The sequence below is a fragment of the Sellimonas sp. genome, assembly GCF_047234585.1.
GTDB classification, from domain to species: domain Bacteria; phylum Bacillota; class Clostridia; order Lachnospirales; family Lachnospiraceae; genus Sellimonas; species Sellimonas caecigallum.
Map to the genome: position 1 here is coordinate 1 of NZ_JBKSWG010000003.1, position 57671 is coordinate 57671.

At 44.8% G+C, this 57671-nt stretch carries 51 protein-coding genes, 1 tRNA gene and 1 pseudogene (1 of these 53 running past the window's edge); 37 read left to right on the top strand and 16 right to left on the bottom strand.

Annotation, left to right across the window (positions count from 1 at the left end):
- The first annotated feature begins 72 nt into the window (after positions 1-72).
- The 14 genes from ACLROL_RS01450 to ACLROL_RS01515 all read left to right on the top strand — a co-directional run bounded on the left by ACLROL_RS01450 (position 73) and on the right by ACLROL_RS01515 (position 15117).
- Positions 73-145, top strand: a tRNA-Lys gene (locus ACLROL_RS01450).
- 129 nt (positions 146-274) lie between these two features.
- The gene (locus ACLROL_RS01455) at positions 275-814 is read left to right on the top strand and encodes a hypothetical protein (RefSeq protein WP_413067211.1); all 540 of its coding nucleotides are present in this window, start codon (positions 275-277) and stop codon (positions 812-814) included.
- 24 nt (positions 815-838) lie between these two features.
- On the top strand, positions 839-1999 hold the full coding sequence (locus ACLROL_RS01460; protein ID WP_087203403.1) for a MalY/PatB family protein: 1161 nt from the start codon (positions 839-841) through the stop codon (positions 1997-1999).
- 31 nt (positions 2000-2030) lie between these two features.
- Positions 2031-3434, top strand: coding sequence for an aminotransferase class I/II-fold pyridoxal phosphate-dependent enzyme (locus tag ACLROL_RS01465; RefSeq protein ID WP_413067212.1), 1404 nt, complete (start codon positions 2031-2033; stop codon positions 3432-3434).
- Positions 3427-4011 (top strand): guanylate kinase, encoded by a 585-nt coding sequence (locus ACLROL_RS01470; protein WP_221920351.1) that lies wholly within the window; start codon positions 3427-3429, stop codon positions 4009-4011. The genes ACLROL_RS01465 and ACLROL_RS01470 overlap by 8 nt, the downstream gene beginning before the upstream one ends.
- A gap of 67 nt (positions 4012-4078) precedes the next feature.
- Positions 4079-5068 carry a DNA polymerase III subunit delta' gene (gene holB, locus ACLROL_RS01475; RefSeq protein ID WP_087203400.1) on the top strand — a complete coding sequence of 330 codons (990 nt, stop codon included), beginning with the start codon at positions 4079-4081 and terminating at the stop codon, positions 5066-5068.
- Positions 5069-5071: 3 nt separating this feature from the next.
- Complete coding sequence (locus ACLROL_RS01480; RefSeq protein WP_087203399.1) at positions 5072-5977, top strand: stage 0 sporulation family protein; 906 nt, start codon at positions 5072-5074, stop codon at positions 5975-5977.
- Complete coding sequence (locus ACLROL_RS01485) at positions 5970-6722, top strand: tRNA1(Val) (adenine(37)-N6)-methyltransferase (RefSeq protein WP_330620521.1); 753 nt, start codon at positions 5970-5972, stop codon at positions 6720-6722. The genes ACLROL_RS01480 and ACLROL_RS01485 overlap by 8 nt, the downstream gene beginning before the upstream one ends.
- Before the next feature lie 13 nt (positions 6723-6735).
- Positions 6736-7578 (top strand): 16S rRNA (cytidine(1402)-2'-O)-methyltransferase, encoded by an 843-nt coding sequence (rsmI, locus tag ACLROL_RS01490; protein WP_087203397.1) that lies wholly within the window; start codon positions 6736-6738, stop codon positions 7576-7578.
- Between the two features lie 129 nt (positions 7579-7707).
- The gene (locus ACLROL_RS01495) at positions 7708-8820 is read left to right on the top strand and encodes an ABC transporter ATP-binding protein (RefSeq protein ID WP_087203396.1); all 1113 of its coding nucleotides are present in this window, start codon (positions 7708-7710) and stop codon (positions 8818-8820) included.
- A 300-nt stretch (positions 8821-9120) separates the two neighbouring features.
- Positions 9121-11727 (top strand): calcium-translocating P-type ATPase, PMCA-type, encoded by a 2607-nt coding sequence (locus tag ACLROL_RS01500; RefSeq protein ID WP_413067213.1) that lies wholly within the window; start codon positions 9121-9123, stop codon positions 11725-11727.
- 12 nt (positions 11728-11739) lie between these two features.
- Entirely contained in the window at positions 11740-12900 is a 1161-nt protein-coding gene (locus ACLROL_RS01505) for an AI-2E family transporter (RefSeq protein WP_087203394.1), read from the top strand.
- Positions 12901-13006: 106 nt separating this feature from the next.
- Entirely contained in the window at positions 13007-14389 is a 1383-nt protein-coding gene (locus ACLROL_RS01510; RefSeq protein ID WP_413067214.1) for a VWA domain-containing protein, read from the top strand.
- Between the two features lie 104 nt (positions 14390-14493).
- Positions 14494-15117 (top strand): nucleoside recognition protein, encoded by a 624-nt coding sequence (locus tag ACLROL_RS01515; RefSeq protein WP_288723971.1) that lies wholly within the window; start codon positions 14494-14496, stop codon positions 15115-15117.
- Positions 15118-15344: 227 nt separating this feature from the next.
- Here ACLROL_RS01515 and ACLROL_RS01520 read toward each other — a convergent pair whose 3' ends face one another.
- From ACLROL_RS01520 to ACLROL_RS01535, 4 genes are all read right to left on the bottom strand, one after another.
- Positions 15345-15548, bottom strand: coding sequence for a hypothetical protein (locus ACLROL_RS01520; protein WP_413067215.1), 204 nt, complete (start codon positions 15546-15548; stop codon positions 15345-15347).
- 179 nt (positions 15549-15727) lie between these two features.
- Positions 15728-15892, bottom strand: a complete 165-nt coding sequence (locus ACLROL_RS01525; protein WP_087203388.1) for a cysteine-rich KTR domain-containing protein — start codon at positions 15890-15892, stop codon at positions 15728-15730.
- Between the two features lie 57 nt (positions 15893-15949).
- The gene (locus ACLROL_RS01530) at positions 15950-17143 is read right to left on the bottom strand and encodes an MFS transporter (protein ID WP_413067216.1); all 1194 of its coding nucleotides are present in this window, start codon (positions 17141-17143) and stop codon (positions 15950-15952) included.
- A gap of 95 nt (positions 17144-17238) precedes the next feature.
- A complete protein-coding gene (locus ACLROL_RS01535) occupies positions 17239-18093 on the bottom strand; it encodes an AraC family transcriptional regulator (RefSeq protein ID WP_413067257.1) in 855 nt (284 codons plus the stop codon).
- A 344-nt stretch (positions 18094-18437) separates the two neighbouring features.
- Between ACLROL_RS01535 and ACLROL_RS01540 the strand changes: the two genes are divergently transcribed.
- The 3 genes and pseudogenes from ACLROL_RS01540 to ACLROL_RS01550 all read left to right on the top strand — a co-directional run bounded on the left by ACLROL_RS01540 (position 18438) and on the right by ACLROL_RS01550 (position 21967).
- The gene (locus tag ACLROL_RS01540) at positions 18438-18968 is read left to right on the top strand and encodes a tyrosine-type recombinase/integrase (RefSeq protein ID WP_413067217.1); all 531 of its coding nucleotides are present in this window, start codon (positions 18438-18440) and stop codon (positions 18966-18968) included.
- A 3-nt stretch (positions 18969-18971) separates the two neighbouring features.
- Positions 18972-19532: pseudogene (locus ACLROL_RS01545) on the top strand (D-lyxose/D-mannose family sugar isomerase); the annotation flags it as partial.
- Positions 19533-19738: 206 nt separating this feature from the next.
- Complete coding sequence (locus ACLROL_RS01550) at positions 19739-21967, top strand: alpha-galactosidase (protein WP_288723872.1); 2229 nt, start codon at positions 19739-19741, stop codon at positions 21965-21967.
- On the opposite strand, the gene ACLROL_RS01555 is transcribed toward ACLROL_RS01550, so the two are convergent.
- Entirely contained in the window at positions 21946-22842 is an 897-nt protein-coding gene (locus ACLROL_RS01555; RefSeq protein WP_087202772.1) for an AraC family transcriptional regulator, read from the bottom strand. The two genes, ACLROL_RS01550 and ACLROL_RS01555, sit on opposite strands and share 22 nt — an antisense overlap.
- A 193-nt stretch (positions 22843-23035) precedes the next feature.
- Here ACLROL_RS01555 and ACLROL_RS01560 point away from each other — a divergent pair, with 193 nt between their 5' ends.
- From ACLROL_RS01560 to rd, 3 genes are all read left to right on the top strand, one after another.
- Positions 23036-24379: an MATE family efflux transporter gene (locus ACLROL_RS01560; RefSeq protein ID WP_221920373.1), complete on the top strand. Its 1344-nt coding sequence runs from the start codon at positions 23036-23038 to the stop codon at positions 24377-24379.
- A gap of 60 nt (positions 24380-24439) precedes the next feature.
- Positions 24440-24964, top strand: a complete 525-nt coding sequence (locus ACLROL_RS01565) for a spore maturation protein (protein ID WP_087202768.1) — start codon at positions 24440-24442, stop codon at positions 24962-24964.
- A gap of 131 nt (positions 24965-25095) precedes the next feature.
- Positions 25096-25257 (top strand): rubredoxin, encoded by a 162-nt coding sequence (gene rd / locus ACLROL_RS01570; RefSeq protein WP_087202766.1) that lies wholly within the window; start codon positions 25096-25098, stop codon positions 25255-25257.
- Between the two features lie 104 nt (positions 25258-25361).
- On the opposite strand, the gene ACLROL_RS01575 is transcribed toward rd, so the two are convergent.
- Entirely contained in the window at positions 25362-27158 is a 1797-nt protein-coding gene (locus ACLROL_RS01575; protein WP_413067218.1) for a DUF885 domain-containing protein, read from the bottom strand.
- A 159-nt stretch (positions 27159-27317) separates the two neighbouring features.
- Between ACLROL_RS01575 and ACLROL_RS01580 the strand changes: the two genes are divergently transcribed.
- Together ACLROL_RS01580 and metG are read left to right on the top strand one after the other, a co-directional pair.
- Positions 27318-28190: a DegV family protein gene (locus ACLROL_RS01580; RefSeq protein WP_087202763.1), complete on the top strand. Its 873-nt coding sequence runs from the start codon at positions 27318-27320 to the stop codon at positions 28188-28190.
- A 566-nt stretch (positions 28191-28756) separates the two neighbouring features.
- Entirely contained in the window at positions 28757-30676 is a 1920-nt protein-coding gene (gene metG, locus ACLROL_RS01585; protein ID WP_087202794.1) for a methionine--tRNA ligase, read from the top strand.
- A gap of 425 nt (positions 30677-31101) precedes the next feature.
- Here metG and ACLROL_RS01590 read toward each other — a convergent pair whose 3' ends face one another.
- Entirely contained in the window at positions 31102-31362 is a 261-nt protein-coding gene (locus ACLROL_RS01590; protein ID WP_413067219.1) for a hypothetical protein, read from the bottom strand.
- Positions 31363-32116: 754 nt separating this feature from the next.
- Between ACLROL_RS01590 and ACLROL_RS01595 the strand changes: the two genes are divergently transcribed.
- From ACLROL_RS01595 to ACLROL_RS01605, 3 genes are read left to right on the top strand one after another with little or no spacing between them, the layout of a single operon-like run.
- On the top strand, positions 32117-33328 hold the full coding sequence (locus ACLROL_RS01595; protein WP_413067220.1) for an MFS transporter: 1212 nt from the start codon (positions 32117-32119) through the stop codon (positions 33326-33328).
- A complete protein-coding gene (locus ACLROL_RS01600; RefSeq protein ID WP_221920401.1) occupies positions 33285-33722 on the top strand; it encodes a hypothetical protein in 438 nt (145 codons plus the stop codon). Before ACLROL_RS01595 ends, ACLROL_RS01600 begins: the two co-directional genes overlap by 44 nt.
- 59 nt (positions 33723-33781) lie before the next feature.
- Positions 33782-35005: an MFS transporter gene (locus tag ACLROL_RS01605; RefSeq protein ID WP_087202754.1), complete on the top strand. Its 1224-nt coding sequence runs from the start codon at positions 33782-33784 to the stop codon at positions 35003-35005.
- 60 nt (positions 35006-35065) lie between these two features.
- On the opposite strand, the gene glsA is transcribed toward ACLROL_RS01605, so the two are convergent.
- Both glsA and ACLROL_RS01615 read right to left on the bottom strand, forming a co-directional pair.
- Positions 35066-35986: a glutaminase A gene (gene glsA / locus ACLROL_RS01610; protein WP_413067221.1), complete on the bottom strand. Its 921-nt coding sequence runs from the start codon at positions 35984-35986 to the stop codon at positions 35066-35068.
- Positions 35987-36070: 84 nt separating this feature from the next.
- A complete protein-coding gene (locus tag ACLROL_RS01615; protein WP_087202750.1) occupies positions 36071-36364 on the bottom strand; it encodes a hypothetical protein in 294 nt (97 codons plus the stop codon).
- Positions 36365-36455: 91 nt separating this feature from the next.
- Between ACLROL_RS01615 and ACLROL_RS01620 the strand changes: the two genes are divergently transcribed.
- Genes ACLROL_RS01620 through ACLROL_RS01635 form a run of 4 tightly spaced genes read left to right on the top strand, consistent with a single transcriptional unit; the run spans position 36456 to position 40274 of the window.
- Positions 36456-37241, top strand: a complete 786-nt coding sequence (locus tag ACLROL_RS01620; RefSeq protein WP_087202748.1) for a TatD family hydrolase — start codon at positions 36456-36458, stop codon at positions 37239-37241.
- Positions 37242-37284: 43 nt separating this feature from the next.
- On the top strand, positions 37285-38172 hold the full coding sequence (rsmA, locus tag ACLROL_RS01625; RefSeq protein ID WP_087202746.1) for a 16S rRNA (adenine(1518)-N(6)/adenine(1519)-N(6))-dimethyltransferase RsmA: 888 nt from the start codon (positions 37285-37287) through the stop codon (positions 38170-38172).
- A 27-nt stretch (positions 38173-38199) separates the two neighbouring features.
- Entirely contained in the window at positions 38200-38883 is a 684-nt protein-coding gene (locus tag ACLROL_RS01630; RefSeq protein ID WP_413067222.1) for a TIGR00266 family protein, read from the top strand.
- A gap of 20 nt (positions 38884-38903) precedes the next feature.
- Positions 38904-40274, top strand: coding sequence for a citrate/2-methylcitrate synthase (locus tag ACLROL_RS01635; protein WP_413067223.1), 1371 nt, complete (start codon positions 38904-38906; stop codon positions 40272-40274).
- 21 nt (positions 40275-40295) lie between these two features.
- On the opposite strand, the gene ACLROL_RS01640 is transcribed toward ACLROL_RS01635, so the two are convergent.
- The 5 genes from ACLROL_RS01640 to ACLROL_RS01660 all read right to left on the bottom strand — a co-directional run bounded on the left by ACLROL_RS01640 (position 40296) and on the right by ACLROL_RS01660 (position 46018).
- Positions 40296-41354 carry an ABC transporter permease subunit gene (locus ACLROL_RS01640; protein WP_413067224.1) on the bottom strand — a complete coding sequence of 353 codons (1059 nt, stop codon included), beginning with the start codon at positions 41352-41354 and terminating at the stop codon, positions 40296-40298.
- The gene (locus ACLROL_RS01645) at positions 41351-42376 is read right to left on the bottom strand and encodes an ABC transporter permease subunit (protein ID WP_087202740.1); all 1026 of its coding nucleotides are present in this window, start codon (positions 42374-42376) and stop codon (positions 41351-41353) included. The genes ACLROL_RS01640 and ACLROL_RS01645 overlap by 4 nt, the downstream gene beginning before the upstream one ends.
- Positions 42366-43946, bottom strand: a complete 1581-nt coding sequence (locus ACLROL_RS01650) for a sugar ABC transporter ATP-binding protein (RefSeq protein WP_087202792.1) — start codon at positions 43944-43946, stop codon at positions 42366-42368. The genes ACLROL_RS01645 and ACLROL_RS01650 overlap by 11 nt, the downstream gene beginning before the upstream one ends.
- A 131-nt stretch (positions 43947-44077) precedes the next feature.
- A complete protein-coding gene (locus tag ACLROL_RS01655) occupies positions 44078-45226 on the bottom strand; it encodes a DUF3798 domain-containing protein (RefSeq protein ID WP_087202739.1) in 1149 nt (382 codons plus the stop codon).
- A gap of 108 nt (positions 45227-45334) precedes the next feature.
- Positions 45335-46018 carry an MATE family efflux transporter gene (locus tag ACLROL_RS01660; RefSeq protein ID WP_413067225.1) on the bottom strand — a complete coding sequence of 228 codons (684 nt, stop codon included), beginning with the start codon at positions 46016-46018 and terminating at the stop codon, positions 45335-45337.
- A gap of 79 nt (positions 46019-46097) precedes the next feature.
- Between ACLROL_RS01660 and ACLROL_RS01665 the strand changes: the two genes are divergently transcribed.
- On the top strand, positions 46098-46472 hold the full coding sequence (locus tag ACLROL_RS01665; RefSeq protein ID WP_413067226.1) for a Crp/Fnr family transcriptional regulator: 375 nt from the start codon (positions 46098-46100) through the stop codon (positions 46470-46472).
- Between the two features lie 106 nt (positions 46473-46578).
- Positions 46579-47811 carry a pyridoxal-phosphate-dependent aminotransferase family protein gene (locus ACLROL_RS01670; RefSeq protein ID WP_087202736.1) on the top strand — a complete coding sequence of 411 codons (1233 nt, stop codon included), beginning with the start codon at positions 46579-46581 and terminating at the stop codon, positions 47809-47811.
- Here the strand turns inward: ACLROL_RS01670 and ACLROL_RS01675 are convergent.
- Positions 47777-48640 (bottom strand): DUF2877 domain-containing protein, encoded by an 864-nt coding sequence (locus ACLROL_RS01675; RefSeq protein WP_087211467.1) that lies wholly within the window; start codon positions 48638-48640, stop codon positions 47777-47779. The two genes, ACLROL_RS01670 and ACLROL_RS01675, sit on opposite strands and share 35 nt — an antisense overlap.
- A gap of 266 nt (positions 48641-48906) precedes the next feature.
- Here ACLROL_RS01675 and ACLROL_RS01680 point away from each other — a divergent pair, with 266 nt between their 5' ends.
- The 4 genes from ACLROL_RS01680 to ACLROL_RS01695 all read left to right on the top strand — a co-directional run bounded on the left by ACLROL_RS01680 (position 48907) and on the right by ACLROL_RS01695 (position 54491).
- The gene (locus ACLROL_RS01680; protein ID WP_087202732.1) at positions 48907-50160 is read left to right on the top strand and encodes a dicarboxylate/amino acid:cation symporter; all 1254 of its coding nucleotides are present in this window, start codon (positions 48907-48909) and stop codon (positions 50158-50160) included.
- 313 nt (positions 50161-50473) lie between these two features.
- A complete protein-coding gene (locus tag ACLROL_RS01685) occupies positions 50474-51661 on the top strand; it encodes a dihydroorotase (RefSeq protein ID WP_087211470.1) in 1188 nt (395 codons plus the stop codon).
- A gap of 51 nt (positions 51662-51712) precedes the next feature.
- Positions 51713-53086, top strand: a complete 1374-nt coding sequence (gene allB, locus ACLROL_RS01690; protein ID WP_087202728.1) for an allantoinase AllB — start codon at positions 51713-51715, stop codon at positions 53084-53086.
- 28 nt (positions 53087-53114) lie between these two features.
- Positions 53115-54491 carry an NCS1 family transporter gene (locus ACLROL_RS01695; RefSeq protein ID WP_087202726.1) on the top strand — a complete coding sequence of 459 codons (1377 nt, stop codon included), beginning with the start codon at positions 53115-53117 and terminating at the stop codon, positions 54489-54491.
- 30 nt (positions 54492-54521) lie between these two features.
- On the opposite strand, the gene ACLROL_RS01700 is transcribed toward ACLROL_RS01695, so the two are convergent.
- Complete coding sequence (locus ACLROL_RS01700) at positions 54522-55373, bottom strand: alpha/beta hydrolase (protein WP_087202724.1); 852 nt, start codon at positions 55371-55373, stop codon at positions 54522-54524.
- Positions 55374-55600: 227 nt separating this feature from the next.
- On the opposite strand from ACLROL_RS01700, the gene allE reads away from it, so the two are divergent.
- Both allE and allD read left to right on the top strand, forming a co-directional pair.
- Positions 55601-56389, top strand: a complete 789-nt coding sequence (allE, locus tag ACLROL_RS01705) for a (S)-ureidoglycine aminohydrolase (RefSeq protein WP_087202722.1) — start codon at positions 55601-55603, stop codon at positions 56387-56389.
- Between the two features lie 300 nt (positions 56390-56689).
- On the top strand, positions 56690-57671 hold the 5' portion of the coding sequence (allD, locus tag ACLROL_RS01710; RefSeq protein ID WP_413067258.1) for an ureidoglycolate dehydrogenase. 71 nt of this gene lie beyond the right edge of the window; only the first 982 of its 1053 coding nucleotides appear in the window; it begins with the start codon at positions 56690-56692; the stop codon falls past the right edge of the window.

The following is a 57671-nucleotide window of genomic DNA, read 5'->3' on the forward strand; positions in this document are numbered from 1 at the left end:
GTAAGGCACAGGACTTTGACTCCTGCATTCGTTGGTTCGAATCCAACTAGCCCAGTTGAAGTTTTATATTATGGAGCATTAGCTCAGTCGGTAGAGCACTTGACTTTTAATCAAGTTGTCCGGGGTTCGAATCCCCGATGCTTCACTTGTAAAAAGCTTTTAATTTTTAAAATTAGAAGCTTTTTTCTTATACAAAAAACGGGAAATCAGTTTGACAATCCGATATTGCGAAGATAAACTTAATTTGAGGGATCACAGTGAGAGGATGAGGAAAATGGCTAAACAAAAGAAAATGGCGGTAGTGTGTTGCTGTATGCTGGTTTTTCTGGGTGGATGTGCAGACCAGAGTACGGGAGCAGAGAAAACAGATAGTCTCGTTCAGGAAGAGATGTATTCGATCAATGGACAGGATATACAGATCAGCCTTCCGGAAGAGTTTGTATGCACAGAGGAATCCGGAGATCAGATTATTTTTGAGGGCCAGGACGGAAAAGTAATGATTTCTTATCTCGAGGAGCCGGAGATACGCTCAGAAAAAATGCCTGATACAGAGGAGGAGTGTGTAGAGCTTCACGAAGATGTGATTGGAAATTATCAGTACCAGGTAGATGATTTTCAAGTATATCCGGATGAAGGGACATATCAGACGACTGTGCGTTATCAGGAGGAGGATCAGCAAAAGTATTTTATTGCGGCAGGGAATTTTGATATTGATAACGGCTATGTGATCACATCTGTGATATCATCTGGTACAATGGAAAGAATGGAAGAAATTCAGAATGCAGTTTACAATGTAAAGATATTCAGAAACTAGAAATGATATGGGGGTAGAATAACAATGGAACAAGTCATTTACAAGGATAGAAAAAATACGGATTGTGCAAAATGGGATGGATTGAAAGAAAAATTCGGACAAGATGATCTCTTGGCAATGTGGGTTGCGGATATGGATTTTGAAGTACCGGTTTGTGTAAAGAAAGCGCTGCAGAAATATGTAGAGGAAGGCGTGTACGGATATTATCAGGTTCCGGATTCTTATTATGAGGCATTTATGAACTGGGAAAAAACGAACCATGATTATGAGGTAAAGAAGGAGTGGATCCGATTTTCCCCAGGTGTTGTTCCGGCTATCAACTGGCTGATTCAGATTCTGACAAAGAAAGATGACAGTATTCTGATTATGCCTCCAGTCTATCATCCATTTCGCGAAGGAATTCTTGCAAATGAGAGAAGGAAAATCGACTGTCCTTTGTGGATAGACAACGGCATATACAAAATGGATGTGGAAAACTTTGAGAAAAAAATCGTGGAAGAGGATGTAAAGCTCTTTATTTTGTGTTCTCCGCACAATCCGGTAGGGCGTGTCTGGACAGAGGAAGAATTAAGAGCGGTGCTGGAAATCTGTAAGAAGTATCAGGTATATGTGATCGCGGATGAAATTCACCAGGACATTGTGACAGGAGAGAGAAAGAAAGTAACTGCAGCAACGGTCGGTAAATACGATGAGATTCTTGTAACACTGACAGCGGCCACAAAAACGTTCAATCTGGCAGGATGTTCCAATTCTTTCGTGATCATACCAAGTGAGAAGATACGGACACAGTATGATGAATTTCTAAATTCCATGCACATGCTCAGCGGAAATACATTTGGTTATATTGCTGTGCAGGCTGCCTATGAAGGGGGCAGAGAATGGCTTGATAAAGTGCGGACGATTATCAAAGGAAATTATGAGAGGATGAAGGAGCTTTTTTCAGAGAAACTGCCGGAAGCGATCGTGTATCCGATGGAAGGAACCTATCTTGCGTGGATTGATCTGGGAGCGTACATCAAGAAAGAGGACATGAAAGAGATCGTGCAGAATAAGGCAAAGATCGCAGTAGATTTCGGAGACTGGTTTGGAGGAGAAGAATATGCATCGTTTATCCGTCTGAATTTGGCCACTAGACTCGAAAATGTGGAAGAAACCGTAAATCGATTGGAAGCTGCCCTGAAATAGGGCAGTTTTTTATGGAAAAGGAAATATGGAAATGACATTATATAAGCTGCTGAGACAGTATGGAGATTCTGACTATTATGGTTTTCACATGCCTGGACATAAAAGAAACAAGAAGTTTATGGAAGAGGATCTGCCATATGAAATAGATATTACAGAGATTGAAGGATTTGATGATCTCCATCACTGCGAAGGGATCATAAAACAGGCACAGGATAGAGCTTCCAGACTTTATGGAGCGGAGGAAACACATTTTCTTGTCAACGGGAGTACGTCCGGTATTTTGAGCGCCATAGGAGGCTGCACGAACCGGGGAGATTCTATCTTGATTTCCAGACACTGCCACAAGTCAGTATATCATGCGGTGGAGCTGTTTGGATTGAAGCCATACTATGTTTATCCGGAAAAGAGAACAGAAGAGATGGAACGATCTGTGTTAAATGGGCAGATTTATGCGGATACAGTGGACAGGATGCTGAAAGAGCATCCGGAGATACGGGCGGTGATGATCGTATCCCCAACTTACGATGGAGTGATTTCGGATGTTAGGAAAATTGCAGAGACAGCACATCGTCACGGAATTCCTCTGATTGTCGATGAGGCACACGGAGCCCATTTTGGATTTTGCGGATATTTTTCGGAAAATGCGAATAGACTTGGAGCAGATGTAGTGATCCACAGCGTACATAAGACGCTTCCTGCGTTGACTCAGAGCGCACTTTTGCATATCAACGGAAAAAGAGCCGACAGAAATAAAATAAAAAAATATCTTCAAATGCTGCAGTCCAGCAGCCCTTCGTATATTTTGATGGCGGGGATCGATGCGTGCATGCAGATGTTGGAGAACAAAGGAAAGCAGGAGTTTGAACGGTATGCAGAAGACCTTCAGGAACTTAGACAGGCACTTGGCCAAATGAGAAGTTTAAAACTGGAGTGTATTCCACAGTATGATCGATCAAAGCTTGTGTTATCCACAGCGGGGACTGACATATCCAGTCGGGATCTGGAAAAAATACTCCGGGAGAAATTTCATCTCCAGATGGAGATGACAGCCGGAGATTATGTCCTGGCTATGACGTCGCTGGCAGATACGAAAGAAGGATTGGAAAGGCTTAAAAATGCGCTTTTGGATATTGATAAGGGATTGACAAAACTTCAGGGGACTAAAGAGTGGTATGATCTTCCGGAAATGGAGCGCATATTGCTCCCATGGGAAGCGTCGGAGATTCGTGACAGGGAATTTCTCCCTTTTGAAGAGTGTGAAGGAAAGATCTGCCTTGAATATGCATATTTGTATCCGCCAGGGAGTCCTATTGCGGTTCCAGGTGAGCGGATTTCCAAAGAAGCAAAGGACCTTTTGATAAGATACAGAAACAAAGGATTTTCCATCCAGGGAACTGAAGAGGAAAACAGGATCGGAGTGTGGATAAATGGGTAAAATTTTTTATCTGATGGGGAAAAGCTCCTCTGGAAAAGATACAATATTTCAGGAAATAAAAAAGAAGATGCCGATGCTTCGGACAGTTACGTTATATACGACACGTCCGATGCGCGAAGGAGAAAAAGAAGGGCGGGAGTATTTTTTTACAGATGAGGAGACACTAAGGATGTTTCTCGAGAGCGATAAGGTAATTGAACTCAGGGAATATCAAACGATTCATGGAATCTGGAAATACTTTACGGCAGATGACGGACAGATCTGTCTGGATGATTCAAACTATCTTATGATCGGTACGCTGGATTCTTATGGAAAAATGCGGGCGTATTTTGGAGAAGAAAAGATCATGCCAGTGTATGTGGAAGTGGAAGATGGGGAGCGTCTGATGCGGGCTCTCCAGAGAGAACGCATGCAGGAAGAGCCGAAATATGCAGAGATGTGCAGACGTTTTCTGGCAGATACAGAAGACTTCAGCGAAGAGAAAATCAGGAGATACCGGATATCCGCAAGATTTGAAAATACTTGTCTGGACCGGTGCCTGGAAGAAATAATGCTATATATTCGCAATAATATGTGATATACTTATATTGGATTAAATTTACCATAATCAGGTATTGAGATAGAAAGTAAAGAAGGTGAACATTATGGCAGGATTTAAAGATGTTATAGGGCGTAAGGATCTTGTTTCTTATATTCAGAATACAATACAGAACAACCAGGTGTCTCATGCATATATATTTAATGGCGAGCGTGGGGCTGGAAAGAAAATGTTTGCCCAGCTTTTCGCTATGACTCTGCAGTGCGAGAAGGGGACGACAGAGCCTTGTAATGAGTGCCATTCGTGTCGGCAGGCCTTGAGCGGGAATCATCCGGACATCATCCGGGTTACCCACGAGAAGCCGAACACCATCAGTGTGGAAGACGTGCGTGTACAGATCAACAATGATATCATGATCAAACCGTACAATGGAAAGTATAAAATCTATATTGTACCGGACGCAGACCTGATGACAGTACAGGCGCAGAATGCACTGCTTAAGACGATCGAAGAGCCGCCGGAGTATGCAGTCATCATTCTTCTCACAGAGAATGCAGAAAGCCTTCTTCCGACGATCTTGTCAAGGTGCGTGGTGTTAAAGATAAAAAATGTGAAGGATACACTGATCAAAAAATATCTTATGGAGCAGATGCAGATACCGGATTATCAGGCAGATATCTGTACTGCATTTGCCCAGGGAAATATCGGACGCGCCATCATGCTGGCCACATCAGAACATTTTAACGAAATCAAAGAAGAGACGATCCAGCTGATGAAGCACATCAAGGAAATGGAACTTACCGATTTGGTAGAAGCAGTCAAGAGACTGTCCGGATATAAGATCGAAGTTTCAGATATTTTGGACCTGATCAGTGTATGGTACAGGGACGTCCTCCTTTACAAAGCGACGAAGGACATTAATGGTGTGATCTTTTCCGATCAGATGAAATATATCAAGGAGCGGGCAAATACCAGCTCTTATGAAGGGATAGAGATCATACTGAAAGGGATCGAGACGGCGAAGACACGTCTGAAAGCCAATGTCAACTTTGACCTGGTAATGGAATTATTGTTACTGACTATAAAGGAGAACTAAGATATGACAAGAATTATTGGAGTTCGGTTCCGGCCGGCCGGAAAGATTTACTACTTTGCGCCGGGAAAATTCCATATCAAAAAAGGACAGCAGGTTATCGTAGAGACGGCAAGGGGAATCGAGTTCGGCAATGTTGTGATGGGGCCAAGGGAAGTGGAAGACGATAAGATCACACAGCCTTTGAAGTCCGTGATCCGCCTTGCCACAAATGAGGATAGAAAAATAGAAGAAAGAAACAGGGAAAAAGAAAAGGAAGCTTTCCAGATTTGCCTTGAAAAGATCCGAAAGCATAAGCTGGCCATGAAGCTGATCGACGCGGAGTATACGTTTGACAATAACAAAGTGCTCTTTTACTTTACAGCGGACGGAAGGATTGATTTTCGTGAATTGGTAAAAGATCTGGCAGCTGTATTCCGTACAAGGATTGAACTTCGGCAGATTGGTGTCAGAGATGAGACGAAGATCCGCGGAGGGATTGGTATTTGCGGCCGTGAATTATGCTGCCACACTTATCTGTCTGAATTTGCGCCTGTGTCCATCAAGATGGCAAAGGAACAGAATCTGTCCCTGAACCCGACAAAGATTTCCGGCGTCTGCGGAAGGCTGATGTGCTGTCTCACAAATGAGCAGGAGACTTACGAGCAGCTTAACAGCAAACTTCCATCGGTAGGAGATACGGTCACTACACCGGAAGGGTTAAAAGGAGAAGTACAGAGCTTAAGCGTACTCAGGCAGCTTGTTAAAGTCGTAGTGACACTTGAAAATGATGAAAAAGAGATACGGGAATATAAAGCATCGGAGCTGAAGTTCCGCCAAAAGAGAAAGAAAAATGACATGCGTCTCTCCAAAGAAGAGATGAAAGAACTGGCTGTGCTTGAGAAGAATGAAGGGGCGTCAAAAATTGAGTAGCGGATATCTGAAAGAGGGCGAAAGACTGGACGACCTCCAGGTAAATGGATACGAGATCATCCAGAATCCCGGAAAATTTTGTTTTGGCATGGATGCAGTGCTGCTTGCGAGTTTTGCCAAAGTAAAAAAGGGAGAAAAAGTGCTGGATCTTGGGACAGGCACTGGAATCATCCCGATCTTGATGACAGTAAAGACCGATGGAGAAGACTTTACAGGGTTGGAGATACAAGAGGAAAGTGCCGACATGGCGAGACGTAGTGTCAAGCACAATCATCTGGAGGACAAAGTCCATATAGAGACAGGCGATATCAAAGAAGCGGCAGAGATCTTTAAAGCTGCTTCTTTTGATGTGATCACGACAAATCCACCGTATATGATCGGGCAGCATGGTATTGCGAACGCCAACAGTGCAAAGGCAATTGCAAGGCACGAGGTGCTTTGCACGCTGGATGATATTCTCAGGGAAAGTGCAAAACTGCTGAAATTTCATGGAAGGTTCTATATGGTACACCGTCCGTTTCGTCTGGCAGAGATCTTTTCCAGGATGACGGCATACGGTATTGAACCCAAAAGGATGAAACTTGTCCATCCGTATGTTGACAAGGAACCGAACATGGTCCTGATCGAAGGAAGCAACAAAGGAAATTCCAGGATCAAAGTGGAGCCGCCGCTGATCGTCTATAAGAAGGATGGAAGTTATACCGAGGAACTTTTGACCCAGTACGGGATGGGAAAGGCTTTGTAAAGAAGGAGAAAACATGGCAGGAACATTATATTTATGTGCGACGCCGATAGGAAATCTGGAAGATATGACTTTCCGGGCAGTCAGGATATTAAAAGAAGCGGATTTGATCGCTGCGGAAGATACAAGGAACAGTGTCAAGCTTCTGAATCATTTTGAAATACGGACACCCATGACAAGCTACCATGAATATAATAAGATTGAAAAAGGGAAAAAACTGGTGGAGAAGCTGAAGGAGGGAGCAGATATAGCCCTGATCACAGACGCGGGGACACCGGGAATCTCGGACCCAGGGGAAGAATTGGTAAAGATGTGTCTGGAGGAAGGAATCTCTGTCACATCGGTGCCGGGTGCATGTGCATGTATCACAGCTCTGACTATATCTGGGCTTCCTACAAGGCGCTTTGCATTTGAGGCATTTCTCCCACCGGACAAAAAAGAGAGAACCCGTATACTTGAGGAGATGAAAAAGGAAACAAGGACAATGATCCTTTACGAGGCTCCTCACAGGCTTGTGAAAACACTGGCGGAACTCATGGACAGTCTTGGCAACCGGAGGGCAGCAGTCTGCCGGGAGCTTACAAAAAAGCACGAGACAGTGTTTAATACTACCTTAAGTGAAGCGAAAACCTACTATGAGTCACATCAGCCGAAAGGGGAATGTGTGATCATCCTGGAAGGGAAAAGTCCTAATGAGATACGCCAGGAAGAACAGGCACGCTGGCAGGAGATGACGCTAGAGGAGCATATGGAATACTATCTCTCACAGGGAATCGACAAAAAAGAAGCGATGAAGAGAGCGGCAAAAGATCGTGGCGTCAGCAAACGTGAGATTTACCAGATGCTTCTGGAAAAATAAAAAACGGATTAGTCACCTTGTACAGAATCCCGAAAAATGTTTGTGCAATCATGCACTAGCGTTTTTCGGGAATTTTTTTTATACTATTTACATCGAGAAAACGGTAGTAATTTTTAGGAGGAAGCACCAATGGCAAGTTTATCATTGAAACATATCAATAAAGTTTATCCGAATGGATTCGAAGCCGTAAAAGATTTCAACCTTGAAATCGAAGACAAAGAATTCATCATTTTCGTAGGACCTTCAGGATGTGGTAAATCCACAACACTTCGTATGGTTGCAGGTCTGGAAGAGATTTCTTCCGGAGAACTGAAAATCGGAGATAAAGTTGTAAACGATGTAGAACCGAAAGACAGAGATATCGCGATGGTATTCCAGAACTATGCTCTGTATCCGCATATGACAGTATATGACAACATGGCATTCGGACTTAAATTGAGAAAAGTTCCGAAACCGGAAATTGACAAGATGGTTCGTGAAGCAGCAAAAATCCTTGACCTGGAAAAACTGCTTGACCGTAAACCGAAGGCTCTTTCAGGTGGACAGAGACAGCGTGTTGCTATGGGACGTGCGATCGTTCGTAACCCGAAAGTATTCCTTATGGACGAACCTCTTTCCAACTTGGATGCAAAACTGAGAGGTCAGATGCGTATCGAGATCTCTAAACTGCATCAGAGATTAGGTACAACAATTATCTACGTAACACATGACCAGACAGAAGCTATGACACTTGGTACAAGAATCGTAGTTATGAATGCTGGTGTTGTTCAGCAGGTAGATACTCCAAGAAAACTGTATGATGAACCGTGCAACCTGTTCGTAGCAGGATTCATCGGATCTCCGCAGATGAACTTCCTTGATGCAAAATGTGAAGTATCCGGAGATAAAGTATTACTTAACGTTGGACCAGCTAAGATCGAACTTCCTCCGGCAAAAGCAAAGAAACTCATCGAGGGAGGATACGCTGGAAAGACAGTTGTACTTGGTATTCGTCCGGAAGACGTACATGATGAACCGATGTTCATCACAGCTTCTCCGAACACAGTGATCGAAGCTACAATCCGTGTATACGAAATGCTCGGTGCAGAAGTTTACTTACACTTTGATTACGAAGGAGCAAACATGACAGCTCGTGTGGATCCTAGAACAACAGCAAGAACAGGCGACACAGTGAAGTTTGCATTCGATGCTGAAAAGATTCATGTCTTTGATAAAGAAACAGAAATGACAATCACAAACTAATTGGCATTAGTCCATTTCAGGAGCGCTTTTTAGCGCTCCTTTTATTTTATTTATCTCTTATCAGGGGTTGACTTTTTGGAAAAAAATAGGTATAGTGTAATTTAGTAAAAGGGAGTAACCGACGGCATTATACCAGTCGTTACAGGTTCGTCAGTACGGCAGAATATTCTGCCCGGATCGAGTATGAAACGGTGAGACTTTTACTGCATGTTGTAATGCAGTAAAGGTCTTTTTCTATTGTCCGATGCATTACAAAGCAGGAAACTGTGAACCCTATTACAAGAAACAAGGAGGAAAAAAATGAAACAGTATTATCAGATGGAGACGGATGAGGTCAAAAAACAGGTAAACGGTTCATTGGAGCCGCTTACAGACGCAGAAATCCGTGCACACCAGGAGAAGTACGGACCGAATGAACTTCAGGAAGAGAAGAAGAAAAGCGTGGCTATGATTTTCCTGGAACAGTACAAAGATTTTCTCGTCATCATACTGATTGTTTCTGCTATTATTTCTGGATTTATGGGCGATATGGAGAGTGCGATCGTTATTTTGATCGTTATCACGATCAATGCCATCCTCGGAACAGTCCAGACGATCAAGGCAGAAAAATCATTGAACAGCTTGAAAAAATTATCCGGACCGGAAGCAAAGGTTCTGAGAAATGGAGCAGTAACCCATATTCCATCCAGAGAAGTAACAGTTGGAGATATTGTTTTCCTGGAAGCGGGAGATTTGGTGCCTGCAGATGGTAGGATCATCGATCAGGCCAGCTTGAAAATTGATGAGAGTGCTCTTACCGGAGAAAGTATTCCGGTTGAGAAGAGTACAGACGTCATCGAAGGGGAGACTTCTCTTGGGGATCGTGTAAATATGGCTTATTCCGGAAGCTTTGTTACTTATGGACGCGGAACCGTTTTTGTGACGGGAACCGGTATGGAAACGGAAGTAGGAAAGATTGCATCCTTGTTGAAGACAACATCGGAGAAGAAGACACCTTTACAGGTAAATCTGGATCAGTTTGGACAGAAGCTGTCCATTATCATCCTGATTTTCTGTGCGTTCCTGATGGTTATCAATATCGTAAGGGGCGGATCGTTCGGAGATGCATTCCTGTTTGCTGTAGCGCTCGCAGTCGCAGCGATTCCGGAAGCGCTGAGTTCTATCGTGACGATCGTACTTTCTTTTGGTACACAGAAGATGGCAAAAGAACATGCTATCATCCGGAAACTGCAGGCAGTGGAAGGTTTAGGAAGTGTTTCAGTTATCTGTTCTGATAAGACAGGAACATTGACACAGAACAAAATGACAGTAGAAGCATGCTATATTCCTGGAAAAAGCATGGAGAAAGCTCATATCGACACAGATGATGGGGATGTACAGCTTCTCATGAAATCAAGTGTACTCTGCAGCGATGCCAAAATTGTGAATGGAGAAGAAATAGGAGATCCGACAGAGACAGCGCTTGTAAGCTTTGTTTCTGATTTTCAGATGGATGCGGAAAAAATCAGGGAGGAACATGAACGGCGTTCAGAAGTTCCTTTCGACAGTGACCGAAAATTGATGTCCACAGTCCATGAAATGGAAGATGGAGTGATCATGATCGTCAAAGGTGCGGTTGATGTAATCTCTGGAAGAATGGAAAGTATCCGTAAAAATGGAAAAGAAGTAAAAATTACAGATGAAGACCGTAAGGAGATTGCGGAGGCGAACCAAGCATTCTCAAGACAAGGGCTTCGTGTACTGGGATTTGCATATAAAAAATTGGATCAGGTAAAGGGAATAACGGAAAAAGATGAAACAGATCTTACCTTCCTTGGATTGATTGCAATGATGGACCCGCCGCGTGTGGAATCCAAAGATGCGGTTGCTGAGTGTATCCGCGCAGGTATCAAACCAGTCATGATCACTGGAGACCACAAGGTTACAGCAGCGGCTATCGCAAAGAGAATTGGTATTTTGAAGGATGAGTCCGAGGCATGTGAAGGTGCAGTGATCGAAAATCTTTCCGATGAAGAACTGAAAGATTTCGTGGAAAAGATTTCCGTGTATGCCCGTGTGTCACCGGAACACAAGATCCGTATCGTTAAGGCATGGCAGGAAAAAGGAAATATCGTATCAATGACAGGGGATGGTGTCAACGATGCACCTGCTCTGAAACAGGCAGACGTCGGAGTTGCAATGGGAATTACCGGAAGCGAGGTAGCGAAAGATGCGGCTTCCATGGTACTCACGGACGATAACTTTGCGACAATCGTAAAAGCGGTAGAGAATGGACGAAATGTATACAGAAACATCAAAAGTTCCATTCAGTTCTTACTGTCCGGCAACTTTGGTGCAATCCTGGCTGTCCTGTATGCTTCTATCGCAGGACTTCCGGTACCGTTTGCACCAGTGCATTTGCTTTTTATCAACCTTCTCACGGACAGCCTTCCGGCTATCGCACTTGGTCTGGAGCCGCACCGTTCCGATGTTATGGATGAAAAGCCTAGAAGAAAAGATGAGTCCATTTTGACAAAAGATTTCCTTGTAAAGATCGGGACAGAAGGTCTCTCCATCGGTATCATGACAATGATCGGATTTATGATCGGATATACGAGTGAAGGAGCGCTTCTGGGAAGTACGATGGCTTTTGGAACACTATGTCTGTCACGACTGGTACATGGTTACAACTGCAAGTCAGATAAACCGATGTTGTTCCACAAAGGATTTTTCAACAATATTTATCTTCAGGGCGCATTTATGATCGGTTTTGTCCTGATTACAGCGGTTCTTACAGTGCCGTTTTTACAGTCTGTATTTAGTGTTGTAACATTAAGCATGTCTCAGCTATTAACAGTATATGGACTGGCACTTTTGAACTTGCCGGTCATCCAGTGTCTGAAAGCAATCCGCGCCAGACTCAAATAAAGGGGAGATTCTATGGAATTAAATCATGAGAACATGAAAAAGATCAGACAGCTCATCGTATTTACAGCACTGCTCATCGTATGTTTGTGGCAGTATTCGATTGTATTTGATGCGTTCAGATTCGTGTTTGGCGTATTGTTTCCGTTTATTCTTGGCGGTGCGATCGCTTTTGTCGTCAATGTGCCGATGCATTTTATTGAGGAAAAGCTGTTCAATGATGCAAGAAAAGGGAGATCCAAAGCAGCAAGAAAGCTTGCGAGACCAGTAAGTTTTATATTGACTCTTATGCTGGTAATCGGAGTCATTATGGTGGTAGCGTTTGTAGTAATACCACAGCTTACTGGAACTTTCGTAAGACTTGGGGCAAGCATTCAGGCATTTATTCCGAAAGTACAGGAATGGGCAAATAATTTCTTCCACGATAATAAAGAAATCATGTCTTACGTCAACCAGCTTGAGTTCAAATGGGACAAGATTTTCGAAGTGATCATGAACTGGTTCACAAGCGGAGCCGGAAGCATACTGGAATCCGGTGTGGCGGCTGCGAAAAATATTGTAAGCGGATTTGCAACCTTCTTTATCGCATTTGTGTTTGCCTGCTACATTCTTCTCCAAAAAGAAAAGCTGAAAGTACAGGCAAAGAAGGTATTGTATGCCTTTGTGAGAAAAGGAAGAGCGGAGGCGGCTGAGGAAGTATTTTCTCTGACGTACCGGACTTTCTCCAGTTTCCTCGCAGGACAGTGTCTGGAAGCTGTTATACTGGGAACGATGTTCGTGATCGCCATGTCTATCTTTAAAATGCCGTATGCGCTTTTGATCGGTATTTTGATCGCCTTTACAGCGCTGATCCCGATCTTTGGGGCATTTATCGGCTGTGCGATCGGAGCATTCCTGATCTTCATGGTAGATCCGATAAAAGCATTCTGGTTTATCATCATGTTCCTTGTTCTCCAGCAGATAGAAGGGAACCTGATCTATCCGCACGTGGTAGGGGGAGCTGTCAGGCTTCCGTCTATCTGGGTGCTGGCAGCAGTGAGTATCGGCGGAAGTCTCATGGGAGTTGTGGGCATGTTGGTATTCATACCGATTGTTTCGGTTCTCTATGCATTGTTCCGTGAGATCGTTTATCTGAAGTTAAAACAAAATCATATTACGGAAGAAGATATATCGTAAGGAACAAATTTCATAATTCGACAAAAGGAACCATTTACCTCCTGTTTCATAGCCTGATAGTGAGGAAGACAAATTTCTTCTTATCAGTAAAACAGGAGGTAATATTATGGGTATTACAAATTCTAACAAAGAGATCAATGTCTCGCAGGTTAACTGTGACGGAACGTTCAAAGTGACTCTGGCCCTTGCGGCATCTCCGGATATCTCCGAAAATCCGACAGATATCGTCCTCATTCTGGACCGTTCTGGAAGTATGACAGGAAGTCCCCTTACAAACTTGAAATTAGGGGCAGAAACATTTATCGATATTATTGATGAAGCTACCGATGGTACACAGGATGGACAGATTGGATCAGGAAGCCATATCGGTATCGTAAGTTTTTCCAGCAGTGCTGTAGCCGATACACAGCTTATCACTTCCGTAGCAGATTTAAAAGCTGCTGTAAATGCGTTGTCTGCAGGAGGTTCCACAAACCATGCGGATGCTTTTTCTACTGCGGCGGCATTGTTTGATCCAACATCCACAAATGCAAAAGTAATTGTCATGTTTACGGACGGAAAGACAACATCAGGACTTCCGCCGGCTCCGATTGCAGCGGCTATCAGAGCTTCCGGTATTGTCATTTACTGTATTGGTCTTGTAGGAGACGATGGGATCGATGTGAATGTTCTCAATGACTGGGCGACAGATCCGGATTCGTCGCATGTAGCAGTCACTCCGGATGATGCCCAACTGGAAGATTTGTTTGCCGACCTGGTAGCTAATATTTCAAAACCAGGAGCTACCAATATCGTGATCGATGAAACGGTAAATCCGGACTTTACAATTATCAGTGTCAACATGCCGACAAAGGGAACGGCCATGACAATCAATGCGCATTCATTGCAGTGGAAGATTCCGGAGTTAGGAGTTAGTGGAAATGAGGGAGCGTCTCTTGAATTTTATGTCAAACATACTGGCCAGATGTCGGGAAACCTTCCTGTCAATCAGTCTATCTCTTATGTAGACACAGAAGGCAACGCAGTAACTTTCCCGAACCCATCTGTGCAGGTAGATTGCGGCATTATCGTAGATCCGGAACCTTGTCCGATACCGGTAGATTTGAAATTGGAAAAATGTCAGGATTCTCTTATAGTAGACTTAGGGGATGTATATTTGGAATCGCTTGGCCGTATTGTACAGATTAACCTGACAGTTAAGAATGTATGTCCGCATAAGAGGGTTGCGCTTGGAGTCATTTTGACGGAAGAAGATAAGAAACACATGGAACATCAGAGAGGTATGAAAGCGATCACAATACCTGCGCACAATTATCCAAACTGTAGGGATGTGCAGGTAAAATGCATTAAATTTGTTCTTCCGGAGGACTTAAATGTATCAGGTGGTTCGGGCCAGTCATTGTGCAGCGAACGGAACCTGCGTGTGCGAGTGATAGCTAACTATATCGACACAGATTTCAGGTGTTGTGATTCCACTGTTGTGTTCTGAAAATAATGCAAGAGAGTTTTGGTAAAGTAAGAAATAGAGAGAGAATGACATATTGACGTTTGAACCTTGCATACAATAAGAAAAAAGCAGGGAGAACAGAAGATATGATGAATGTTTTGTGGGCGGGGATGATCCTTGTGGGAATCATTTTCGCCTCTTTTACAGGAAGGATACCGGATATTACTGAGGCGGCGCTGGATTCTGCCAAAGAGGCGGTTACGCTTTGCATCACGATGGTTGGGATCATGTCCTTCTGGACCGGTCTTATGGAGATCGCATCCCGAGCGGGGATGATAGAGCACGCATCCAGAGGGCTGAAACCATTTATAAAATTTTTGTTTCCTCAGATTCCAAAGGGACATAAGGCGGGAGAGCACATCACGACGAACATCATCGCCAATGTTCTGGGTCTTGGCTGGGCTGCCACGCCGGCCGGCCTGAAAGCAATGGAGGAGCTTTCGAAGCTGGAGGAGGACAGAAGAGCCGGCAGGGCTTTGGGACCGATCAGAAAACAGGGGATAGCCAGCAACGAGATGTGCAATTTCCTGATCCTGAATATCTCATCCTTACAGCTGATTCCGGTCAATGTCATTGCATTCCGGAGTCAATACGGGAGCGTGGACCCTGCGGCAATTGTGGGAGCAGGGATTGTGGCAACGACAATCAGTACGGCAGCAGGGATCCTGTTCTGCAAGATCATGGATCGGAAGAAGACCCGGAGGGCGTAGTGCTTTCCGGGTCTTTGATATGTTTTTTAGTAATATTATGTGATATGATGATATATAAGATAAAGTTAACCGTCAATATAGTGCACGCTGAGACAGAATGTCTTTTGAGCCGCAAAAAGCCTGACAGTTATATTCATGCTGATGTGGAGTTTGAGGATGGAGAAGGAAAAGGAGCGATATGAGCGGAGAAAGATGGAAGCAGGACATCCTGCAGAGAATTGGCGATTTTAAATTGACTGAGATTGGCGTTTTTTATCCGACTCTGAATGGCGAAAATCGCCCGACGCTAACACCAGAATGATGGACATCATATCCCTCATAATAGAATGTACATCCGTCCCGTCTTTGACCTTCACATTGTTTTCCTTCAAGTAGTTGCCCATCATTTCACGAAGGGCTGCTTTTTGTGGGGAATCCTTTTTCCTTGCCATAAAATAAACCTCCAAACTGGTAAGTCTATCTTACATCAGTTTGAAGGTTTACACAAACTTTGGGATACTCCCTAATATGCTTCGACAAATATTATAAGCGATTTTGCTTAGAATTTCAAGATACCAAGCAAAGCTTCCCATCTCTCCACCAAGCAAAGCTTCCCATCTCTCCGCAAAATTTATTTGCGAATGGTCACAATTAAGTCCTTAACATCTATTAAGATTTCCTGTTTGCATTTTGGGCAGTAAAGAGGAAAATTTTTGATTTCCATATCCTTTCTTATTTTAACACGAGTTTTATTTTGGCATATATGACACAACAACCACTGTATATTTTCAGCCATAATTTTATTTACCTATCTTGTTCTAATATCAATGACAATTTTAAGGAAATATTGCCCTTATCTCGTCAACCTATTGAACTTCCAATTAAGAACAATCAAACCGAGGATAAGTATTAGCGGAAATGCAGTTGCAACAAGTAGCCCTATTTTAAGATTACCACCAGCCATATCGGAAATGCTGCCGACCATTGCAGGGCTTACGGTCGCACCTAAATCTCCAGCCAAAGCTAAAAGTGCGAACATAGCGGTACCGCCTCTTGGGCACTTCTGGGAAGAAATGCTGATAGTGCCCGGCCACATAATGCCAACCGAAATGCCGCAAAATGCACAGCCTGCCAGCCCAATAGTCGGTAAAGAGGACAGAGATGCCATCAAGTAGCAGATCACACATAACATGCCGCACGCCAACATAGTCCTGGTCAAGTCCAGCTTCTCACTCATTTTTCCATATAGAGTTCGGGATATTCCCATAAACACTGCAAATAAGCAGGGACCTGCCAGATCACCCACAGTTTTAGAAACACCCATTGCCGACTCTGTGAATGCGGATGCCCATTGCGCCATAGCTGCTTCGGATGCACCGGAGCATACCATAAGCAGTATCAGCAACCAAAACAGTGGTAATCTATGTAGCTGACTGAGACGCATACTCTCGCCATCATCTATCAACCGTTCAATAGGACAGGTAATAAAATTGAAAGCATTATATAACGGCACCACTGCCCAAATCAATGTAAGTATTTTCCAGTTTGCTACGCCAAATACTGTAAAAAAGAGCGTCGAGCCCAAAATCACACCCACTGCACCCCAACAGTAAAAAGAGTGCAACAAACTCATCATACCTTCTTTATTTTCAAAGGGGCAGGCTTCGACAATAGGACTTACTAATACTTCAATAAGACCACTACCCATAGCATAAAGTACTACTGCAATTAAAATTCCTAAAAATGGGCCAGGAAGTAGTTCCGGCAGAATAGCCAGTAAAACAAGACCTACCGCAGACAGCACCTGCGATGATACTACGCAGATGCGGTATCCTATTTTATCCACAAATTTAGTGGCTGCAAAATCAATTAGAAATTGTGTTAAATAGAATGTAAGCGGAATCAGCGCAATCTTTTCCAGTCCAATCCCATAGGTATTCTTGAATGTTAAAAACAAGAGTGGTGTGAAGTTCGCAGATATAGCTTGGGTAACAAAGCCGAGATAGCAAGCTATAAGAGTTTTTTTGTAGTTCTTTTGCCTGGTCATGACTACTCCTTTATGGTTAATGTAATATTATACTTGAATTGATTATATCATCATAATCAAGCTTAATAAAGACACAGAAAACCCAAATATAAGCACTATTTACCCAAAGTGCGGGTTTGACTGGGTGTATATCCATAGGTTTGCTTAAATTGGCGGCTGAAATAATTTACAGAATTAAAGCCGCAGGAATAGCTGATCTCCCGAAGTGTCAGCGTCACATCATTAAGCATACTGTGTGCAATTTGAAGCCGGTATTGAATAAGTGCGTCCATAGGTGAACATCCCATATATGTGTTAAAACAACGACCTGCTTCGCTGCGACTGATATTGGCAGAATCGGCAATATCTTCGAGTGTGACAGCTTCAGCATAATGCTCGTAGATATATGAGAGCATCTTTTGGATGCGTATTTGGGCATTGATTTGTATGCGTGTAGTTTCGAATTTAGGCAAATCTTCAAAATTCGAGAATATATATTCAAATATACCGCTAAGTTCACGTTGAACAGCCATTTCGTAACATTGGCTTTGTTCATACATCTGACAGTAAATATTTTTCACTGAACAATTTACCTCGTTATGCCAACCATTTTTATGTTTAAACACGATAAAAGGTAATGTATCACAGCAAGCTATGGGATGAATATATTTTTTGTAGATTGCACTGGTTTCAGGTGCAATCACAGCACCGGAAAAGACGATGTTTGGCATCGGATCAGGAACATCGCCGGACAACTGCTTTATTCCATGCAGCATATTTCTGTTAACAAATATGCTGTCACCTACCTCCAGTATGATGTGTTGCCTGCCAACTTGAAAGTCCAAGACACCACTTACCGCAGTGGCAATTTCAAAGTCATGATGCCAGTGTAAAGGACCAGCCCAGTTTGGCAGTGTGGCCAGTTCATCATGAAAATAGGAGATAGGAAAGACTGTACCGTCATGCGGTATTTGTTCTCATAGTTGATGATCAAGTATTATCGGCATTATTCGTCACTCCAAGGTAAAGGGTTGCTATTTGTTCCTAAATATATATTGTACCAAGTCGCTGGCGCGACGGCTAGTGCAAGGTACATAATTCCGCTACTTTTTCAAAAAAAATAGCAGTTTTTGTATTTATGTTGTATTGTTGAGTTACCACACTTAACATTTGACATATACACAAGAACTGCTATGATTAGTTTAACATGGATTTTTAAACTCAACAACCTCATATCTTATCTTTTTCCAAGATCACCCCCTTGAAAGAACTTTCTCTCATTTATTAAATTACATTCTTTCAAGGAGGTTCCGTCATGGACTATTTAAATGTTTACCGGGAGATGATCTCCCTTCGTGGTCTTACTGACCACACTGTAAAATCTTATTCTACTTACATCCGTTCTTACCTGGATTACCTTCACACGCTTCTTCACAAACAGCCGGAAGACGTTTCCTGGGATGAACTCAGGGATTTTATCCGCTGGCTTCAGAAAGAGCGGGCCCTTTCTGACCGTACAATCAACCACTGTATCTCACAGCTCCGCTTCTTTACCATGTATGTCCTGCACAAACCTTGGGATCCGACCCAGCTTCCTATGCGGAAATTCGATTCCTTTCTTCCCTTTGTCCCCACTCAGAAGGAAGCGGAACTTTTTATCTCTACGCTTTCAGACCTGAAGCCCAAAGCTATGGTTGCTCTCATGTATTCTGCCGGTCTCAGGGTTGGGGAAGTCTGCAGTCTCCGTTACCGTGATATCCAACGGAAAAATATGCGGATCCATATCGCACATTCAAAAAACCGTTCAGACCGCTATGCCGTCCTTTCTCAAAAAGCGCTGGATTGAAGCGAGTATGACGAGATCAGAGACAATATGCTTGGCTGGGATATTACAGATTATGGACTCGGGAAATGGAACGAAGTTGGATTTGCGCTGATCACACTTCGCAACGGAAACCAGAAAAATCCGGAAAAGTATAAGAAAGTATATGCAGAAAAGCTTCTGATGCTGAAAGAAGGACAGCATTCTCCGATGCATTTCCACTGGAACAAATCAGAGGATATCATCAATCGAGGCGGAGGAACTTTGATCATCCATCTGTACAACGATAACGGAGAAGGGGAACTGGATGATACAGATGTACTGGTCCATTCAGACGGACGGGAATACTATGTAAAGGCCGGGACAGGAGTCGAGCTCCAGCCAGGAGAAAGTATTACACTCTGGCCGCACCAGTATCATGATTTCGATGTAAAAACCGGAACCGGAGATGTTCTGATCGGCGAGGTTTCCATGTGCAACGATGATACAACGGACAATCGGTTCTATGAAGAAGTAGGACGATTTCCGGAAATCGAAGAAGACGAAGAGCCATATAGACTTTTGTGCAACGAATACCCTCGCGGTTAAAAAACTGATTATAAAACGCCCCACATTCTTTTGCTGAGCAAAGAGTGCGGGGCGTTTTTACGTTCATCGATTGTCCATTTTAGCAAATTTGCAAAACCCAACATTTGGACAAATTGTTCCGACATGGTAATCTGGATTTCATATAAAAAGAATGTATAATAAGGGATAAGAAAAAACAGGGAATCAAAAAAGGAGGAACGTGTGACATGCCGATCCGTTATCACGAAGCGACAAAGGAATTTCATTTATATAACGACAAAGTAAGTTACATTATAGCAGTCCTGAAAAATGGACATCTCGGACAGGTTTATTTTGGAGGAAAGCTGCATGACAGAGAGAGTTTCCAGCATTTGTTGGAATTTCGGCCGAGACCGATGTCTGTCTGCGTATACGAAGGGGATCTGACGTATTCTATGGAACATATCCGACAGGAGTATCCAGTGTATGGAGCTGGAGATATGCGATATCCCGCCCTGGAGATCCTGCAGGGAAATGGCAGCAGGATCACGGATTTTGTATACAAAGGGCATCAGATTTATGATGGCAAACCTGTTCTTGAGGGGCTTCCGGCTACCTACACGGAAAATGAGGGGGAAGCGACGACGTTGGAGATCTATCTGGAAGACCAGCTGATCGAAACGAAGATCACGCTGTACTACACGATATTTGAGGCGCTTCCTGCCATTGCCCGCAGCGCCAAGATCCGATATGAAGGGAAAGACAGTGTGATCATAGATCGGGCCATGAGTATGAGTGTGGATCTGCCGGATATGGACTATGAAATGATCGAATTGACCGGCGCCTGGTCGCGGGAGCGGGCGGTCAAGACGAGAAGGCTGGAGCATGGCGTCCAGGGAATCTACAGTATGAGAGGATTCAGCAGCCATCATTACAATCCTTTTCTTGCGCTGAAACGTCCTCAGACGACAGAAAGAAACGGGGAAGTATACGGGTTCAGCCTTGTGTACAGCGGAAACTTTCTGGCCCAGGCGGATGTAGATACGTACGATACGACGAGAGTGACAATGGGAATCCATCCGGATCGTTTTTCCTGGAAGCTGGAACACGGGGACAGTTTTCAGACTCCGGAGGCTGTGATGGTCTATTCGGAAAGCGGCCTCAATGGGATGAGTCAGACTTACCATCAGCTTTACCGGGAGCGGCTTGCAAGAGGGCCGTGGAGAGATCGTGTCCGCCCTATCCTTATCAACAACTGGGAAGGCACTTATTTTGATTTTAATGAAGAAAAGCTTCTTCATATCGCAGATACGGCAAAAGAACTGGGCGTGGAGATGTTTGTCCTGGACGATGGGTGGTTTGGAAATCGAGACGATGACAGACGGTCTCTTGGAGACTGGTATCCAAATGAAAGGAAGCTTCCGGAAGGGATCAAAGGTATCGCGCAAAAGATCGAGGCCAAAGGGCTGAAGTTTGGTCTGTGGTTCGAGCCGGAGATGGTCAATATGGACAGCGATCTCTACCGTACACATCCGGATTGGATCCTGGCTACGCCGGGAAGAAACATTTCTCACGGAAGAAATCAGTATGTATTGGATTTTTCAAGGGAAGAAGTGGTGGAGGCCATTTACGGACAGATGAAGAAGATTTTGAGCGAGGCTCCGATTTCCTATATTAAATGGGACATGAACCGGAGTATGTCGGAAGTGTATTCGGCTGTCGCGAAACCGGAAGAGCAAGGGAAAGTCATGCACAAGTATATTCTTGGGGTATACAGACTGTATGAAATGCTGATCCAGGAATTTCCGGACATCCTGTTTGAATCCTGCGCAAGCGGCGGAGCCAGATTTGATCCGGGAATGATGTACTATGCGCCGCAGTGCTGGACATCAGATGATACAGATGCAGTGGAGCGTTTGAAGATCCAGTATGGGACCTCTTTTGTGTATCCGGTAAGCAGTATGGGAGCACATGTATCTGCGGCTCCGAACCATCAGCTTCTCCGGAATACGTCTCTGGAAATGCGGGCAGGTGTGGCATATTTCGGAACATTTGGGTATGAGCTGGATCCGTGCAGCCTGTCTCAGGAGGAGAAGGATGAGATCCGGGAGCAGATCGCGTTTATGAAAAAGCATAGGAAACTGATCCAGTATGGGACTTTCTACCGTCTGGAAAGTCCGTTTGAAGGTAATACGGCAGCCTGGATGGCCGTGTCCGAAGATGGGCAGGAGGCTCTTGTCGGATATTACCGCATCCTGCAGCCGGTAAACGGGCCATACCGCAGGCTTCGCCTGGAAGGACTTTGTAAGGACAGGCTGTACCAGGTAGAAGGAAAGGCGGAAGCTTTCTTTGGAGATGAATTGATGAAAGCAGGACTTGTTGTGTCGGATTCCGCCAGCGGAGAAAACAAAGAAAAATATAATGGAAAAAACGGAGACTTTCAGGCAAAAATCTATTATCTCAGCTCTGTGAAATAAAGTTTTTCGTCCTTATGGGGATCTTGGCGGCTGAGTCCGCCTTTTTCCCCCTTCTTTTCTTTTCGATAGAGCGTAGGGGAAAGCCCGGTTATTTTTTTGAATGCCTTTGTGAAGGCATAGTTTCCCGAATAACCACAGGAGCAGGCGATGTGCTGAATCGGGAGATCCGTATTTAAAAGGAGCTCAGTGGCCTTTGTGATCCGGTACTTCATGAGAAACTGCTGAGGAGAAAAGTGGACGGTCTTCACGAAAAGTTCTGTAAGGTAGCTGCGGTTGAGAGAGAGATAATCCGCAATCTCCTGGACGGATACAGGATTTTGATAATTTTTGTGGATATACGAGATAGCCTGATTCACGTACATATCCGCCATTGTTTCGTTTTTCCGGAGAGGAAGCGTCGTCTTTTTGATCAGCAGGGAAAGAAACTGGAGAAGTACCCCCTGGATATATACTTCGTTGTGATAACTGATTTTATTGTGGTCAAGGATGTCCAGAATGTAAGATTTTGCCTTTTTTGTATCCGGACAGGAAAAGATCGGGAGATCCTGCTGGATACCGATAAGCTCGAGAAATTCCGGAAGTCTTGGCCCGTCAATGGAAATCCACACATAAGTCCACGGATCTTCACGGTCAGCCTGATAAAAGGAAATCTTGCCGGGCTGGATCAGAAAACCCTGTCCGGCTTCTATCGGAAAGCTTTCTTCGCCGGAAAAGAAGGTGCCTTTACCTTCCGTACAGATGTGAAAAATATAGGAATCTCTTACTGCGGGACCATAAGAATAGAGAGGGGAACATTCCTGTATGCCGCAGAAAAGGGTGTAGATGTCGTGAAAGATGCTGTTGTCAAATTCAGAAAAAGAATAAAGAAAATCCATCGCTGTACCTCATTTTGATTTCATCATAAAATTACTTGCTGAAAATCAGTTGTGAAAAGCATAGCATGGGAAACGACAAAAGTAAACCGATCTTCCGCCGCTTCGATATTTTTCTAAAAAGAAGATTGCGAAAAGAAAACCCACAAGGTAAAATGGAATGATGTGAGCTGAAACAGAAAAGGGGAGGAGAACGATGCAGAATAATATGACAGCAGGAAGTCCGGCGAAACTGATCTTCCAGTTTACGGTTCCGGTCTTCATCGGAAATGTATTTCAGCAGTTTTACAGTATGGTGGATGCGGTCATTGTAGGGAAATTTGTGGGGACGAAGGCACTTGCCGGCGTCGGAGCCACCGGGACGATCAATTTTCTTATCATCGGTTTTTTGATCGGAATGACGGCAGGATTTACCGTACTTACCGCACAGCGGTTTGGAGCAGGGGATATGGACGCCATGAGAAAAACGGTGGCGTCGGCGGCAATCCTGTCTATTATCATGTCAGTCATCATTACCGCGGTAAGCATGCTGGGGATGCGAAGTCTTTTGATTTTTATGAACACACCAGACGATATTTTTGAACATGCATACGGGTATATCATGATTATCTGTGCGGGAATCTTTGCGCAGGTGCTATATAATCTGCTATCCAGTATTTTGAGAGCTCTGGGAAACAGTAAGACACCGCTTTACTTTCTGATTTTGGCAGCTCTTTTGAATATTGTACTGGACTTAGTGTTTATCATTGTCTTTCATATGGGAGCCGCAGGGGCGGCCTATGCGACCGTCATTTCCCAGGGGGTATCCGGAGCTGCATGTCTGATCTATATCAAACTGAAAGTGCCGGTTTTGCATCTGAAAAGGGAAGACTGGAAGATGGATCCACATCTTCTGAAAATCCAGATGGGTATCGGTTTTCCTATGGCTCTCCAGTATTCGATCACGGCGATCGGAGCTATGATGGTACAGTCTGCTTTAAATCTGCTTGGGTCCACGGCTGTGGCGGCGTTTACTGCGGCAAGCAAGATCGAGCAGATCGTGACCCAGGCTTATGTGGCTCTGGGAACAGCCATGGCGACATACAGTGCCCAAAATATGGGTGCCGGTAATGTACGGAGGATCCGAAAGGGATTTCGTGCCGGTACATGGATCGGGGCAGTTTATTCCGTGATCGTTGGTATATTGCTTGTGTTGTTTGGACATTACCTGACTTATCTCTTTGTGGAAGCGGCAGATGTACCGACAGTCATAGGACAGGTACGGATCTACCTGATCTGTGTGGCAGTATTCTTTATCCCTCTTACGGTGGTCAACCTGTACCGGAATGGAATACAGGGGATGGGATATGGAATCCTTCCGATGATGGCGGGAGTCGCAGAGCTGATTGGAAGAGGAGTCGTGGCGGTCATAGCTTCGAGAAAGCACAGCTATGTGGGCGCGTGTCTTGCAAGTCCGATGGCCTGGGTGCTGGCCGGCGGCCTGCTTTTGATCATGTATTTCTGGATCATGCGGAATCTTGAACAGACAATGGGAAATTAGGAGCATAGACAAGAGCTGTCTGTGCGTATAATAAAGGGATGATAGGATTTGGGGGAATAGATGAAGTTTCTTTTATTCTTGTCCGAATGCATCGTCCCTTTTTTGATTTTTATCGTGGTCGCTTATGGAATGATGGAGAGAGTTCACGTATATGAGTCGTTTATCGGGGGCGCAAAAAGCGGATTTCGGACAGTAATCGGCATCATGCCGACACTCATAGGTCTGATGGTAGCGGTGGGGATTCTGAGAGCATCCGGGTTTCTCGATTTTGTGGCCCAAGGGATCGGAAAAGTTTCAGACAGGATCGGATTTCCAGGCGAACTCGTACCGCTTTCGGTCGTCAAGATGTTTTCATCATCGGCGGCAAACGGACTTTTGATCGATCTATACAAAGAATTCGGCACGGATTCCTACATAGGACGGATCGCATCCATATCGATGGCTTGTACGGAGACAATCTTTTATACGATGTCGGTATACTTTATGACCGCCAGAATAAAAAAGACGAGGTATACACTGGCAGGTGCTCTCATTGCCACACTGGCAGGTCTTGCCGCCAGTGTATGGCTGGCGGGGATGATGTGATGCTGGAATTAGAAAAAGCTTTTAGAAAAATGAAAAAAGGGATAGACTTTTCTTCAGATATGAGTTATACTTATATCAAATAAAAACAGTAACTCTTACTGTTTTTTGAGAGAAGAAAGGAGAAATGTAAAATGCAGAAATATGTATGTGAACCATGCGGATATGTATATGACCCGGAAATCGGAGATCCAGACGGAGGAATCGCACCAGGTACAGCTTTTGAAGATATACCGGAAGATTGGGTATGCCCGATCTGCGGAATGGGAAAAGATGTATTTGTTCCGGAAGAATAATAGATGAATGAAAAAACCGGCTGTCTTTTGAGATCCAGTTTGATGGAAGGATCCCAGAGACGGCCGGTCTTTTTATTTGACAGAAAGGTTTTCGAAACTCTTTCTTACGGATTGCCGTGCAGTACATATTCCCGCAGAATGGAAAACGGAACAGGGCCGGCGTCCAGCACCTGTTTGTGAAATCTCTTTTGTGTGAACTCGTTTCCCCAGAGATGGAGAGCTTCTTTTTTTAACTCCAGAAATTCCAGATAGCCGAAGTAGTATTTCGGGTAATTTGCAGGATCAGACAGGATGAGCTGGTAGATTTCGGATATAGCATTTTGATCCGTAATGCCGTAATCGCTGAAAAATGCATCTGTCTCTTCCAAAGACCAGCCTTTGTAATGGATGCCAATGTCCGCAAGGGCGTAAAGCCCAAGGATGATCGAGGCGTTTTTCTGCTGGATGACAGCGGTATCTTTTGCGATCGGCGCATAGTAGTAAGAGATCATCTCAGTATAAGTGGCCCAGCCTTCCACATAGCCCCCAAAGTCCAGTATGGAGCGAAGGGGAGGAGGATCCTGGCTCAGAAAATAGGTCATCTGATACATATGTCCGGGATATCCTTCATGCGCCAAAGTCGTAAAGAGAGGAAGTCCTTCCATGGTGCTCTTCGGGTTAATGTATATCGTATTTTGCTTTTCATTGTCTATGGGTGGAGTGAGATAAAAGGCAGGGCTTAGATAGTCCTGCATGGAGATCGGAACTTCTTTTACGGAGAATGGGATGTCGGGGATATCCGGGAAGGAGGCCGACATCTGTTGTTTTAAATCCAGAAGAATGGATTCCGCGGACGAGTCTTTTAAAATGACCTCCCCTGCAGTGCCGGAAGCTGGAAGCGCCTGCTTCAGCTCTTTCATATCCTGGATGATCTGGGAGGAGGCAAGTTTGGCAAGTTCGTTTACGGAACGGTCGGATCCGGTTTCACGCTTTAGGATTGCCTCGTAACAAGATTTCCCTTCTGGCAGGCTGCAAAGTCCCTTTTGTGTACTTACAGTGCCTTTATATTTTTCAAGAGTTGAAGCAAGAGATTTATAAGCAGGGAAAACCTGGGTTTCTATCAGATCCCGGTTTTTGGAAGTGTAAAGGGCACGCTCGCTGTCTGTGAGCTGATCCATGGCATCCAGCCGCTCCTCAAAAGAAGTATAGAGATAATGTGCATCGCCTAGAGAAACGAAATCCCGGCATTCTTTGATGACCTGATCGGCGCAGGCGTCCGACATGAAGAGACCTGCGCCGGACTTTGCCTGTTCAAACTCTGAAAGGGAAGTAAAGTATTCCTGCATCGTGGAGAGAAGAGCCAGGTATGTATCAATGTCCGTCGTTGTCTGAAAGGAAAATTCGGAGAGAAGGACAGGAAGCTGTGCCTGGATACCGGTAATAGGGCTTAAAGGCTCCTCATATAGAAGATAAGGAGCGCATTCCAGATTTGTCTTCAGATACGACTCCAAAGCCAGGTACGTCAGCTGATTCTTTTCGGACAGATGATCGAAAGAAAAACGCCGCAGTGCGGCGAGCATATTTTCCATGGATGCGGCAGCAGAGTCTGGATTTGAAGGGAAGGATCCCAAAGTAACCGGGGCATCCAGAATGCCGTAGGCTTCCGGATTTTGAAGCGAATAGTGCAGGCTGATGGTATCGGAGGAAACTTCCTGGCGAAATAAGGTTTCCGTAAAGGCAGTAAACTGTTCGTTCTCCGACTTGGATGTAAGGCTTCTGGAAAAGAAAGAATCAGGATCCGAAGATGGAGGCAGTGTACGATAAAGAAAGATGCCTGCCGCCAGAATGAGAATGAGTGCCGGGATAAGCAGCAGGCGTCGTTTCTTTGGAGGAAGGTCTGGGAAGAATGAAAAATGCTTCATGACATGCTCCTGATGGAATTTAACACATTATATGAAAGGGGAAAATACCTCATGCCCATATAACAGAATCTTTTTACAAGGAACAGATGCAAAAAAAGGAAAAGGACGGTATAATGAATTATAAATGGAAAAAAGAGAAGGACAGGAGAGTAGGAAATTATGAACTATATCATCACAACAGATTCAAACTCAGATGTCCCTTCAGATTATCTGGAGGAGAATCACATTCCGGTCATCCCTCAGTACTATGCATTTGGAGATACGGTATATGGGGACGAGCTCAACATGGCTCCAGCGGAGTTTTATGCGACGATGAGAAAAGGCGAGCTGCCGAAGTCTATGGCAAACAATCCAGCTGTGATCCGGGAAAAATTTGAGGCGATCTTAAAAGAAGGAAAAGACATTCTGCACATCGCATTTTCCAGTGCTTTGAGTGGGAGCTGCGATAATGTGATGGTCGCGGCAAGGGAATTGATGGAAGAATACCCAGGCAGGACGATCCAGGTATTTGATTCTCTGAATGCTTCCATTGGGGAAGGAGTGTCTGTATATCGGGCGACAGAACTTTACAGGCAGGGAAAGAGCATGCAGGAAGTGTATGATATCCTGATGGAAGAAAGAAGCCATGTGAATGTATGGTTTACGGTAGATGATCTGCATCATCTCCAGAGAGGAGGAAGAGTCTCAAAGACGACGGCTCTTGTCGGCAGTATGATTAATATCAAGCCGCTGCTTCGTATAACATCTTCCGGGGAACTGAAATCAGACGGCACAGTCAGGGGAAGAAAAAAAGCGCTGAAAACACTTGTAAGCAACATGGAAAGCGCGCTGGATCTGGAACATTATGGAAAAGACCGAATTGTAGGGATTGTGCATGGGGACTGTATGGAAGACGCCCTTTCTGTCAAGATGATGATCCAGGAGATGGGATTTGAACAGATCATCGTCAACGACGTAAGCCCAAGTATCGGTACACACGCAGGGCCCGGCGTTGTGGGGCTCATATTTTATGGAAAAGAAGTAAAAGAATAGGAATTTGAGAAGTGCCGCCTTGACATTTAAAATTTCCTATGCTACGATTTTGGTTACATAAGGAATATTTGATAACGCATCGACGGAGAGAGTAGGTATGTCGGAATCTTTCAGAGAATTCCCCCGCAGGCTGAAAGGGGATAGAGAAAGGCTTGCCAAAGATGGCTCCTGAGCGGCATGGATGAACACAGAGGACTGTGATAAGTCATGATGGGTCCGCCCGTTACAGCGGAGAGTATAGACCGTTCCAATTGAACACGGATGAGTTTGTACTTACAGAGGTTCGTCCCGTGAGGGACGGATGAATGGAAGTGGTAACGCGGATTCGCCTTCCCGGACAGATGTCCGGGAAGGTTTTTTATGTCATAGAAAACTTCGTTTCTATGACATAAAAAACGCTCTGCGAGGATCGCACTGCGGCGAAGCGGAAGATGTCGCTGGAGCGACCCGCCGCAGGCGGCGAAGCCTGCCAAGCAGGCTTTTTTATTCTATAGGAGAGTTGAAGCGGACTTGCCCACTTTGCTTTCTATAGAAAAGTACTTTTGGAAGGAAAAGGAGAGAAAAACATGTGCAGCAATTGTAAGGAAAAAGAAAAGTATTATATCACAACGGCGATCGCCTACACATCAGGCAAACCGCATATTGGAAATACGTATGAGTTCGTACTTGCTGACGCTATCGCAAGATACAAAAGAAGCAAAGGATATGACGTATACTTCCAGACAGGAACAGATGAGCATGGTCAGAAAATCGAATTGAAAGCGGAAGAAGCAGGAGTGACACCAAAGGAATTTGTGGATAAAGTGGCGGCAGAAGTAAAAGGCATTGCCGATATGATGAACACATCTTACGATCATTTTATCCGTACGACAGACACTTACCATGAAGAACAGGTACAGAAAATTTTCAAAAAACTTTATGAAAAAGGGGATATCTACAAAGGATACTACGAAGGAATGTACTGTACACCTTGTGAATCTTTCTTTACGGAATCCCAGCTTGTGGATGGAAAATGTCCGGACTGCGGACGCCCGTGCACACCGGCAAAAGAAGAGGCCTATTTCTTTAAGATGAGCAAATATGCAGATCGCCTGATCCAGCATATCAATGAACACCCGGAATTCATCCAGCCGGTAGCCCGCAAAAATGAGATGATGAACAACTTCCTTCTTCCGGGTCTCCAGGATCTCTGTGTCTCCAGAACATCCTTTAAGTGGGGAATCCCGGTAGACTTCGACCCGAAACACGTTGTGTACGTATGGCTTGATGCCCTCACAAACTATATCACAGGAATCGGATACAATGCAGACGGAGAAAGCCAGGACCTTTTCAACAAAAACTGGCCGGCAGACCTTCATCTGATCGGAAAAGACATCATCCGTTTCCATACGATCTACTGGCCGATCTTCCTGATGGCTCTTGACCTACCGCTTCCGAAGCAGGTGTTCGGTCATCCGTGGCTTCTCCAGGGAGACGGAAAGATGAGTAAATCCAAAGGCAACGTTATCTATGCAGATGAACTGGTGGATATGTTTGGAGTGGATGCGGTACGCTACTTCGTACTGCACGAAATGCCGTTTGACAATGATGGTGTCATCACATGGGAACTGATGGTAGAGAGAATGAACTCAGACCTGGCAAATACACTCGGAAACCTTGTAAACCGTACAGTATCCATGACAAATAAATATTTTGGCGGAACAGTTGCGGACAAGGGAGTAAGGGAAGAAGTAGATGACGACCTGAAGGCAGTTACAGAAGAGACAGAAGGAAAGGTTGACGCAAAGATGGATCATCTTCGCGTGGCAGATGCCATCACAGAAATCTTCAATCTCTTCAAACGCTGCAACAAATATATCGACGAGACAATGCCGTGGGCGCTTGCAAAAGAAGAAGACAAAAAAGACAGACTGGAGACAGTTCTTTTCAATCTCATAACAAGTATTTCAGAAGGAGCAAGACTTCTGGCGCCATATATGCCGGAGACATCCGAAAAGATCTTGGCTCAGCTTGGAGAAGGCCATGTGACAGATAAGCCAGAGATCCTGTTTGCGAGACGTGATCTGAAAGAAGTGATGGAAGAAGTAGAAAAACTGCATCCAGTACAGAAAGAAGAAGAAACAAAAGAGGAAGGTCCGGTCATCGACATCGAAGCAAAACCGGAGATTTCCTACGAAGATTTCATGAAGATGCAGTTCCAGGTAGGCGAGATCATCAAATGTGAGGAAGTGCCGAAGTCTAAAAAGCTTCTCTGCTCACAGGTAAAGATCGGAAGCCAGGTAAAACAGATTGTATCCGGAATTAAGAAATGGTACACGCCAGAAGAGATGGTCGGAAAGAAAGTCATGGTGCTTGTCAACTTAAAACCGGCGAAGCTTGCAGGTGTACTCTCAGAAGGAATGATCCTCTGCGCAGAAGATGAAAAAGGCGATATCGTCCTGATGCAGCCGGAAAAAGACGTTCCGGCCGGAGCAGAGATCTGTTAAGAAAGAAATATGCATATATTTGTAAGAAGGTGTCGCAAAATCAATGTCAATAAGTTAAGGACATTGTAAGAGACTCCCTTATGAAATTTCAAATGGCTGAGAGCAAGAATTTGTGCTTTCAGCCATTCATTGGGATAAAGAATTATGGCGTCTATGAGTATCTTTATCTTCCGGGTTATGAGCAATGGCTAAATCAGAGCCATCACAAGCAAGCAGATGATATCCACGGTACGTACCCATGGATGTGAAAGAAACCTTACGGTTGTGGGAAAAATCTTTTCCTTCTTGAAACAACGGGTCAGGTTTTGCTGGGGTGCTTTGACACTCCCGGCAGCCCCGGTCAATACGATATGTCCCGGTTTTGGAATCTGTTGTAATCTGACCGATCTGAATCATCTTTTCCATGACATTCATAAATAATCAAACTAATGATAACCAATTATTGCAACTAATTTCGATCCCTGTGTGACATAGGCAATATTCCTTCTTAATTCTTTTAGGTCCTCAATTGCTTCCAGCTGAAGAGAGTTTAATTCAACCTGATATGAATTGAAGAATACTTTATATCTCTCAGAACAAATACCATCAAGAGCATTAAAAAAAAGACTTTCTATTTCGTTTAAAGAAATTACCTCACAAGGTAAATACCCAAAAATGTCTGTAACCTTATAATTTGCAGATTCCATTTCTACCTCTCTACTACTTCTTGTGCCGATCCAAAATAGGCAGCATCTCCGGCTATTGTAGTCATTATTACATTAGTATGTAGCATTACCGGTGTCAACTCCTTCTTTCAAACTTCGGCTTGTGTTTCTTGAGCCATTAAGATAACCCGTAAACGATTTATTGTAATATGTTTTATAAATATTAAAGTATTTATTTGCATAATAAAATTGATATGAACTTTTTTTGCGCACAATTACCTTTCCGTTTTTTATTTCCCTTTATTATATAGACGCGTGAAAAATAAAAATATTTCGCTTTTTTCGAAAATAGATTTGACAATAATATATTTTCGGCATTTTGATGATAATTTGACATTTTTACAAGTAAAATCAGCCATTGTTTTGTGTATTATTTTTGTTTTACCAGGAATACATACCTGTCTTGCATTTTTCAAAACATACTTTAATAAAGCCCCCTCGTTTTAGATAATATGAAGTGACCCCACATTTGTACCAACGTGGATTTACCTGTATACTAGAGTTTGACAACAACAATGGTAACAGGGATTACCGCATATAAAAGGAGAACACTCATATGTATGGAATAATAAAAATATGAGATTTCATAAAAAATAATGAAAAAAACAACATGATAATATATAATATTGGAAAAAACATTGTTAAAAATGAAATTAGCAGAATATATTGCGATCGGTTTGCTCTGTTTGCAAAAAAGTAAATACGGTAATGGAATCAGGGAGAGAGGGGGAAAGGTATGAGGGCAAAAAGAGTATTTCTTTCGCTTCACTGTCTATTTGAATTTTACGCGGGGATTACCGGAGCGACGTTTATTCTTTTTCTGTATAATAAAAATCTGGATACAATGGAGACGAATCTGATCGTTGCCACATCACTGATCATTACATTTTTGATGGAGATTCCGGCAGGAGCATTATCCGACTTTCTTGGGTACAGAAAAACGACTATTTTAAGCGGAATTCTTTTGTGTGTGACAAACGTATTGTTTTTGATTGGAAACAGCTTGGGGATCTTTTTCCTTGCACAAATATTTCTGGGACTTTCGTGTGCATTTGAATCGGGAACACTGGACGCATGGATCATCAAATATACGTCAAAGAAAGAGTGTGAGCAGATTTTTGTAAAAAAGAATAAATATATTTCCACGATGATGATTGTGGCAGGACTTGCCGGAGGGATCGTGGCAGACTGGATGATGGAGGGGATTTTTCTCGCTGCTCTTGCGGCGTCAGTGCTCTATACAGTTACAGCGTCAGTATTTATGCAAGAGGAAGAGGAGATAAGGATGAAAGAAAGGAGCATGAAAAACGCGGCAGATGGACTAAAAAGAATCATTTCTGTGAGTGTGCGATACTGTGTGAAAGACAGGAATATTCGGAGGATTATCCTGTTTAACAGCGTACTTGTTTTTTGTCTGTCCCCGGTTTTTGTATTCTGGTCCCCGATATTGCATGGGTTTGAACGGATCAATTATACGCTGATCGCACTGGCGTGGATCTTTATGCGTTTTTCCATGTTGGCAGGAAACATGTTGGTAGAGCGAATTTGCACAAGATCAGTTCGGGCGATGGCTGCAGCTTCCGTTGTCTGTGGAGTGAGTATTATCGTCCTGGCATTTCAAAATACATTTCTTCTGATTTTTGCGGGGATTCTCGTATTTGAATTTTTGCTTGGAATTATCTATCCACTGAGAGAAACGGCGCTGAACAGAGAAATAGCTAATGAAAATCGCGCCACAGTCCTGTCTTTCCATTCCATGGTTGTGTGTATCTTTAATTACATATCTATGATTGTAATGGGCAAATTGGCTTTGATATTTTCTATTCGTGCAACATGGATTTTGAGCGGTGTGGTTTTGTGTGCGTCGGCAGCAGTGCTGTTTTTGACGGAAGGGGGGAAAAAGAATGTTAGGGAAACTTTCAGTAAAAGGGATCATGATCAGCATTAGCGTGGCAGGAGTCCTGCTGATTTTTTTACAGGCAGCAGATGTGGCCATGGAAAATGCTTATATGTTCATGAACACGGAGGAGGTATACTATAGTTCTGTTATGACGGAAGACTATACCCGATGGTTAGAAATCAATGAGCTTTTGCAGAGTGCAAGAATCTGGATGAAGCTGACATTGCAGCCTGCACTTTGTCTCATCCTGCTCTGGAATGGGGTGGACATCGTATACCGAATTTTGAGTAAATGCGAAAAAATGAAAAAAATTGTTCCGTTTGATCAGCAAACAGAGCAGCAGACCGAAGAGCAAGACAAAGAGACGGAAGAAACAGAAAGGCAGCAAGAAACAAAGAGGGAAGAAGAATCATATGAGGCATTCCGCAGACCGGAAAAATAACCTGAAATCAGCTGACCCTTTGCGGAAACGGGAGGAGGCAGCCGAAAAGCTGGAGTATTATGGAGAAAAAGTTTATAACAAATCATGATTTTCAAACGCTCATAATTTCTATCCTGATTAGTTATGTGGGGGATACGTTGTTCGATCTGTTTATTGTTTGGAAAGTAACATTTGAATCTGATAGTATTATGAATGCTGCATATATGATAGGAGGGTCTCTCGCTTTTCGGGGGATTTTAGCTCTTGTCGTTGGGATTATGATCGATCGATTTGATAAAAAGAAGTTGATGATTGCAGCAAACAGTGTTTCGGGAGTAATTATTTTTTTGTTTTGGTGTTTTTATGGTTTTGCGATTCAGCATATCAGTCTTTGCATTTTCTTCATACTGTTAAATGATATATGCAATACGGTCTTTGCATCTGCATATACAACTTATGCGGCAGAAAGATTTGAGAAAACCATATTTATCAAGTTTCAATCCACTGTGACAATGTTTGCCAGAACAATTTATATTGTTGGATCGGCAGTGACAGGATGGATGATTACTTGGTTTTCGGGAAGCGGTATGTTTTTAATAGATACTGCCAGCTTTTTTACCTGTGCCTTTTTAATAAGCAGATTGTGTGATCCTGACAGACATGCAGAAAGAAGTAGCAACAGCAAAGCCTTGATGATTTCTTTCATAAAAGATATAAAAATTTCATACCGTTCCATTTTTCAGAGCTCATTGATTCGAAGCATGGTTATTATTATGTTTTTATTAAATCTGGCATATGGATTTGTACCTAATATTTTGCCGATCATGTTTTCCGTTCAATCAGAAAGTTCCATTACCCTTGGGCTTATAAAATCTATGATGGCCGTAGGCGAAATCATCGGTTTGATAATTGTAAATCAATTTGGCCATTATGTAAGCAGACTCTTTAAACTGGCAATGTTAGTCTGCGGAGCATGCATGTTGTGCATTCCAATATCCTCTCTTTTTCTGGTAGGTTTTATTTTCTTGATATATGGAATGTTTGATTCGCTAACGCAGCCGTTGTTTAGTTATGTCATTACAACAATTGATGCAGATAATCGCGGGAAAATACTGGGAGGGATTGATACGCTTATTTTGATGTCTCCTTCCATCGGCATTGCTATTGGAACTCATTTCCTCACAATGAGCGATACGAATGGATTTTTGTATTTATCAGGCATATTCTTCACAGCTTTATTATTCCTGCTTTTGAATAAAAATTTGAATCACATAAGGTTGATGGAAAACGCAGATAGAAAATGAAAGATCGGTCATATTTCGGGGAAAGGGTCGTTTATATGTTCTGCCCTATCCCCGTATATTTTAAAATAAAGAGTAATCCAGTCTTTTGGAGATATACTCCAGCATCTTGATTCCTCCAAGGCTGTTGCCTTTGCTGTCCAGTGCAGGACCGAAGACACCGATTCCCATGTGGTTTACAAGGGGAACAGCGATCCCGCCGCCTACACCGCTCTTTGCCGGAAAGCCTACGGACATGGCAAATTCGCCGGATCCGTCGTACATGCCGCATGTCAGCATGAGAGCACGGATTGCTTTGGCGCTTTTTGCTTCGATAAGGATTTCTCCGGATGCAGGATCGACGCCGTGGTTTGCCAGTACAAGGCTCATATGGGCGATATCGTGTGCTGTGACGTTGACAGAGCACATTTTGAAGTAGAAGTCGAGACATTCTTCTACGTCGCCTTCCAGGATGCCCGAAGCTTTCAGATAGTAAGCAAGCGCCCGGTTTCGGTCTCCGGTCTGTTTTTCCGATTCGTATACCGCAGTGTTGAGGGAGATCTCCTCGTTTCGGCAGAGCTTTCGGATGAAGTCCAGAAAGCGGCCGAATTTTTCATCGGAATCTTTCCCGCTGATACGGCTTGCGACAGTAATAGCGCCGGCATTGATAAATGGATTAAACGGGCGTGTCTTTGTCTCCAGCTTTACGATGGAATTGAAAGGGTCCCCGGTCGGTTCCACGCCGACTTTGTCGTGGAAGAGATGATCAGCTCCGCAGTCCCGGATTGCCAGGATCAGGGATACCAGCTTGGAGATACTCTGGATCGTAAAAGGAATGTTTGTATCCCCCGCCTCCAGGACATTGCCATCCATGTCGATCGTACAGATCCCGAGATAATATTTGCTGACATTTTTCAGCTCTGGTATATACTGGGCGGTCTGCCCCATATGAACAAATGCCTTCCCGTAATGGAGCGCATCCTGCAGAAGTTCTTCTTTTAACATATCGTGTATCCTCCGTGTTGCAAATCTGGGGAAAAAAGAAGACGAAGCGACTGATTTGGTGCCCCGTCTTCGTTTCCTGAAATTTTAGCTGAGCTCAACTCTTTCAGCCTCTTCCGGTTTAAATTCTGCCCTGAGGTCGTAGATGTTATGACCGGTGGATTCGCTCAATACACGTCCCTCCAGAGAATAGCAGCGGATAAAGCGTTTTCCGTCTACGCTTGACCAGTGTTCTACATCCCATGTCATGTATCCGTCTTCGTCTGATTTTTTTTCTTTTAAATACAAATCTACCTGGCGTCCGCCTGGTGCCATCAACTTGACAAGTTCGTCTGTTGTAGCGGTAAGTTCTGTCTTGTTTACTTTATCATATACGTTCATATGATGCCCCTCCTATTGATATTCTATTTGAATTATAGTATGTTTTTATTTATAATACAACCATCTTGTAGGAATTTCACGGAGGAAGCATATGATTTTTGATACACACGCACATTATAACGATGAACAGTTTGACCAGGATCGAGATGACCTCCTGGGTAAAATGAAGGATGCCGGGGTAGGTACTGTGATGGAGATCGGAGCGTCACTTGCATCCAGCCAAAGGGCGGTCGATCTGGCAGGCAGGCATCCTTTCGTCTATGCTGCCGTCGGCGTCCACCCGGATGAGGTCGGAGAATTAAACGAAGAGACATTTGCCAAGCTTTCCAGTCTTTGTGACATGGACAAAGTCTGCGCAGTAGGGGAGATCGGGTTGGACTACTACTGGGACAAGGAGGACAGAGAGACTCAGAAATACTGGTTTATCCGTCAGCTTGACCTTGCAAGAGAAAAGGGGATGCCGGTCAATATTCACAGCCGGGATGCCGCTGAAGATACGATGGAGATCATGCGGCAGCATGCAAAAGGGCTTCAAGGGATTATACACTGTTATTCTTACTCAAAAGAACTTGCCCTTGAGTATGTGAAGATGGGATTTTATATCGGCGTTGGCGGTGTCGTCACGTTTAAGAATGGGAAGAAGTTGAAAGAGACAGTAAAAGCGATACCCCTTGAACGGATCGTTCTTGAGACGGACTGCCCATATATGGCGCCGGAGCCGAACCGTGGGAAACGCAATGATTCCAGAAATATTCACTATGTGGCGGAAGCGATCGCTGAACTGAAAGGGATATCGAAAGAGGAAGTGATCCGCCAGACAGAAGCGAACGCAAAATTAATATATTTTTCACACTCTTTTAATAATGCGAAGAACTAAAGTGTGGTATAATGATTAGAACAGGTAAAGAGAGGAAATGCATATGACAGAGCCATTTTTGGGGAATCCGCAGAATACGATTGCGGTGCTGCAGAAATACAATTTTAATTTTCAGAAGAAGTTCGGCCAGAACTTCCTGATCGATACACATGTTCTGGATAAGATTATCCGGGCGGCCGAGATCACAAAAGAGGATTTTGTTCTGGAGATCGGACCGGGCATCGGAACGATGACACAGTACCTGGCTAAATATGCCAGAGAAGTTGTGGCAGTGGAGATCGACAGAATGCTGATCCCGATTCTAGAGGATACACTTTCCGGTTTTCCGAACGCGTCAGTAATCAACGAGGATATCCTGAAGGTAGATATCGCAAAGCTGGCAGAAGAGAGAAACGGCGGCCGGCCTATCAAAGTAGTTGCAAATCTTCCGTATTATATCACGACACCGATCATCATGGGACTGTTTGAAAGTCAGGTCCCGCTTTCCAGTATTACCGTTATGGTACAAAAAGAAGTGGCATCCCGCATGCAGGCAGGACCGGGAACAAAAGATTACGGGGCGTTGTCCCTGGCGGTTCAGTTTTATGCGGATCCGTATATTGTGGCGAATGTTCCGCCGAACTGTTTTATGCCAAGACCGAATGTCGGATCGGCAGTCATCCGGCTTACGAGGCATGATGTCATGCCTGTGCAGGTAAAGGATGAAAAGCTCATGTTCCGCTTGATCCGTGCTTCTTTCAATCAGCGGAGAAAGACATTGGCAAATGGTCTTTTCAATTCTCCGGAGCTTTCGTTTACAAAAGAAGAGATAGCGGAAGCGATCGAAAAACTGGGAAGAGGATCCAGCATCCGCGGCGAGGCTCTTACACTGGAGGAATTCGCCCGTCTCAGTGATCTGATGGGAGAAGGAAGAAAATCCGATTTGACATAAAAGCACATAGAAAAAGGAGGGAAAGTTATGCGTTATGAAATCAAAGGAGAGACACTGCCCGTAGTTGTCTGCTATCTGGAAGAGGGAGAGCAGATGATCACGGAAAGAGGTTCCATGAGCTGGATGTCTCCTAATATGAGGATGGATACCGGCGCCAGAGGCGGTTTTGGAAAAGCGCTTGGAAGGATGTTTTCCGGAGATTCGATTTTCCAGAATACATACACGGCAGAGAACGGAACTGGATTGATCGCGTTTGCATCCAGCTTTCCGGGATCTATCAAAGCGTTCGAGATCGGTCCGGGGCAGGATTATATTTTCCAGAAGAGTGCATTCCTGGCAGCGGAGGCGGGAGTGGAACTGAGCATCCATTTCCAGAAGAAACTTGGCTCCGGGATCTTCGGAGGAGAAGGTTTTATCATGCAGAGACTGTCCGGTCAGGGGACGGCATTTGCAGAGTTTGACGGCCATGTAGTGGAATATGAGCTGAAACCGGGACAGAGTATCGTTGTGGACACTGGGTATCTGGCAGCGATGACCGCATCCTGCAGTATGGATATCCAGACAGTGTCGGGAATTAAAAATATGGTATTTGGAGGAGAGGGTATCTTCAATACACTTATAACAGGACCTGGACATATCTGGCTGCAGACTATGCCTCTGAGTAATGTGGCGGGGGTACTTAGACCATACTTTCCGTCAAGTGAAAATTAAAAGATAAAGGAGGAGCATCTATGGTAAAAACAGTTCAAGAAGCTTTGTTTGACATCACACCGGAAATCAAAAAACTCGCCGCGTTAAGTGAAAAAAACAACCAGATCGAAAAAGATCTGTACACGAAATATGAAGTAAAAAGAGGACTTCGCGATCTGAACGGAAAAGGCGTACTGGCGGGACTTACAAATATTTCGGATGTTTGTGCCAAGGAGATTGTGGACGGAAAAGAAGTACCTTGCCCTGGCAGACTCTATTACAGAGGATACAATATCAAGGATCTTGTAAACGGTTTTCTTGCTGCAGATCACTACGGATTTGAAGAAATTTCCTATCTGCTTTTATTCGGAGATTTGCCGACAGAGAAGGAACTTTCAGATTTCCATGATCTTCTTGTGGAAAGAAGATTGCTGCCGCCAAACTTTGTTCGGGATGTGATCATGAAGGCGTCCAGTCCGGATATGATGAACAGTATTTCGAGAAGTATTCTTCAACTGTATTCCTATGACAGCAAGGCAGATGATACGAGTACAGAGAATGTGCTTCGCCAGTGCCTGAATCTGATCAGCCAGTTCCCTATGCTCATGGTATATGGGTATCATGCATACAACTACAAGATGGGAGAGGATCTTTTTATCTACGCTCCGAAGCCGGAACTGTCCACAGCGGAAAATATACTGATGATGCTGAGAGAAGACAGAAAGTATACGAAGCTTGAGGCACGGATCCTGGATATGGCTCTCGTTCTCCATATGGATCACGGCGGCGGAAATAACTCTACATTTACAACTCATGTTGTCACATCATCCGGGACAGATACATACTCCACGATGGCGGCGGCGATGGCTTCCCTGAAAGGACCGAAGCACGGCGGAGCCAATGTAAAAGTCGTGCAGATGTTCGACGATATGAAAAAAGTAGTCAAAGACTGGACAGACAAAGAAGAAGTGGCAGCATATCTGACAAGACTTCTTGACAAAGATGCGTTTGATAAAAAAGGCTTGATCTATGGTATGGGTCATGCGGTATATTCTGTATCTGATCCAAGAGCGGAAATTTTCAAAGATTTTGTAAAACGACTTGCGAAAGAAAAAGGATATGAAAAAGAATACAATCTCTATGAAATGGTAGAGCATATGGCTCCGCTCATTATCGGGGAAAAGCGAAAGATTTACAAAGGGGTCAACGCAAACGTGGATTTCTACAGCGGACTCGTATACAGTATGCTGGATCTCCCTCCGGCGCTTTACACGCCGATATTTGCCGCGGCGAGGATCGTGGGATGGAGTGCGCACAGACTGGAAGAGCTGAAGAATGTGGACAAGATCATCCGTCCGGCATATAAGCCGCTTGCCCCTTACAAAGAATATGTAAAACTCGAAGACAGATAAACAAAAAAGAATCCTGCACCATTAGCAGGATTCTTTTTGGCGCTCCAAACGGAGATTCATGACCAGCGCGAAAGCGATGACTCCATATGCGGCGAAGCTTCGGAAATACTCGCCGAGAGCGGCGTTGTCAAATGTATTTCTTCCCGCAAGAGGGGAGAGTACAAACAGCGTGTGAAGCAAAATGACGCCGATAAAAGCGTTGCGAACATTGGCTTTACGGATGCTGGCGCCCCCTGCAAGGAGTGCGGCGCAGGCGAATTTTTCTGTATCCAGATGCTCGGTATACACATTGAGAGAGCCGATGTTCTGAAGGTAAACAAACTGCCCCAAGGCGGCGATGACAGTAGAGAGGACGATAACGATGATCCGGATTTTATTTACATGGATGCCGGAATTTTCCGCCCGTTCTTCGCTCATGCCCACAGCCTTGATTTTCTGTCCGAGAGGAGTACGCATGAGATAAAAGACGAAGGCTCCGGTCAGCGCGATGATGAGGAGAAGGATGACAGAAATCTTTGCCTCCCCGATCTTTATGACTCCCACGTGATCGAACACTTCTTTGAACGTCTTCAGATCCACCATGTTTTTAACACCGATACCGGTAGAAAGTACAAGTTTTTCGTTGTTTACTTTGATGAGGGTGCCGAATCCTGCCACAAAAATCAACTGATAGATATAGTTTGCCAAAAGCCCAACGACGATGGAAGTTACCATCTCTCTTCCTTTGACCATGTTGAGAAGTTTCCCGATCAGAAGTCCGAACAAAGCTGCAAATGCAAGAGATAAAAGGAGAACAAGTACCGCGCCCAATCCTCCCATGACCTGGAAATTCAGTACGAAGATAAAGGAAGCCTGTGTGATCATCGTACCGATGACAACTGCAAAATTCAGCCCCATCCCTGCCATGATAGGAAGGATCAAGGCGAGGACAAGGATGATATTCCGTATAAACCGAAGTGATACCTGTTCCGCGAGAAACGGAAAGCTGATCCCGGACAGAAAAAAGCAGATCACGCTGAATAGTATAAAGGCAGCCGGGACGAGAAAGTCTTCTTTTCTTATTCTGTTTCTGTTTTTCATGACCGTTTCCTCCTTTCCTGTTTCAGGAATGCATATAAGATAATTCCGTTCGTGATGATCATCCGGACGATCTCAGACATCTGAGGGATGAGGATCGCGTTTGCGATCGGCGCGGACAGAAGATAGATCGTCTGATACAGATACGTTCCGAGCACAGCGTGGAAAATGCCGGCTCGTCTTCCAATGCAGCCTCCGATGAGGATCGCTGACACTGCAGGGAAGCTGTGGGACAGGGGAGCGTTGTAAAGCTCCACGAAACCATAGCTCTGGGCGTATACACAGATTCCTACTGCCCCGATGACGGTGGAAAGGATGATGGCGGTCGTCCGCACACGGTTGATCTTAATGCCGGAAAGCTGACAAAAACGCTCATTTTCGCCCACCGCCAGCATGACAGTGCCGTATTTTGTCTTGAAGAATCCGTAGATCAAGAGGGCTATGAGCGCGTAGAAACCGATCAGTCCAAGCGGGATAGAAATCCCTCCGATTTTGACTGTGCACAGTTTATCCAGCACTTGTCCAAAGTAGTGCTCCAGGCTGATCTTTGGACGCAGTCCTTCCCCGCCGACCGGGTAGAGCATCTCACGGTTTGTGAACGGGATAACCGTCCATACAAAATTCATGATCGGGATGAAGGAATACCCGATAAAGATGGCTGCGATATCTTCCTTTCCTTTGACCATGTTTAGGATCTTGGCATAGAAAAATCCGAGAATGACCGCGGGAGGCACAGACAGGAGCACCGCTCCGAGGAAGCCGAAAATACCGGTCATACGGAACTGGATTGCCATACACATGCCCAAGAGTCCAGCTACGATGCCTACCGGCAGACCAAAATTCATGCCGGCGCCTGCGTTGATCATAGGGATCATGGCCAGGACAAGTACGCCGTTCATGACAAATTTTGTGAAGGAATCCCCGATCAGTTCCGGGATATCCATCTTCAGAAATCCTGCCATTACAAAAAGCAGGAGCATAAATGATGCAATGATAATCTGAGGCAGTTTTGATCTATTGGTCATAGCGCTCCTCCTCTCCTGTATATGCGTATGCAAATTCTTCCTCCGAGGCATCCGGCGGAAGAATCCGGGACACTTTTCCTTCGCACAGGACGGCGATCCGGTCGCTGATCCTTTTGAGTTCTTCGAGTTCGCTGGAAGCGACGATGATGGTAGTCCCCTGTTCCCGGCTCATCCGGATCAGTGCATCCAGTATTTTCTCTTTGGCTCCGATATCCACGCCTCTTGTAGGTTCTGAAATAAAGAGTACTTTTGGCCGGACGGCTGCGGCTCTTGCAATGCATACCTTCTGCTGATTACCTCCGCTCAATTCCCTTGTCTTCTGATTCATATTTTCACATTTGATGCCAAGTTCTCGGATCTGTTCTTCGACATAGCGGGACATGGATTTTTTATCCCTTACAGAAAACGGGCCGAACAGTTTTTTCGAAAAGCGGTGTTTCCCGTAAAAACCGGAAAATACGATGTTTTCCCGGATGGAATGATCCAGGAGAAGGCCCATATTTTTTCGGTCATCCGGCAGAAGAAAAATTCCTTTTTCTATGGTCTTTCCTGTGTCGGAAAGATCCAGATTTTCTCCTTCAAACAAGATACTGCCGGATGACGGATAAATACCAAGGACGCCGTATCCAGGGGCCAGCTTTCCGTGACCGGACAGGCTTGTAAGGCCAAGTATTTCTCCTTTTTTTACGTCCAGATGGATGCCGTGCAGCTGCTCTCCGGGCATTTGAACGGAAAAATCGCGGAACGAAAGAATGGATTCCTCTTTTATCATGCGCGGTTTTTGGACAGCTTCATGAATGTCGTAACCGATCATGTCTGTGGCCAGCGCCGGGATAGACATGTTTTCTTTTTGATATTCCGAGATGATATTGCCGTCACGGATCACAGTGACAGTATCACAGAGCTCACATATCTCATGGAGTCTGTGAGAACAGAAAAGGATGGATGTACCCTTTGAGGCAAGTTTTTTCAGGACATCCATGAGGCGGCGGGAATCCTCATCATTCAGCACGGCGGTGGGCTCGTCCAGGAGGAGGAACTTCAGATTTTTTTTGTCCAGCTCCCTGGCGATCTCCACAAACTGCTTTGCGTTTGTGGAGAGATTTTTCACAAGATAGGAACAGTCGATAGAAAAGCCAAGTTCCTTTAGAACAGATGAAGCGTCTTCCTGATCCTGTGCTTTGTCGATGTAGGAAAGTTCGTGTCCCAGGATCCGGCTGGCTCCTTTCTTTGTATTTTCTCTTGTAAGCTTGATATTTTCGGCCACTGTCATGTCGGGAATCAGGATAAACTCCTGATGGATCATACCGAATCCGTATTTCATAGCATCCCGTGTCGAACGGATACGGATCGGTTCCCCATCCAGAAGGATTTCGCCTTCGTATCCACCAGTCTCCGAGATGACGCTGTTACCGAAGAGAATGTTCATGATAGTGCTTTTCCCAGATCCGTTTGCACCTACAAGTCCATGGATCTTTCCTCTTTCGATAGACAGATTGACTTCGCGGAGTACCTTGTTCTGGCCGAAATATTTTGTCAGATTTTTTATCTCCAGTATATTTTTTTTCATTTTTTCCTCTCTTTTCGGAAATGGTTTTTCATATGGCATATCCATTATACCATATGCAGGAAAAAATATCCCTGTTGGAAAATCGAGATGGTAGAAGCGTTGATTCCAACAGGGATATTATTATGTGAGGTTTAGTAATAAATGTCTTCCATGATAAACATGTAATAGTTTTCGTAGTCTTCGTACTGCTGGAAATCTACCTCCAGATCGAATTTCTCCTTGGCAAGCTTGCCGAGATTTTCAGCACTGTTCGGATCAAAATCCGGATTTGTGATCATTTCCATTGCAACTTCCACACCAAATTTCGGAAGAAAGATAGTGGATGGAATCGGCCAGCCGGAAAGGCGTCCCTTCATACCTGCAGCGTCTACCTTTTCAGCGATCATCTCGTTGATCTTGTCGAAGTTTGTCGCATCTTCTTCAGAGATCTCAAGTCCGAGAACTGTCGGGAATGCCTGTGTAGGTGTCGGGCAGCACTGTTCTGCGACTGTAAATTTCAGCTTCAGAGCTTCGTCGATGATGACATCGTACATCGGGCAGTTGGATCCGAAAATATTTGTGTCTGTGCCGTATTTTTCAATCTGCCGCGGAATATCTTCACGGAGGAACTGCTGCATAGCTTCCGGTCCGTTTCCGGTCTGCGGGTCTGGAGTGATCACTTCCACAAATTCCATGCCGAGTTTTTCACAAGTTTCTTTCATCTTGTCTTTTCTTGCAGTGATAAGTGGTTTTGCAAGATGTGTAGGGAAGGAATAGTGGATAAATGTTTTTGCTCCCATTTCATGTGCCTTTGTCGGGATTGTCTCTCCTCTTCTCAGGGCGTCCATGTCAAGATTCAGATCGATATACTCTGCCATCATATCCGGTTCGTCGTAAATAGGGGCAGAGATCGTGATGATATCCGGGTTCTTCTCTTTGATCTGCTGGAAAGCAGGGATCAGGCCTGACTGTCCGGAGATAACGACAACTGCTTTCATAAGCGGGTCATCGGCAGCGGATACGATCGTACTGATGCATCCTTCAATCTCTGTATCAAATTTTTCCGGGAGGACAAGATGCTGCACGATATCTGGATACTGCTCTTCCAGCTGCTGTCCTGCACGGAACTCATCTTCACTTACAGATAATGTAGGGGTAACGATAGCTACATGATACTCATCTTCAGAAGCAGTCTCTGTCTGCTTTTTCTCCTTTGTTTCTTCACTGCTGTTGCCGCATGCAGTTAAGAACATGGAAAATACCATGACGCATGCCAAAAGCACAGCTAATTTTTTCCTCATATGCACTCTCTCCTTTGTTATATGAATGTAGTAAGACTAAGTATATCGGCGGAAACACAAACTGTCAACAAACTGTGAACGTTCTGCTATAGTTAATTATTATAACAGCTATACGGCTTTTCTATAAATAGGAGGGACACCGGATTTCCTGCTTTGATAAGTCATATACAAACAGATCACACCAAGCATGGCCACAGAAGAAAATGGCGATACAAGCCCGTAATACAGAAGTGAGTGTACATTGTTATAGATCAGCATGGCCAGAAGAGGGACGCGGATCAGCAAAGCGCCGCAGCAACAGTTTGCCATCGTAAACAGTGTCTTTTCGCAGCCATTTAAATATCCGTTCAGGCAGAATAAAAAGGAAACGGCAAGGTAGTCCAAACTGCATGCCCGCAGAAACGGAATTCCGACAGAAATTACATTCGGATCGGATGAAAAGATGCTGATCATTGTCTGCGGGGAAATCTGTGCCCAGGCAAAGAAAGCCAGGGAACAGGCAAATGCTGTTGTCATGCCATAGTGAAGGAAAGTTCTGGCGCGTTCTGGTTTTCCGGCGCCCATATTTTGCGCAGTGAGGGCTGCAAGTGCGTTGGATATGGAAGTAGCCGGAAGCATGGCAAATACATCGTATTTGCTTGCCACGCCCACTGCAGATGCAGTGTAAATCCCGAAACTGTTTGTGATGGATGTCAAATATAAGAAAAAAAAGCGAACAATGCATTCCTGGAAAGAAACTGGGATTCCCACAAGGACCAGCTCTTTCAGAAGTGCTCTGTCTATCCTCAGCATTTTCCTTGAAAACCGACAGACGAAATTTTTTCGGTTTAGGTAAAAAATGGCAATGACCATACTGATTCCTTGAGATGAAATGGAAGAATCCAGAGAACTGATGAAGATAATGCTCAAGCTTTTGTCCAGGACATGCAATCATCTTGTGGAGCAGCTCAGAAGAATCACATTGTATGACCGGTACCAGAAAATTGCGAGTTTTCTGCTTCACGAGACGTCGTACCCGGATCCGGACCGGGGAGTGACAAGGACAAGTATACCGTATACACAGGAAGAGCTGGGTATTTCCCTGGGACTGAACCGTGTAACGGTCACAAGAGTATTGAATGAATGGAAAGAGCAAGGGATCGTATCTACTTCCTATAAGAAGATTCGGATTTTGAACCGGGATTATTTGATCATTCTCATCCGCCCAGTACCTTACGAAACAAATCTGTGTGAAAAGATAAGATAAAAAGAGCTTGCGAAAACAGCGTGGGGTAATTATAATAAATAATGTTTTGACTTTAGCAAAGTGAAGCATTTCATAACGGAATAGAAAGGCAAAAGGAGAAATGAATATGCAGTATAAAGAAATCAACCCATCCCCACGTATGCTGATGACACCGGGCCCGGTGGAAGCTGATCCAAGAGTCCTTCGTGCCATGAGCGCACATATCCTGGGACAATTTGATCCGGAATTTACCGCTCTTATGAATGAGACGATGGAAATGGAACGTTATGTGTTCCAGACAAAGAACCGCCAGACTTATGTAGTGGATACTACGTCAAGAGGAGGTCTGGAAACCGTGCTGACCGGAGCGATCTGTCCGGGAGATAAGGTGCTCATCCCGGCATTTGGACGTTTCGGATACCTGCTCGCTGAGATCTTGGAGCGCTGTGGGGCAGATATTACCCTTCTGGAAAAAGAGTGGGGAACCGTATTCGATCCGCAGGAGATCGAAGATGCATTGAAGAAAGACAGCTACAAAGCAGTTGCCTGCATCCACGGTGAAACCTCTACTTCCATGATGCAGCCTTTGGAAGAGCTTGGAGAAATCTGTGAAAGATACGGAGCGCTTCTGATCGTTGACGCGGTAGCAACACTGGGAGGCGTGGATGTGAAAGTGGATGACTGGAAACTGTCCGCATGTATCTCCGGAACACAGAAATGTATTTCCGCTCCGTCAGGATCTGCCCTGATCACATACAATCAGCAGATCGAGGATATCGTAAAAGCCAGAAAACGTGTAGAAAAAGGAATCCGTACATCCGATGATGTGGACGGCGGCCTTGTGCGCATACCAAGCAACTATTTGGATCTGGGACAGCTTGAGGACTACTGGAGTCCGAGAAGACTCAACCACCATACAGAGGCTACGAGCATGCAGTATGCCGTGCACGAAGCACTCAGATGTATCGTAAATGAGACGCTTGAGGCAAGATTTGCAAGACACAGCCTCAACGACAGAGCGCTTGTAGCAGGGCTTCAGGCTATGGGACTTACGATCTTCGGGGATCTGAAGCACAAGATGCCGGTTGTCACAGCCATCAATATCCCGGACGGCGCCGATGGAAAGGCCATCCGCGGTATGATGCTGGATGAATTTGGAATCGAGATCGCCACTTCTTTTGGACCGCTGGATGGAAAAATCCTCCGTATCGGAAACATGGGATACTCCAGCCAGAAGAGAAATATTCTGATCCTTCTCGGAGCACTGGAAGCAGTCATGAGAAGAAATGGAGTCAAAGTCTCATCCGGAGAAGCTGTAGCCGCTGCTATGGACGTTTATCAAGAAGCAGAGAACAGATAAACAAGATTCCGCACAAGGTGTCCATCCCTGAGGAATGGCCTACTTCGCCAAAAGAGGTCTGAATCTCTTTCGGGGAGGAGGCGTATACAAGCTCTTTGACAGGACGGCTGAAGTGCCCTTCCAGAGCGCAGGACAGAAAAGAGCGGCTGATGTCGTTTGTATCTGTCAGATGCGAAGCGACCGCTTCTCTCAGACAAGAGGAAAATGGATGCTGTTCGTGTCCGGTAAGGATGAGACCGGCAAGTACGCCGCACAGAAAATCATCCCCGCTTGGGGTCAAGCCGATACCAAGACCGATGAGACCGCTTAATATAAAAGCGGAGGAAGGATAATCTTCTTTATAAAAATGATCCGAAGCTGCCATGAGTTTACTCATGGCAGCTTTATTTATAAGAAACTGATCTCCAGGCGCATCTTCTTTCGAATCTGTAAAGAGAAGACAAAAACCCGTAGATGTGGAGCCGGAAAGCGCTGGCCGCAGAAAACGGGTCCAGGAAAGATGACTGCACGGCAAAAGAAGAGAATCAAAAACAGAAGCGCCAGAACAATCAAAGCAAAAGACGTTGGTCCCTGTAAAAATGCAAATCTCTTCCGGCATCACTTCCACGCGCTGGCCAGGCAAAAAAGATAAGGATTCTATCTGATCCGAAGTCAGCTCCGTCATAAGACTCAGCGGAGACTGAGGGGACGGGGATGACTGCAAGGCCAGGAGGGAAGCGCCTATCTGTATATTTACAGTCTTACGGTATACGGAGTGTATAAAACCGTGTCCGCAAGAACAGAGTATGGAGAGGGCGTAAGTGGAAAAAGACGTAATTTTGATTTTCATAAGTTTTCCTTTCCGCGGAGGATCCGATAGTCACTCCGGTCTAACAATCTAAAAAAGATTGTAGCAAAAAGACGAGAAAAGGACAAATGAAATTCGGCAAATTATACACAATGGATAAAAAGAAGAGGATAATTTACTTGTTTTCTACATTGCTTTTCCTAATGTTATCCATTAGAATATGTAATAAGTAAAGTGACTGGCCGGTCCGACTTTATTGCGCCTGCGAGCGCGAACATCTATGGGTATAAGAAAGGAAGGAAAGCTTGATGGAAAAAAAGAAAAAATTTTCAATATCGCTTACGACGCAGATTCTTCTTGCGACTATAGGCGGTCTTGTTTTCGGTAGTATCGTAGGCCCGTGGGCATCGAATCTGAAATTTATCGGGGATATTTTCCTGCGCTTGATTCAGATGTCTGTCGTCATTCTTGTAATGTCCGCCGTGGCGGGGGCTGTAGGAAGCGGAGACGGAAGGGATGTCGGAAAGATGGGATTCCATACATTTAAATGGATCATCGGATTTACGGTATTCTCAGCAGCTCTTGGAGTGGTATTATCCTTAATTGTAAAGCCGGGTGTTGGAGCGGATCTCTCAAGTGCAGAAGAGATTGCTGAGGCGACAGTAGCGTCCGCATCTCTCCAGGAGACACTTACCAACTTTGTCCCGACAAACGTGATCCAGGCGATGGCGGAAGGATCCATGGTTCCATGTATCGTATTCGCGCTGTTCTTCGGTGTTGCCATGGGACAGTATACAAAACATACAGGCAACCGGAATATCGCAGATTTCGTAGTGGGAATCAACAGTATCATCACAAACATCATCAAGATCGTCATGACAGTGGCTCCGATTGGTATCTTCTGTCTTCTGGCGGATGTGGCAGGCTCCACCGGACCTAAGATCATCATTCAGATGCTCAAATTCCTCGGAGTGCTTCTCGTGGGGGATGCGATCCAGTTCCTTGTGTTCGGACCTCTTACAGCGACGCTCTGCAAGGTCAATCTGTTTAAGATGCCGAAGAAATTTGCCAAGATGTCCATCATGGCAGTGACGACTACATCCGGAGCAATCTGTCTTCCGACAAAGATGGAAGATGCAGTGGAGAAATTCGGTGTAAGCCGTAAAGTGGCGGACTTCACAGGACCGATCACGATGTCCATGAACAGCTGCGGTGCCGCACAGTGTTACGTGGTAGCGATCTTCTTTATGGCTCAGGCTACAGGTATTGAGCTGAGCGTATACCAGATGGGAATGGCGATCCTTCTTTCCTGTCTCATGTGTATGGGAACGATCTCTGTTCCGGGCGGATCTGTGATCGTCTATACGTTCCTTGCTTCCTCCCTCGGCCTTTCAATGGACAGTATCGCCGTACTTATCGGTATCGACTGGTTTGCAGGAATGTTCCGAACATTGATGAATGTAGACATAGACGTTATGGTAGGTATGCTTGTTGCCAATAAGATCGGCGAACTGGACCGTGATGTTTACAACGAAAAGAAAACTGTCAAATACGCAAAATAAAAGGCGGTTGACAAATATTTTATAAGCATTTATAATAATCGTACGTGAGCACTGGCGCTTGTCGCCAGTGCTCTTTGTTTGACCAAGGGAAATAAGGAAGAGTGCCCTTATTATGTTAAAAAAATATCAAAATTGTATCTTCAAATACAAAAAATGACACAAAGAGGTTTGGGTTTTATACACGATAGATAAAAACAAAATATTTTTTTAGCTTTCGTGCCATTGCTTTTTTTTCTGTAATCTAATAAAGTTATTAGTATACATATAGATTGAAAAAGAATTTTGAAAAAATTCTTGTGCAGGAGGGGAAAAGATGTACGATTTGATCGTGAAAAATGGGAAACTGGTCACTCCGGACCGTATCTATGAAGCTGATATTGCAATAAAAAACGGGATTTACAGTGCGTTTTTGGAAAAAGGGACCGAGGCGGAGGCAAAAGAAGTCATAGATGCAAAGGGAAATTATGTTTTTCCAGGGATCATAGACTGCCATGCTCATTTGAACGAACCTGGATTTGAATACAGGGAAGATTTTGAGACAGGATCCAGAGCTGCAGCTGCGGCAGGATGCACTTGTCCCAACGGGGATCTTTTCCCGACGGTCAATATGGGAAATGTAAGGAAAGCGCTTGAGATTCTGAAACCATACGGTGCATTATGTGGATTTCACTGTGAAGAGTACGGACAGGTACTGGAAAGAGAAAGGGAAGCGAAGGGAAAAGAAGGGAGGACGAAAGAAGAAAAGATAAGAGACTTCCTGGATGCGCATGATGTGTGGACAGAGTATGTGGCGACCAAGAATGTGATCGATATGGCCAGAGCTACCGGCGGAAGGGTGCACATTTGCCATGTGAGCCATCCGATGGTGGCGCAGGCAGTAAAAGATGCGATCTATGAAGGGCTTCCAGTCACAGCAGAGACTTGCCCGCATTACCTTGGATTTACAGAAGACTTTGTTTTTGAGAAGGGAGCGCCGGCCAAATGCACGCCTCCTATGCGAAAAAGAGAGGACATGGAAAAGCTTTGGGATTATGTTCTGGACGGAACGCTTTCCTGCGTAGGAAGCGACCATTCTCCGGCTGCTGATGAAGAAAAAGACAACGAGACAAAGGACATCTGGCATGCCTGGGGAGGCCTCAATTCGATCCAGTTCTTCCTGCCAATGATGTTTGATATGGTAGTACATAAGAAAGGGCTCAGTCCAAGCCTGATCGCAAAAGTCATGGACTACAATCCTGCTAAAGTATTTGGACTGTACGGGAAGAAGGGCGCGTTTGAACTTGGATTTGACGGAGATATCGTCATTGTTGATCCGGATAAAGCATGGACATGCAGGCAGGAAGAACTGCTTACAAAAGGACACGTGACATGCTTCGATGGGCTGGAAGGAAAAGGTGCGCCAGTTTACACCATTATACGCGGAAAAGTAGTCGCAAAAGACGGTATGTACGAACAAGATGCCATCGGGTATGGGAAATATGTGAAGCCGGTAAAAAAATAGAAGGAGAAGCGCCGATAAACAGATATCAGATTTAGGAAAGGATTTGAGAATATGTATGATTTGTTGGTAAAAAACGGAAAAATCGTGACAGCAGAAAGAGTATACGAGGGTACAGTGGCAGTAAAAGATGGACGAATCGCAGCCATTCTGGCTCCGGGAGTGGATGCACAGGCCCAAAAGACGGTGGATGCGGACGGGAAATATGTATTTCCGGGTGCCATTGATACACACGCACACTTAAATGATCCGGGATATGAATGGCGGGAAGACTACGCGCATGGTACAGCTGCAGCGGCTGTCGGGGGATATACGACCATCATCGACATGCCGCTCCAGAATGAACCTGCCATGACAAATGCAGAGCTTTTTGATCGCAAACATGAGATCGTCGGGCCGAACGCCTATGTTGACTACTGTTTCTGGGGAGGTCTGATCCCGGACAATCTGGGAGATCTCAAAGGACTTCATGATAAAGGCTGCGTGGCTTTTAAATCCTTTATAGGACCGGTGTCCCCGGACTATAGTTCCTTAAATTATGGACAGGCGTATGAGGCTATGCAGATCATCAAAGAGTTTGGAGGACGTGCAGGATTCCACTGTGAAGATTTTTCCACTATCAAATGGCAGGAACAGCGGATGATGAGAGAAGGACGTCTGGATTGGCAGGGATTTTTGGATTCCAGACCGGTCATCGCTGAGATGCTGGCCACTGTTGATATCATCGAGATCGCAAAAGCGACAGGATGCAAAGCCCATATCTGCCATGTCAGCAGTCCGGATGTGGCGCAGAAGATCAAGGAGGCACAGCAGGAGGGTTACGATATCACGGCGGAGACATGCGCCCATTATTTAAGCCTGACGGATCAGGATGTGATAAAGAACGGGCCGCTCTTTAAGTGTGCGCCGCCTCTTCGAAGCCAGGAAGAAGTAGATCGGCTCTGGTCTTACGTGGAAGACGGTACATTCAGCGGCATCGCCAGCGACCACTCTCCATGTTCCTACGATGAAAAATATAACGAGATCCTTGGCAAAAAGATTACGAATGTATTTGAAGTGTGGGGAGGCATAAGCGGCATCCAGAATTCTTTCCAGATCGCTTTCTACGAAGGCTGCGTAAAACGAAATGTATGCCCGACGGCGATTGCCAGGGCGACAGCCAAAAATCCGGCCAAGGCGTTTGGCATCTACGGCAAAAAAGGAGATATCCAGCCAGGATTTGATGCGGATCTTTTGATCGTGGATCCGGAAAAAGAATGGGAGATCACAGAAGATTCCCTTCTTTATGTTAATAAAATCTCAGCATTTGTCGGAATGAAAGGAAAAGGTCTTCCGGTATGCACCATCATTCGGGGGCATATTGTGGCGGAAGATGGAAAGATCACAGCGGAAAAAGGGGTAGGAGAGCTTGTCAGAAGATTAGACTGATCTACTGGAAACATGGAAAGGAGAACATATGAGTAATTTAGTTGAGAATAAAAATCTGAATCCGGAACTTGCCAGGAATGTAGATCCGGATCTGCAGCCGACCAAAAAACGGATCATGGGGCCGGTGTCCTATGCGGCCAGCTTCATGGGAGGATGTGTATCTATCGGTACATTTTCCATGGGTGCAGGACTTATCGGAGTACTGACAGTATCACAGGCGATCCTGGCTATGATTATCGGCTGTCTGGTCATCGCGGTGGCTCTCGTTGTCATCGGAAACTGCGGACATAAATACGGGATTCCGTTTACCGTACAGCTCAGAAGCAGCTTTGGAACAGCGGGAATCAAAGTTCCGGGGCTTTTAAGAGGGGTACCGGCTATCATCTGGTTCGGCTTCCAGAGCTGGGTAGGTGCAGGGGCTATCAACAGCTGTTTTAAAATCCTGTTTGGGTTTGACAATCTGCCGGTTGTCTACATCCTGTTTACTGCCCTTCAGGTGGCGCTTGCTATCAATGGATTTGAGGGGATCAAATGGATGGAAAACATCTCCTGTATTTTCATCATCGCCATCCTTATATATATGCTGTATGTAGTAAGAACACAGTTCTCCACGGAGATCGACGACGTATTTTCGGGAATCAAGGGGACATGGGGAATGCCGTTCTGGGCAGCAACCACGTCGTTCCTTGGCATTTACTCAACCATGATCATTAATGCATCTGACTATTCACGAAATGTGAAAGAGAATGTCGGACCGGTGTTTACCGGAAGTATTTACACGATCGCCATTCTTCCTGTCACACTGTTCATGGGGCTGATTGGTCTTCTCGTGACAGCAGCTACAGGAAACAGTGATCCAGTCGTTGTATTCTCCACGACGATGGGAAGCAAATTCCTGACAGTCGTGACGCTTTTGTTTATCGCATTTGCTCAGGTTACGACCAACGTACTGAACAATATCGTGCCGCCGGCTTATGTTCTGATGGAAGCGTTCCATGTGAAATGGAAACTGTCTACGGTCATCGTAGGTGTTCTGTCCATCTGTTGTATGCCTTGGAAGCTTGTCACAGACGAATCCGCAGCAGGACTGAATCTTTTCACGCAGTTTTATTCGGCATTCCTTGGACCGATCTTCGCAGTCATGGCAGTGGATTACTACATCCTCCGGAAGAAAAAGCTGGACGTCAACCGTCTGTATGATAAGAGCGGCGTGTTCAAAGGGGTTAACTGGGCGGCAGTTATTGCCATCATATTTGGCTCTATATGCTCCCTCATCCAGGTGCAGCTGTCCTGGTATATCAGTCTGATCCCGTCAGGCGTGGCTTACTACCTGCTGATGAAATATATGAAGAGTTCCAAAGCATTCCGCACCGGGACGATTTTCGAGGAACGGGACGCAAAATAAATATTGTAAAAAAACAGAGCCGGCAGTGTTTTACTGCAGGCTCTGTTCCATAAAGGATATAGTTGATTCCAGAAGTTTTCGGGCAGCCGGATCCGATTCATCCCGATCGAAATCATGGAGAGAACGGGAGACGACGAAACGTTGTGCACGGTATTTCCTGCAAAGTTCCAGGAATTCGGCATAAGGGACATCGGTGTCGCCCGTACTGTGTGCGCAGAAGAGCGGGCACGGTAGGCGGTCGCAGGTGCGCAGAGAGTAGTCGAGATAAAATGTTTTGTCACGGCCTTCGTAGATCAGTGACTTCCACTGTCCGGATTGCCTTGCGTATACGTAGAGACTATAGCGGGTATTCAGATCCCCCTCTGTGATGATCTCGTCTTTTATGGTATCCAGGCAGGAAGAAGGAACTTCCGGTAGAGTACAGTAATAAGGACTCGGCGTGCAGAACCAGTCGTCACAGAGGAACCCATATCCGTAAAAGGAAAGAATGCCTTTCGGAGGAGTAGGAAAAGCGTTTTTTGCCGCGGCCAGAAGACACAGATAAGCCCCGGCGGAACGGCCCCAGAGAAAATATGGGAGTGGCTTCCGATAGTAGAGAGACGGCTGTTCTGTGTAATGCCGGATGGAGGCTTCTACATCAGCGACAATGGTCTCCAGTTTGGCTGCCGGAGCCAGCGGATAATCGTAGGACACGATGAGGTAACCGGCAGATGTCAGCAGCTCGAGATGGAGCGAAGGGAGATCTTTTTTTGTACCGTATAAAAGCCCTCCCCCGTGGAAATACAAAAGACAGGCCTTTGGCGGAATATCTGGATTTTCATAAATAACTGCTTTTTTTGGAAAAGCAGATGTATCAAGATGAATTTCTTTTTCTGTAAACATGAGGTTCTCCTTTGTCTGCAAATTGCGGCAAAAAGCCGTAAGTACATTATAACATAAAATATAATTGTTAAAATATTGACAAAAGTGAAAAAGTGGATAAAAAAACAGAGAGTTTTTATCTGATATTACGATTGCATCATCGGACAATTCCTGCAATAATGATATTATAAAAACAACTGACGGAAAACCGTTTGGTAAATAAGGTAAAATGAAAGCGAGGATTTGAAATGAGTTATTTAAACGGACAGACAGGATATCGCGAAGAATTACTGAATACAAGATCTATCGTTAAGATGGGAAGCTATGTGGTGATCGAGCCGGACGGAATCGTGAAAAACGCTATTCCGGGCTACACGAACTGCGATGTGACGATCCTTGGCTCACCTGCGATGGGAGCTTCTTTTGCAGATTATCTCATCACAGTACATGAAGGCGGAAACAATCCTGCATTTGGCGGCGAAGGATTGGAAAGCTTTATCTACGTGGTAGAAGGAAGCGTGAAAGTAAAGAATGCAGATCAGGAAACGACACTCACAAAAGGCGGATATATTTATTCACCGGTAAGCAACACGGTAGCATTTGAAAATGCAGGAACAGAAGATGCGACTCTTTTTGCATACAAACGCAGATACGAAGCAGTGGAAGGATATGCTGCCCACACAGTCGTGGGAAATGACAATGATCTTCCGTGGATTCCATATGAAGGAATGGAAAACTGCCACATCAAAGATTTCCTTCCGGCAGCAGGAGATTTCGGATTTGACATGAACTTCCACATCCTGAAATTTAAGATGGGAGCGTCTCATGGTTACATTGAGACACATGTACAGCAGCACGGCATGTATTTCCTTTCCGGAAAAGCAATGTACCGTATCGGAGACGATTGGGTACCGCTTCAGAAAGGCGACTACGTGTTTATGCAGGCATACTGCCCGCAGGCATGCTACGGCGTAGGCAAAGATGAGGAAGTTACATATATCTACTCAAAAGACTGTAACAGAGATGTGCAGCTTTAAGGCACGATATTGATTGCAGCATGTGATTTATTCTTCCGGATACTATAGATGTGTTTTGGAAAAGCCGGCTCGTCAGGAATTGGTTGTGCAGACTGACGGGCTGGTTTTTTTATCTATAGGAAATCATGTTCTTATAGACAATTACGTGAAAAAATAGACAAAATGTCTGAGGTTAGATAAAAAAGCTGTTTTCGATATATCTAAAAAAACAATTGAAAAAAAGTTCATTGATTGCAATAATATTATCATAGTGACGTTGCCCGGAGACGGGATAGATCAATGAAAGAGAGGATTATGGTAATGAGGCTTTCAAGAGAAGAACTTAAAGGCTTGATGAAAAAGAAACTGATGAAAGCGGGTTTGAAAGAAGAACACGCAGATATCACAGCTGAGATTTTAACGTGGTCGGATGAAAGAGGATATCACTCTCACGGAGCTGTAAGAGTGGAATATTACAGCGAGAGAATCGCAAAAGGAGGGATCACGACAGATCCGCATTTTGAGTTTAAAAAGACCGGGCCGTGCTCTGGAATTTTTGAAGGAGACAATGGATGCGGATATGTGGCTGCCAAGAAAGCGATGGGGAAGGCCATCGAAATGGCGAAAGAGAACGGCATCGCAGTAGTGGGAATGAGAAATATCTCTCACAGCGGATCCATTGGATATTATACTGAGATGGCGGCAGATCAGGATCTTGTGGCGATTTCCTTCTGCCAGTCCGATCCGATGGCAGTGCCTCCGGGAGGAACAGAACCATATTACGGAACAAACCCGATTTCATTTGCTGCGCCGACAGCAGATGGCAGAAAAGTTGTGTTTGATATGGCTACGACTGTTCAGGCTTGGGGAAAAATATTGGACAAGAGATCCAGAGGAGAATCAATCCCGGATACATGGGCAGTAGACGAAAACGGCAATCCTGTCACAGATCCGAATCTCGTAAACGCCCTGCTTCCGATCGCAGGAGCCAAAGGATACGGGCTGATGATGATGGTGGATGTTTTCTCAGGAATTCTTATGGGAGTGCCGTTTGGAAAACATGTAAGCTCTATGTATCATGATTGCTCCAAGGGAAGAGAGCTTGGACAGATGCACATCGTGATGGATCCGAACCGGTTCTGCGGACTTGAGCAGTTTAAGAAAAACATGTCTGAGACATGTGATGAGCTTAACGCGATGCCGACGGCCGACGGATATGAAAAAGTGTACTATCCGGGAGAACGCGCTGTCATGAGAAAAGAGAAAGCCTATGAGGACGGAGGAATCGAGATCGTGGATTCCA

Coding starts and splice junctions, on each gene's coding strand:
- ACLROL_RS01455 (WP_413067211.1), top strand. CDS start 275: ATGGCTAAACAAAAGAAAATGGCGGTAGTGTGTTGCTGTATGCTGGTT.
- ACLROL_RS01460 (WP_087203403.1), top strand. CDS start 839: ATGGAACAAGTCATTTACAAGGATAGAAAAAATACGGATTGTGCAAAA.
- ACLROL_RS01465 (WP_413067212.1), top strand. CDS start 2,031: ATGACATTATATAAGCTGCTGAGACAGTATGGAGATTCTGACTATTAT.
- ACLROL_RS01470 (WP_221920351.1), top strand. CDS start 3,427: ATGGGTAAAATTTTTTATCTGATGGGGAAAAGCTCCTCTGGAAAAGAT.
- holB (WP_087203400.1), top strand. CDS start 4,079: ATGGCAGGATTTAAAGATGTTATAGGGCGTAAGGATCTTGTTTCTTAT.
- ACLROL_RS01480 (WP_087203399.1), top strand. CDS start 5,072: ATGACAAGAATTATTGGAGTTCGGTTCCGGCCGGCCGGAAAGATTTAC.
- rsmI (WP_087203397.1), top strand. CDS start 6,736: ATGGCAGGAACATTATATTTATGTGCGACGCCGATAGGAAATCTGGAA.
- ACLROL_RS01495 (WP_087203396.1), top strand. CDS start 7,708: ATGGCAAGTTTATCATTGAAACATATCAATAAAGTTTATCCGAATGGA.
- ACLROL_RS01500 (WP_413067213.1), top strand. CDS start 9,121: ATGAAACAGTATTATCAGATGGAGACGGATGAGGTCAAAAAACAGGTA.
- ACLROL_RS01505 (WP_087203394.1), top strand. CDS start 11,740: ATGGAATTAAATCATGAGAACATGAAAAAGATCAGACAGCTCATCGTA.
- ACLROL_RS01510 (WP_413067214.1), top strand. CDS start 13,007: ATGGGTATTACAAATTCTAACAAAGAGATCAATGTCTCGCAGGTTAAC.
- ACLROL_RS01515 (WP_288723971.1), top strand. CDS start 14,494: ATGATGAATGTTTTGTGGGCGGGGATGATCCTTGTGGGAATCATTTTC.
- ACLROL_RS01520 (WP_413067215.1), bottom strand. CDS start 15,548: ATGGCAAGGAAAAAGGATTCCCCACAAAAAGCAGCCCTTCGTGAAATG.
- ACLROL_RS01525 (WP_087203388.1), bottom strand. CDS start 15,892: ATGGCTGAAAATATACAGTGGTTGTTGTGTCATATATGCCAAAATAAA.
- ACLROL_RS01530 (WP_413067216.1), bottom strand. CDS start 17,143: ATGACCAGGCAAAAGAACTACAAAAAAACTCTTATAGCTTGCTATCTC.
- ACLROL_RS01540 (WP_413067217.1), top strand. CDS start 18,438: ATGGACTATTTAAATGTTTACCGGGAGATGATCTCCCTTCGTGGTCTT.
- ACLROL_RS01550 (WP_288723872.1), top strand. CDS start 19,739: ATGCCGATCCGTTATCACGAAGCGACAAAGGAATTTCATTTATATAAC.
- ACLROL_RS01555 (WP_087202772.1), bottom strand. CDS start 22,842: ATGGATTTTCTTTATTCTTTTTCTGAATTTGACAACAGCATCTTTCAC.
- ACLROL_RS01560 (WP_221920373.1), top strand. CDS start 23,036: ATGCAGAATAATATGACAGCAGGAAGTCCGGCGAAACTGATCTTCCAG.
- ACLROL_RS01565 (WP_087202768.1), top strand. CDS start 24,440: ATGAAGTTTCTTTTATTCTTGTCCGAATGCATCGTCCCTTTTTTGATT.
- rd (WP_087202766.1), top strand. CDS start 25,096: ATGCAGAAATATGTATGTGAACCATGCGGATATGTATATGACCCGGAA.
- ACLROL_RS01575 (WP_413067218.1), bottom strand. CDS start 27,158: ATGAAGCATTTTTCATTCTTCCCAGACCTTCCTCCAAAGAAACGACGC.
- ACLROL_RS01580 (WP_087202763.1), top strand. CDS start 27,318: ATGAACTATATCATCACAACAGATTCAAACTCAGATGTCCCTTCAGAT.
- metG (WP_087202794.1), top strand. CDS start 28,757: ATGTGCAGCAATTGTAAGGAAAAAGAAAAGTATTATATCACAACGGCG.
- ACLROL_RS01590 (WP_413067219.1), bottom strand. CDS start 31,362: ATGGAATCTGCAAATTATAAGGTTACAGACATTTTTGGGTATTTACCT.
- ACLROL_RS01595 (WP_413067220.1), top strand. CDS start 32,117: ATGAGGGCAAAAAGAGTATTTCTTTCGCTTCACTGTCTATTTGAATTT.
- ACLROL_RS01600 (WP_221920401.1), top strand. CDS start 33,285: ATGTTAGGGAAACTTTCAGTAAAAGGGATCATGATCAGCATTAGCGTG.
- ACLROL_RS01605 (WP_087202754.1), top strand. CDS start 33,782: ATGGAGAAAAAGTTTATAACAAATCATGATTTTCAAACGCTCATAATT.
- glsA (WP_413067221.1), bottom strand. CDS start 35,986: ATGTTAAAAGAAGAACTTCTGCAGGATGCGCTCCATTACGGGAAGGCA.
- ACLROL_RS01615 (WP_087202750.1), bottom strand. CDS start 36,364: ATGAACGTATATGATAAAGTAAACAAGACAGAACTTACCGCTACAACA.
- ACLROL_RS01620 (WP_087202748.1), top strand. CDS start 36,456: ATGATTTTTGATACACACGCACATTATAACGATGAACAGTTTGACCAG.
- rsmA (WP_087202746.1), top strand. CDS start 37,285: ATGACAGAGCCATTTTTGGGGAATCCGCAGAATACGATTGCGGTGCTG.
- ACLROL_RS01630 (WP_413067222.1), top strand. CDS start 38,200: ATGCGTTATGAAATCAAAGGAGAGACACTGCCCGTAGTTGTCTGCTAT.
- ACLROL_RS01635 (WP_413067223.1), top strand. CDS start 38,904: ATGGTAAAAACAGTTCAAGAAGCTTTGTTTGACATCACACCGGAAATC.
- ACLROL_RS01640 (WP_413067224.1), bottom strand. CDS start 41,354: ATGAAAAACAGAAACAGAATAAGAAAAGAAGACTTTCTCGTCCCGGCT.
- ACLROL_RS01645 (WP_087202740.1), bottom strand. CDS start 42,376: ATGACCAATAGATCAAAACTGCCTCAGATTATCATTGCATCATTTATG.
- ACLROL_RS01650 (WP_087202792.1), bottom strand. CDS start 43,946: ATGAAAAAAAATATACTGGAGATAAAAAATCTGACAAAATATTTCGGC.
- ACLROL_RS01655 (WP_087202739.1), bottom strand. CDS start 45,226: ATGAGGAAAAAATTAGCTGTGCTTTTGGCATGCGTCATGGTATTTTCC.
- ACLROL_RS01660 (WP_413067225.1), bottom strand. CDS start 46,018: ATGCTGAGGATAGACAGAGCACTTCTGAAAGAGCTGGTCCTTGTGGGA.
- ACLROL_RS01665 (WP_413067226.1), top strand. CDS start 46,098: ATGGAAGAATCCAGAGAACTGATGAAGATAATGCTCAAGCTTTTGTCC.
- ACLROL_RS01670 (WP_087202736.1), top strand. CDS start 46,579: ATGCAGTATAAAGAAATCAACCCATCCCCACGTATGCTGATGACACCG.
- ACLROL_RS01675 (WP_087211467.1), bottom strand. CDS start 48,640: ATGAAAATCAAAATTACGTCTTTTTCCACTTACGCCCTCTCCATACTC.
- ACLROL_RS01680 (WP_087202732.1), top strand. CDS start 48,907: ATGGAAAAAAAGAAAAAATTTTCAATATCGCTTACGACGCAGATTCTT.
- ACLROL_RS01685 (WP_087211470.1), top strand. CDS start 50,474: ATGTACGATTTGATCGTGAAAAATGGGAAACTGGTCACTCCGGACCGT.
- allB (WP_087202728.1), top strand. CDS start 51,713: ATGTATGATTTGTTGGTAAAAAACGGAAAAATCGTGACAGCAGAAAGA.
- ACLROL_RS01695 (WP_087202726.1), top strand. CDS start 53,115: ATGAGTAATTTAGTTGAGAATAAAAATCTGAATCCGGAACTTGCCAGG.
- ACLROL_RS01700 (WP_087202724.1), bottom strand. CDS start 55,373: ATGTTTACAGAAAAAGAAATTCATCTTGATACATCTGCTTTTCCAAAA.
- allE (WP_087202722.1), top strand. CDS start 55,601: ATGAGTTATTTAAACGGACAGACAGGATATCGCGAAGAATTACTGAAT.